The organism is Thermococcus henrietii (genome assembly GCF_900198835.1).
Lineage (GTDB): Archaea > Methanobacteriota_B > Thermococci > Thermococcales > Thermococcaceae > Thermococcus > Thermococcus henrietii.
Genome location: NZ_LT900021.1, coordinates 659,457 through 715,400 on the forward strand (window position 1 = coordinate 659,457; position 55,944 = coordinate 715,400).

61 protein-coding genes, 1 tRNA gene and 1 pseudogene (2 of these 63 running past the window's edge) are annotated in these 55,944 nt (G+C 49.9%); 39 read left to right on the forward strand and 24 right to left on the reverse strand.

Going from position 1 to position 55,944, the window contains the following annotated elements; genetic code table 11:
• Positions 1-64: the start of a TrmB family transcriptional regulator gene (locus CS910_RS03670; RefSeq protein WP_099209788.1), read on the reverse strand. It extends 752 nt beyond the left edge of the window; only the first 64 of its 816 coding nucleotides appear in the window; it begins with the start codon at positions 62-64; the stop codon falls past the left edge of the window.
• An 82-nt stretch (positions 65-146) separates the two neighbouring features.
• On the opposite strand from CS910_RS03670, the gene CS910_RS03675 reads away from it, so the two are divergent.
• The 5 genes from CS910_RS03675 to CS910_RS03695 all read left to right on the forward strand — a co-directional run bounded on the left by CS910_RS03675 (position 147) and on the right by CS910_RS03695 (position 4,502).
• Positions 147-866, forward strand: coding sequence for an ABC transporter ATP-binding protein (locus tag CS910_RS03675; protein WP_099209789.1), 720 nt, complete (start codon positions 147-149; stop codon positions 864-866).
• On the forward strand, positions 863-1,921 hold the full coding sequence (locus CS910_RS03680) for an ABC transporter permease (RefSeq protein WP_099209790.1): 1,059 nt from the start codon (positions 863-865) through the stop codon (positions 1,919-1,921). The genes CS910_RS03675 and CS910_RS03680 overlap by 4 nt, the downstream gene beginning before the upstream one ends.
• Before the next feature lie 49 nt (positions 1,922-1,970).
• Complete coding sequence (locus CS910_RS03685; RefSeq protein WP_099209791.1) at positions 1,971-2,258, forward strand: PadR family transcriptional regulator; 288 nt, start codon at positions 1,971-1,973, stop codon at positions 2,256-2,258.
• 2 nt (positions 2,259-2,260) lie between these two features.
• Positions 2,261-3,427: an MFS transporter gene (locus CS910_RS03690; protein WP_099209792.1), complete on the forward strand. Its 1,167-nt coding sequence runs from the start codon at positions 2,261-2,263 to the stop codon at positions 3,425-3,427.
• A gap of 88 nt (positions 3,428-3,515) precedes the next feature.
• Positions 3,516-4,502 (forward strand): asparaginase, encoded by a 987-nt coding sequence (locus CS910_RS03695; RefSeq protein ID WP_099209793.1) that lies wholly within the window; start codon positions 3,516-3,518, stop codon positions 4,500-4,502.
• Here CS910_RS03695 and CS910_RS03700 read toward each other — a convergent pair.
• Positions 4,486-4,698 (reverse strand): hypothetical protein, encoded by a 213-nt coding sequence (locus CS910_RS03700; protein ID WP_042692738.1) that lies wholly within the window; start codon positions 4,696-4,698, stop codon positions 4,486-4,488. The genes CS910_RS03695 and CS910_RS03700 overlap by 17 nt on opposite strands.
• Positions 4,699-4,738: 40 nt before the next feature.
• Entirely contained in the window at positions 4,739-4,993 is a 255-nt protein-coding gene (locus CS910_RS03705; protein WP_099209794.1) for a hypothetical protein, read from the reverse strand.
• Positions 4,994-5,193: 200 nt separating this feature from the next.
• Between CS910_RS03705 and CS910_RS03710 the strand changes: the two genes are divergently transcribed.
• Positions 5,194-5,925 (forward strand): helix-turn-helix domain-containing protein, encoded by a 732-nt coding sequence (locus tag CS910_RS03710; RefSeq protein WP_099209795.1) that lies wholly within the window; start codon positions 5,194-5,196, stop codon positions 5,923-5,925.
• Here the strand turns inward: CS910_RS03710 and CS910_RS03715 are convergent.
• The gene (locus tag CS910_RS03715) at positions 5,922-6,704 is read right to left on the reverse strand and encodes a 4-phosphopantoate--beta-alanine ligase (protein ID WP_099209796.1); all 783 of its coding nucleotides are present in this window, start codon (positions 6,702-6,704) and stop codon (positions 5,922-5,924) included. The genes CS910_RS03710 and CS910_RS03715 overlap by 4 nt on opposite strands.
• 188 nt (positions 6,705-6,892) lie before the next feature.
• Here CS910_RS03715 and CS910_RS03720 point away from each other — a divergent pair, with 188 nt between their 5' ends.
• Positions 6,893-7,744 carry a sulfide/dihydroorotate dehydrogenase-like FAD/NAD-binding protein gene (locus CS910_RS03720; RefSeq protein ID WP_099209797.1) on the forward strand — a complete coding sequence of 284 codons (852 nt, stop codon included), beginning with the start codon at positions 6,893-6,895 and terminating at the stop codon, positions 7,742-7,744.
• Positions 7,745-9,160: an NADPH-dependent glutamate synthase gene (gene gltA, locus CS910_RS03725; RefSeq protein WP_099209798.1), complete on the forward strand. Its 1,416-nt coding sequence runs from the start codon at positions 7,745-7,747 to the stop codon at positions 9,158-9,160.
• An 8-nt stretch (positions 9,161-9,168) separates the two neighbouring features.
• Here the strand turns inward: gltA and CS910_RS03730 are convergent, their stop codons facing one another.
• From CS910_RS03730 to CS910_RS03755, 6 genes are all read right to left on the reverse strand, one after another.
• Positions 9,169-9,633, reverse strand: a complete 465-nt coding sequence (locus CS910_RS03730; protein WP_099209799.1) for a hypothetical protein — start codon at positions 9,631-9,633, stop codon at positions 9,169-9,171.
• A gap of 292 nt (positions 9,634-9,925) precedes the next feature.
• On the reverse strand, positions 9,926-11,797 hold the full coding sequence (locus tag CS910_RS03735; protein ID WP_145955350.1) for a hypothetical protein: 1,872 nt from the start codon (positions 11,795-11,797) through the stop codon (positions 9,926-9,928).
• 60 nt (positions 11,798-11,857) lie between these two features.
• The gene (locus tag CS910_RS03740) at positions 11,858-13,102 is read right to left on the reverse strand and encodes a hypothetical protein (protein WP_099209801.1); all 1,245 of its coding nucleotides are present in this window, start codon (positions 13,100-13,102) and stop codon (positions 11,858-11,860) included.
• The gene (locus tag CS910_RS03745; protein ID WP_099209802.1) at positions 13,099-15,879 is read right to left on the reverse strand and encodes a phospholipase D-like domain-containing protein; all 2,781 of its coding nucleotides are present in this window, start codon (positions 15,877-15,879) and stop codon (positions 13,099-13,101) included. Before CS910_RS03745 ends, CS910_RS03740 begins: the two co-directional genes overlap by 4 nt.
• Positions 15,876-18,161: a DEAD/DEAH box helicase gene (locus CS910_RS03750; protein WP_158523799.1), complete on the reverse strand. Its 2,286-nt coding sequence runs from the start codon at positions 18,159-18,161 to the stop codon at positions 15,876-15,878. The genes CS910_RS03745 and CS910_RS03750 overlap by 4 nt, the downstream gene beginning before the upstream one ends.
• Positions 18,162-18,386: 225 nt before the next feature.
• Positions 18,387-18,866 carry a hypothetical protein gene (locus CS910_RS03755; RefSeq protein ID WP_099209804.1) on the reverse strand — a complete coding sequence of 160 codons (480 nt, stop codon included), beginning with the start codon at positions 18,864-18,866 and terminating at the stop codon, positions 18,387-18,389.
• Between the two features lie 624 nt (positions 18,867-19,490).
• On the opposite strand from CS910_RS03755, the gene CS910_RS03760 reads away from it, so the two are divergent.
• Together CS910_RS03760 and CS910_RS03765 are read left to right on the forward strand one after the other, a co-directional pair.
• Positions 19,491-19,730: a hypothetical protein gene (locus CS910_RS03760; RefSeq protein WP_099209805.1), complete on the forward strand. Its 240-nt coding sequence runs from the start codon at positions 19,491-19,493 to the stop codon at positions 19,728-19,730.
• Positions 19,731-19,918: 188 nt separating this feature from the next.
• Positions 19,919-20,275: a hypothetical protein gene (locus tag CS910_RS03765; RefSeq protein ID WP_099209806.1), complete on the forward strand. Its 357-nt coding sequence runs from the start codon at positions 19,919-19,921 to the stop codon at positions 20,273-20,275.
• A 26-nt stretch (positions 20,276-20,301) separates the two neighbouring features.
• On the opposite strand, the gene CS910_RS03770 is transcribed toward CS910_RS03765, so the two are convergent.
• Together CS910_RS03770 and CS910_RS12140 are read right to left on the reverse strand one after the other, a co-directional pair.
• The gene (locus CS910_RS03770) at positions 20,302-22,071 is read right to left on the reverse strand and encodes a winged helix-turn-helix domain-containing protein (RefSeq protein ID WP_099209807.1); all 1,770 of its coding nucleotides are present in this window, start codon (positions 22,069-22,071) and stop codon (positions 20,302-20,304) included.
• 86 nt (positions 22,072-22,157) lie between these two features.
• On the reverse strand, positions 22,158-22,283 hold the full coding sequence (locus CS910_RS12140) for a hypothetical protein (protein ID WP_262926565.1): 126 nt from the start codon (positions 22,281-22,283) through the stop codon (positions 22,158-22,160).
• A gap of 316 nt (positions 22,284-22,599) precedes the next feature.
• On the opposite strand from CS910_RS12140, the gene CS910_RS03775 reads away from it, so the two are divergent.
• The 4 genes from CS910_RS03775 (at position 22,600) to CS910_RS03790 (ending at position 26,567) form a co-directional block, all read left to right on the forward strand.
• Entirely contained in the window at positions 22,600-23,514 is a 915-nt protein-coding gene (locus tag CS910_RS03775; RefSeq protein ID WP_099209808.1) for a hypothetical protein, read from the forward strand.
• Positions 23,515-23,560: 46 nt separating this feature from the next.
• Positions 23,561-24,772 carry an MFS transporter gene (locus tag CS910_RS03780; protein WP_099209809.1) on the forward strand — a complete coding sequence of 404 codons (1,212 nt, stop codon included), beginning with the start codon at positions 23,561-23,563 and terminating at the stop codon, positions 24,770-24,772.
• A gap of 188 nt (positions 24,773-24,960) precedes the next feature.
• Positions 24,961-25,731: a type IV toxin-antitoxin system AbiEi family antitoxin domain-containing protein gene (locus CS910_RS03785; RefSeq protein WP_099209810.1), complete on the forward strand. Its 771-nt coding sequence runs from the start codon at positions 24,961-24,963 to the stop codon at positions 25,729-25,731.
• On the forward strand, positions 25,728-26,567 hold the full coding sequence (locus CS910_RS03790) for a nucleotidyl transferase AbiEii/AbiGii toxin family protein (RefSeq protein ID WP_099209811.1): 840 nt from the start codon (positions 25,728-25,730) through the stop codon (positions 26,565-26,567). The genes CS910_RS03785 and CS910_RS03790 overlap by 4 nt, the downstream gene beginning before the upstream one ends.
• 621 nt (positions 26,568-27,188) lie before the next feature.
• Here the strand turns inward: CS910_RS03790 and CS910_RS03795 are convergent.
• From CS910_RS03795 to CS910_RS03805, 3 genes are read right to left on the reverse strand one after another with little or no spacing between them, the layout of a single operon-like run.
• Positions 27,189-27,374, reverse strand: coding sequence for a hypothetical protein (locus tag CS910_RS03795; protein ID WP_145955351.1), 186 nt, complete (start codon positions 27,372-27,374; stop codon positions 27,189-27,191).
• Complete coding sequence (locus tag CS910_RS03800; protein WP_099209813.1) at positions 27,368-27,829, reverse strand: hypothetical protein; 462 nt, start codon at positions 27,827-27,829, stop codon at positions 27,368-27,370. The genes CS910_RS03795 and CS910_RS03800 overlap by 7 nt, the downstream gene beginning before the upstream one ends.
• A 25-nt stretch (positions 27,830-27,854) precedes the next feature.
• Positions 27,855-29,210 (reverse strand): hypothetical protein, encoded by a 1,356-nt coding sequence (locus CS910_RS03805; protein WP_099209814.1) that lies wholly within the window; start codon positions 29,208-29,210, stop codon positions 27,855-27,857.
• Between the two features lie 343 nt (positions 29,211-29,553).
• On the opposite strand from CS910_RS03805, the gene CS910_RS03810 reads away from it, so the two are divergent.
• Together CS910_RS03810 and CS910_RS03815 are read left to right on the forward strand one after the other, a co-directional pair.
• Positions 29,554-30,888, forward strand: a complete 1,335-nt coding sequence (locus tag CS910_RS03810; protein ID WP_145955352.1) for a hypothetical protein — start codon at positions 29,554-29,556, stop codon at positions 30,886-30,888.
• 5 nt (positions 30,889-30,893) lie between these two features.
• A pseudogene (locus CS910_RS03815) lies at positions 30,894-31,791 on the forward strand (MBL fold metallo-hydrolase).
• On the opposite strand, the gene CS910_RS03820 reads toward CS910_RS03815, so the two are convergent.
• Positions 31,788-32,516, reverse strand: coding sequence for a hypothetical protein (locus tag CS910_RS03820; RefSeq protein ID WP_099209817.1), 729 nt, complete (start codon positions 32,514-32,516; stop codon positions 31,788-31,790). The pseudogene CS910_RS03815 and the gene CS910_RS03820 overlap by 4 nt on opposite strands.
• Before the next feature lie 140 nt (positions 32,517-32,656).
• On the opposite strand from CS910_RS03820, the gene CS910_RS03825 reads away from it, so the two are divergent.
• Positions 32,657-33,829: a nicotinate phosphoribosyltransferase gene (locus CS910_RS03825; RefSeq protein ID WP_099209818.1), complete on the forward strand. Its 1,173-nt coding sequence runs from the start codon at positions 32,657-32,659 to the stop codon at positions 33,827-33,829.
• A gap of 62 nt (positions 33,830-33,891) precedes the next feature.
• On the opposite strand, the gene CS910_RS03830 is transcribed toward CS910_RS03825, so the two are convergent.
• From CS910_RS03830 to CS910_RS03845, 4 genes are all read right to left on the reverse strand, one after another.
• Positions 33,892-34,095, reverse strand: coding sequence for a ferredoxin (locus CS910_RS03830; RefSeq protein ID WP_099209819.1), 204 nt, complete (start codon positions 34,093-34,095; stop codon positions 33,892-33,894).
• Positions 34,096-34,226: 131 nt separating this feature from the next.
• A complete protein-coding gene (locus tag CS910_RS03835; protein WP_099209820.1) occupies positions 34,227-34,757 on the reverse strand; it encodes a metal-sulfur cluster assembly factor in 531 nt (176 codons plus the stop codon).
• A gap of 60 nt (positions 34,758-34,817) precedes the next feature.
• Positions 34,818-35,555: an ATPase gene (locus CS910_RS03840; protein ID WP_099209821.1), complete on the reverse strand. Its 738-nt coding sequence runs from the start codon at positions 35,553-35,555 to the stop codon at positions 34,818-34,820.
• The gene (locus tag CS910_RS03845; protein WP_223211922.1) at positions 35,556-36,557 is read right to left on the reverse strand and encodes a PDDEXK family nuclease; all 1,002 of its coding nucleotides are present in this window, start codon (positions 36,555-36,557) and stop codon (positions 35,556-35,558) included.
• A gap of 68 nt (positions 36,558-36,625) precedes the next feature.
• On the opposite strand from CS910_RS03845, the gene bpsA reads away from it, so the two are divergent.
• Positions 36,626-37,681, forward strand: a complete 1,056-nt coding sequence (gene bpsA, locus CS910_RS03850; RefSeq protein WP_099212418.1) for a N(4)-bis(aminopropyl)spermidine synthase — start codon at positions 36,626-36,628, stop codon at positions 37,679-37,681.
• 12 nt (positions 37,682-37,693) lie between these two features.
• On the opposite strand, the gene CS910_RS03855 is transcribed toward bpsA, so the two are convergent.
• The 4 genes from CS910_RS03855 to CS910_RS03870 form a co-directional block, all read right to left on the reverse strand.
• Positions 37,694-39,433, reverse strand: a complete 1,740-nt coding sequence (locus tag CS910_RS03855; protein ID WP_099209822.1) for a prenyltransferase/squalene oxidase repeat-containing protein — start codon at positions 39,431-39,433, stop codon at positions 37,694-37,696.
• A 39-nt stretch (positions 39,434-39,472) separates the two neighbouring features.
• A complete protein-coding gene (locus tag CS910_RS03860) occupies positions 39,473-41,482 on the reverse strand; it encodes a S8 family serine peptidase (RefSeq protein ID WP_099209823.1) in 2,010 nt (669 codons plus the stop codon).
• A 265-nt stretch (positions 41,483-41,747) separates the two neighbouring features.
• A complete protein-coding gene (locus tag CS910_RS03865; RefSeq protein WP_099209824.1) occupies positions 41,748-43,565 on the reverse strand; it encodes an aldehyde ferredoxin oxidoreductase family protein in 1,818 nt (605 codons plus the stop codon).
• A gap of 111 nt (positions 43,566-43,676) precedes the next feature.
• Entirely contained in the window at positions 43,677-44,801 is a 1,125-nt protein-coding gene (locus tag CS910_RS03870) for a tungsten cofactor oxidoreductase radical SAM maturase (protein ID WP_099209825.1), read from the reverse strand.
• Positions 44,802-44,909: 108 nt separating this feature from the next.
• Between CS910_RS03870 and CS910_RS03875 the strand changes: the two genes are divergently transcribed.
• The 21 genes from CS910_RS03875 to CS910_RS03975 form a co-directional block, all read left to right on the forward strand.
• Positions 44,910-44,987, forward strand: a tRNA-Lys gene (locus tag CS910_RS03875).
• Positions 44,988-46,389: 1,402 nt separating this feature from the next.
• Positions 46,390-47,157 carry a putative RNA uridine N3 methyltransferase gene (locus CS910_RS03880; protein ID WP_099209826.1) on the forward strand — a complete coding sequence of 256 codons (768 nt, stop codon included), beginning with the start codon at positions 46,390-46,392 and terminating at the stop codon, positions 47,155-47,157.
• Position 47,158: 1 nt separating this feature from the next.
• Positions 47,159-48,199: a 50S ribosomal protein L3 gene (locus tag CS910_RS03885; RefSeq protein ID WP_099209827.1), complete on the forward strand. Its 1,041-nt coding sequence runs from the start codon at positions 47,159-47,161 to the stop codon at positions 48,197-48,199.
• A 10-nt stretch (positions 48,200-48,209) separates the two neighbouring features.
• Complete coding sequence (gene rpl4p / locus CS910_RS03890; RefSeq protein WP_099209828.1) at positions 48,210-48,977, forward strand: 50S ribosomal protein L4; 768 nt, start codon at positions 48,210-48,212, stop codon at positions 48,975-48,977.
• A gap of 6 nt (positions 48,978-48,983) precedes the next feature.
• Positions 48,984-49,244 (forward strand): 50S ribosomal protein L23, encoded by a 261-nt coding sequence (locus CS910_RS03895; protein ID WP_042692801.1) that lies wholly within the window; start codon positions 48,984-48,986, stop codon positions 49,242-49,244.
• Between the two features lie 11 nt (positions 49,245-49,255).
• Positions 49,256-49,975: a 50S ribosomal protein L2 gene (locus CS910_RS03900; RefSeq protein WP_099209829.1), complete on the forward strand. Its 720-nt coding sequence runs from the start codon at positions 49,256-49,258 to the stop codon at positions 49,973-49,975.
• A gap of 2 nt (positions 49,976-49,977) precedes the next feature.
• Positions 49,978-50,379, forward strand: coding sequence for a 30S ribosomal protein S19 (locus tag CS910_RS03905; protein ID WP_099209830.1), 402 nt, complete (start codon positions 49,978-49,980; stop codon positions 50,377-50,379).
• Positions 50,380-50,389: 10 nt separating this feature from the next.
• Entirely contained in the window at positions 50,390-50,860 is a 471-nt protein-coding gene (gene rplV / locus CS910_RS03910) for a 50S ribosomal protein L22 (RefSeq protein WP_099209831.1), read from the forward strand.
• A gap of 5 nt (positions 50,861-50,865) precedes the next feature.
• Positions 50,866-51,495, forward strand: a complete 630-nt coding sequence (locus tag CS910_RS03915; protein ID WP_099209832.1) for a 30S ribosomal protein S3 — start codon at positions 50,866-50,868, stop codon at positions 51,493-51,495.
• Positions 51,482-51,682 carry a 50S ribosomal protein L29 gene (gene rpmC, locus CS910_RS03920; RefSeq protein WP_068665893.1) on the forward strand — a complete coding sequence of 67 codons (201 nt, stop codon included), beginning with the start codon at positions 51,482-51,484 and terminating at the stop codon, positions 51,680-51,682. Before CS910_RS03915 ends, rpmC begins: the two co-directional genes overlap by 14 nt.
• Before the next feature lie 36 nt (positions 51,683-51,718).
• A complete protein-coding gene (yciH, locus tag CS910_RS03925; protein ID WP_206203870.1) occupies positions 51,719-51,985 on the forward strand; it encodes a stress response translation initiation inhibitor YciH in 267 nt (88 codons plus the stop codon).
• Positions 51,871-52,248, forward strand: a complete 378-nt coding sequence (locus CS910_RS03930; protein WP_099209834.1) for a ribonuclease P protein component 1 — start codon at positions 51,871-51,873, stop codon at positions 52,246-52,248. Before yciH ends, CS910_RS03930 begins: the two co-directional genes overlap by 115 nt.
• Entirely contained in the window at positions 52,245-52,589 is a 345-nt protein-coding gene (locus CS910_RS03935) for a 30S ribosomal protein S17 (RefSeq protein WP_099209835.1), read from the forward strand. Before CS910_RS03930 ends, CS910_RS03935 begins: the two co-directional genes overlap by 4 nt.
• A 4-nt stretch (positions 52,590-52,593) precedes the next feature.
• The gene (locus CS910_RS03940) at positions 52,594-53,019 is read left to right on the forward strand and encodes a 50S ribosomal protein L14 (protein WP_068665902.1); all 426 of its coding nucleotides are present in this window, start codon (positions 52,594-52,596) and stop codon (positions 53,017-53,019) included.
• A 10-nt stretch (positions 53,020-53,029) separates the two neighbouring features.
• A complete protein-coding gene (gene rplX, locus CS910_RS03945) occupies positions 53,030-53,395 on the forward strand; it encodes a 50S ribosomal protein L24 (RefSeq protein WP_099209836.1) in 366 nt (121 codons plus the stop codon).
• A complete protein-coding gene (locus tag CS910_RS03950) occupies positions 53,395-54,126 on the forward strand; it encodes a 30S ribosomal protein S4e (RefSeq protein ID WP_099209837.1) in 732 nt (243 codons plus the stop codon). Before rplX ends, CS910_RS03950 begins: the two co-directional genes overlap by 1 nt.
• Positions 54,127-54,137: 11 nt before the next feature.
• Entirely contained in the window at positions 54,138-54,689 is a 552-nt protein-coding gene (locus tag CS910_RS03955; RefSeq protein ID WP_099209838.1) for a 50S ribosomal protein L5, read from the forward strand.
• Position 54,690: 1 nt separating this feature from the next.
• Positions 54,691-54,861 (forward strand): 30S ribosomal protein S14, encoded by a 171-nt coding sequence (locus CS910_RS03960; protein WP_011250478.1) that lies wholly within the window; start codon positions 54,691-54,693, stop codon positions 54,859-54,861.
• An 11-nt stretch (positions 54,862-54,872) separates the two neighbouring features.
• Positions 54,873-55,265: a 30S ribosomal protein S8 gene (locus CS910_RS03965; protein WP_042692830.1), complete on the forward strand. Its 393-nt coding sequence runs from the start codon at positions 54,873-54,875 to the stop codon at positions 55,263-55,265.
• Positions 55,266-55,275: 10 nt separating this feature from the next.
• Positions 55,276-55,830, forward strand: a complete 555-nt coding sequence (locus CS910_RS03970; RefSeq protein WP_099209839.1) for a 50S ribosomal protein L6 — start codon at positions 55,276-55,278, stop codon at positions 55,828-55,830.
• A gap of 10 nt (positions 55,831-55,840) precedes the next feature.
• Positions 55,841-55,944: the start of a 50S ribosomal protein L32e gene (locus CS910_RS03975; protein ID WP_099209840.1), read on the forward strand. The gene runs 280 nt beyond the window's last position; the window shows 104 of its 384 coding nt (coding positions 1-104); its start codon is at positions 55,841-55,843; its stop codon lies off the right edge, out of view.

Genomic DNA, 55,944 nt, shown 5'->3' on the forward strand with positions numbered 1-55,944 from the left:
CGTAGACCCTCGCCTCGTACTCCTTCAGGCCAAGCCTCATCAGCCTCTCAACGAGCTCCTCCATGGGACCACCCTTTAAAATTTGTAACTCTTTCAGTTACAACATCCTTATATCCCTTTTCCCGGAAGTGAACTCGGTGGTGGCGATGCCCGCCCTCGTTGTTAAGGAGCTCAGAAAGAGCTACGGGGACTTTGAGGCCGTCAGGGGGCTCTCCTTCGAGGTTGAAAGGGGAGAGATATTCGGTCTCATCGGACCGAACGGGGCAGGGAAGACGACAACGATAAAGACAATAGTCGGACTTCTGAAGCCGGATTCCGGCGAAATTGAACTTTTAGGCAGGAAAATGCCGAACAAAGAAGTTTTGGCCAGGGTCGGCTACATGCCGCAGGAGCTGGCCCTCTACCTGAACCTCACCGTCGAGGAGAACCTGTGGTTCTACTCCCGCCTCTACGGTCTCCCCCGAGAGGAGTTCGAGAGAAGGAAGGAGGAGGTGCTGAGGTTCGTGGGGCTTGAGAAGTTCCGGGACAGGCTCGTTGCCGAGCTCAGCGGCGGGATGCAGAGGAGGGCCTCCCTCGCCTGTGCGCTGGTGCACGAACCCGAGTTTCTAATCCTCGATGAACCCACCGTGGGGGTCGACCCGGGGCTGAGGGCAAGCTTCTGGAGGTACTTCCGCGAGCTGACCGATGGCGGCGCTTCAATCCTTATAACGACGCACTACATGGACGAGGCCGTAAACTGCGACCGCGTTGCGATTGTGATTGCCGGAAGGGTCCTCGTCACGGCGACTCCTGAGGAGATTATGGCTGAGACCGGCTCGGCAACGCTCGAAGAGGCCGTTCTAAAGCTCACGGGGGTGAAAGGATGAACTCGGGAAGGGTTTTGGCCGTGGCGAGGAGGAGCCTGCTGGAGCTGAGGCACGATAAGAGGCTCCTGAGCTACGCCCTAATCACGCCGATTGTCCTCATGGTGCTCTTCGGCTTGGCCTTCGGCGGCCACGTCCACGACGTTAAGGTGGTCGTCGTCAACGACGACGGAAGCTTCGGCTCCGAGTTCATTGGGAACCTCAACGCGAGCACGTTCTCTGTTTCGAGGGCGGAAACCTTGGGGGATGCCCTGAAAGAGCTGAGAGAGGGGAAGTGCTGGGCCGTCATCTACTTCCCGGAGAATCCCGGGGAAATCAGGGTCTACCTCGACAGGAGCAACACTTACATAGCCGACGCCGTCGTTTCGGGCATCAACGCTGCGCTCATGAGAACCCTCGAGGAGAACGGCCTCAGACTGCCGGTCAGGGTCAGCTACAATGCCGTGTACGGAAGGAACGCCAAGTTCATGGACACGTTCCTGCCGGGCGTCATGTCGCTCGCGGTGTTCCTAATCTCGACGGTGCTCTCAATCCTGTCCTTCATAGGTGAGAGGAACCTCGGAACGCTCGACAGGGCCCTGGCGAGCCCATTGAGTGAGGGAGAGGTGGTCCTCGGCTACTCGATAGCATCGGGCGTGATAGGGACAATCCAGGCGGCGATAATGCTCGCCATAGCGGTCTTCGGCTTCGGAGTGAACGTTGAGGGGAGCCTCTTCTTGGCCTTCGCCCTCGTGGCGCTCCTGGCAATCGTCGGCGTCAACCTCGGGATACTCCTCTCCAACCTCGCCCGGAACGAGGCGCAGGCGGTCCAGTTCGTCCCGATGATAGTCGTCCCCACGTTTCTGCTGTCGGGCATCTTCTGGCCGGTGGAGGCCATACCAAAGTACCTCCGGCCCTTCTCCTATCTGCTCCCCCCGACGTACGCGGTGGATTCCCTCAGGTCGGTCATGATTCGCGGCTGGGGGCTCGATAGGATATGGGGTGACGTGGCCGTTCTTCTCGGCTTTGGGGTTCTCTTCCTCGGCCTGGCGGTGCTCAACATGAAGCGCCGCCGCTGAGCCAAAATTTTTTATACCCAAATATCGCATCTCGATATCGGTGTTCGATATGAAGTACCGCGACTTCCTAACGCTCCACGTCCTCCACCACGCGAGGGAAGGTGTCACAGGCAGTTTTATGATGGAAGAACTTGGGAGACACGGCTACAAACTCAGTCCGGGCACGATTTATCCCCTCCTCCACGAGCTCGAGCGGAAGGGCCTCCTCACGAGCAGGGAAGAGGTTCGGAACGGGAGGAGAGTTAGGGTCTACACGATAACGGAAAGGGGCCTTAGGGCCCTTGAAGAGGGGAAAGAGAAGCTGAGGGAGCTCTGTGAGGAACTCCTGGGGGAGTGAACATGGAGAAGGAGCGGAAGGTCTTCGGAATCAGCTGGAACGTCTTTCTCCTCGGAATCGTCAGCTTCCTCAACGACATGAGCAGTGAGATGATAGCGCCGATAGTTCCGGCTTACCTGACCGAGGTTCTCAAAGTCGGGAAGCTCGCGGGCGGTTCGATAATGGGCCTCATCGAGAGCGCGAGTTCGCTCTTCAAGGTGGTTTTCGGCTACTTCAGCGACCGTTTTAGGAAGCGCAAGGCCTTCGTGTTCACAGGTTACGCGCTCTCGACGCTCTCCAAGGGTCTTCTCGCCTTCTCCCGCGGCTGGCTCGACTTCCTCACGTTGAGACTTCTAGACAGAACCGGGAAGGGAATACGAACGGCTCCGCGCGACGCGCTCATTGCCGAATCGAGCAACGGAAAAACTGGAAAATCCTTCGGCTTCCACAGGATGATGGACACCCTTGGGGCTGTCGCGGGTCCCCTCGTGGCGGTTCTGCTAATCGGGCTCCTCTCCTACCTGCCGAGGGAAACCCTCTACCGGAGGATTTTCCTCCTCTCCGCCGTCCCGGGCCTTCTCTCGCTCCTCATAATAGCGCTCTTCGTCAAGGACAGGGGCGGGGAAGTTAAGAGGAAGATAGCCGCTATTTCGTCGCTGAGGAGCCGTTCCCTTCAGCTCTTCCTTGCGGTTGTCGCCGTAGGAACCCTCGGCAGGTACAGCTACGCCTTCACCCTCTGGAAGGCCGAGGAGCTTGGCTACACGGTTCTTCAGGGCTCTGCCTTCTACGCGCTCTTCAACCTCATCTACGCCCTCTCAGCTTATCCGATAGGCGTTTACTCGGACAGGGTGAGCAAGAAGGCCCTAATCGGCGTTGGCTTCCTCCTCTCGGCCCTCGCAAGCCTGTGCTTTGCCTTCGCGAGGGACTTGACACTTTTGCTCCTCGCCTTCGTCGTCTACGGCCTCTACATGGCGGTGATTGACACGGTTCCGAGGGCGTACATGGCTGAGCTGGCAGGGGAGGGCGAGAAGGGGACGGTTATAGGTGCCTACCACACTGTGGTTGGAGTGTTCGCCTTCCCGGCCTCGCTGATTGCCGGCTACCTCTGGAGCGCCTATTCATTAACCTACAGCTTCCTCTTCGCTTCCGCTATGGCCTTCCTGGCCTTCGTCCTGCTCCAGTTTGATTGACGTTCTGCCAATTTTTTCTGTTCTTTTTTGTTCATTCCCCGTCAAAAAGACTAAAAACTGTGGGGGTCTACTCGGCACGGTGGTGGGAGTGAGGATTCTAATAATCGGCACCGGCGGGACGATAGCGAGCGCGAAGACCGAGAAGGGTTACAAAGCCACGCTGAGCGTCGGCGAGATACTGGAGATGGCCGGGATAGAGGGCGACGGCGTTGAGATAGAGGCGAAGGACATACTCAACCTCGACAGCACGCTGATTCAGCCCGAGGACTGGATAACGATTGGAAAGGCCGTTTTTGAGACCCTGAACGACTACGATGGAATCGTCATAACCCACGGAACGGATACCCTCGCCTACACTTCTTCGGCCCTGAGCTTCATGCTGAGGAACGTCCCGATTCCGGTAGTCCTGACCGGCTCGATGCTCCCCATAACTGAACCCAACAGCGACGCGCCGAGGAACCTGAAAACGGCCTTAACCTTCGCGATGAAGGGCTTTCCTGGGATATACGTCGCTTTCATGGACAAGATAATGCTCGGCACGCGCGTTTCGAAGGTGCACTCCCTCGGCCTCAACGCCTTCCAGAGCATAAACTATCCAGACATTGCTTACATCAAGGGTGAGGAGGTCGTTGTACGGCACAGACCCGAGCTTTCCGCCGGAGAGCCGTCCTTCGACCCGAGGATAGACCCGAACGTCGTCCACGTACGCTTAACTCCAGGCCTTTCCCCGGAGGTCTTTCTCGCGGTTGCGGAGAGGGTTCACGGCATAGTTCTCGAAGGCTACGGCGCCGGGGGAATCCCCTACCGCGGGCGGAACCTCCTCGAGGCCGTCTCAAGGGTCGCCCGCGAAAAACCCGTGGTCATGACGACACAGGCCCTCTACGGTGGCGTTGACCTGACGCGCTACGAAGTTGGCAGAAGGGCCCTCGAGGCCGGCGTTATTCCCGCCGGAGACATGACGAAAGAAGCAACGCTCGTCAAGCTCATGTACGCCCTCGGCAGGACGGGGGAGGTTGAAGAAGTGAGAAGGATAATGGAGAAAAACCTCGCCGGGGAGCTCAGCTCAGCTTTTTGAGCTCCTCGTCGCCTATTATGAGCGGTCTCTCGGCCTCTATGACGTAGCTCAGCTTCCACTCAACCTCTCCCCTGTTCATGAGCTCGGCGTAGCGCTTTGCCTTCTCCTCAGCCTCTTCAAGTGAAGAAGCCTCGACTATTCTCCTCACGTACCACTTTCTGTCTCCAAATCTGAGCTTGAACTCGGCCATGAACATGGGCATCACCGTAGGGGTTTGGTGAGGCGGTATAAAAAATCTAAGGTTCAGCAGCCAGATACTTCCCGTCCCGTTCAAATGCCTCGAAGACCTTTCCTCCTTCTTTCGTTTTCAGCTCGACTAGGACCTTTTTGGGAACCTGTTCGACATCAACCTCAACCCTCTGATTGCTCAGTACTTGAATGAACGCATCGCCGAGTCTCTCAAATTCGAAAACAAGGTTTCCGTCTTCCCATTTAGTACTGCGGAAGTTCACTCCGCCCATTCTAAAAGTTACCTCAAGAACTACCTTCAAAGCTTTCACCAGGATAAATAGTGGAGGGGGGTTAAAAGGGTTTCCTCAACAATGCGGTACTGGCCGTTACATTTTTCTTTTGAAAGCCTCGCCCTTTAGGGCGGGGAGGAGGTCAGAGGGACCTCGGAGTAAAGCACTAGCCTTAAGATGCTTTCAGCAATTGCCGAAAGGCTTATAACCCATTACGGGTAGTAACGTTCATGCTGGAGAAAGAGAAGGAAGCGCTCGCAAAGCGTATTGCAGGTGAGATAACACTCTCTTCTGACCCCGGAAAGACTATGCGGAAGTGGCGTGAAATCTTTGGAATAAGCCAAACTGAGCTGGCCGAGCATCTAGGGGTTTCCTCCTCGGTTATCAGCGACTATGAAGGAGGGAGAAGGAAGAGCCCCGGTGCCTCTACGATACGGAAGTTCGTTGAGGCCCTCTTGGAGATAGACGAAAAGCGCGGCGGGAACGTCATCAAGGCATTCAGCAAAACGATAGAGGGTGAGCTTCCCACTAGTGCAATCCTCGACATAAGGGAGTTTGCAATTCCAGTAAAGATTTCGGACGTCGTCGAGGCCGTTCGGGGAGAGGTCGTTGCCAATCCACATCTCCTCGACAGACGCATCTACGGCTACACCGTCGTTGACAGCATAAGAGCCATCCTCGAGATGAGCAGTGAGGAGTTCCTCAAGCTCTACGGCTGGACCACGGAGAGGGCCCTCGTTTTCACGAAGGTAACTACCGGGAGAAGCCCTATGATAGCCGTTCGCGTTCAGGGGTTGAAGCCGGCTGTGATAATCCTCCACGGCGTCGAGAGACTTGATGAGCTGGCGGTCAAGCTTGCGGAGCGCGAAGGTGTTCCCCTCGTTGTGTCAAAGGCATCGGGAGAAACCGAACTTATAAACTCCCTCAGAAAACTTGTTGAAAAAACGGAAAAGGAATTTTAAATCTCCTTCTTCCTCCATACTCCCCCTTCCGCGAGCTCGGTTAGCCTGTTCCTTATGTGCACCAGAACGTCGCTCAGCGTTTTCCCGTTGTCGTAGGACTTCACTATTCTTTCAAGCTCTTCCCTCGGAAGGTCCTTCATCTCGTTCGCCAGCTCTATCATCCTCGGGTACGCTCTAACGATGTTGTCGACTATCGTTACGTCCGCCATCCTTGCGCTCCTTGAGAGGGGGTTCAGGTCAACGGTAACAACGAACTTGCCCATCCTCACGAGCGCCTCCGTCCTGTCGCCGTCCTCGAGCGGGACGAGAACCACGTCTGCCCTCCAGATGCCGTTTTCATCGACCTTTCCGCGCTCGTGCTCAAGGCCCGGAATCCTCTTCGTCGGGTTTATCCCGAGTATTTCCATCTCAGGGTCGTACTTCCGGAGCTCTCGCTCTATGGCTCTAACGCGCTCCTCAGTCCGGTAGAAGAGGTTTATCTCGAGCCTCGCGTTGAGGGCCTTCGCCAGCTCAATCGTCTCCTTTGGAACGAGCGCCGCGACGTTGCCGTTCACCGAGATTACGGGCCACTCTGCAAGCAGGAACTTGGCAACCGCCACTCTCATCGCCCTTTCCGCCGGCTCTATCGTCTTCTCCCCGATGAGGTAGTCAAAGGCCTCCCCGCGTCCGTGGGCGATTAGACCTGCTTTGGCAGTCATTCCCTTCTCCATACCCTCGATGATTTTCTCGCGGTAGTACAGGCTCCAGTAGCGTGGGTGACTCTTGGGAATCTTAACCATTCCAACCACCGGAGGCCTTTCTCCCAAGCCCTAATAAACCTGTCCCAACTGGCCCCACAGAAAAAGCCGGCTCGTCCCTCCTTTTGGCCGGAAAAGGGTTCTAAACCTTTGGTTCAAGAAAACCGTATAAACCCTTGGTTCAGAACGTTTGGTGAACAAAAGTGTTCCCGTGAACGGGGGTGTTCATCTTGGGGTACCGGATTACCGCGAAGGAGGACCTGAGTCCGATAGACTATTTCGTCGAAGTGGAGGCCCCGCACGTTGCCAAGGCCTGGAAACCGGGCCAGTTCGTCGTGTTCATCCTCCACGAGAAGGGCGAAAGGGTTCCGATGTCCGTCTACAAGGCGGAGGACGGAAAGGTTGGAATGTTCATAAGGAAGCTCGGAAAGACAAGCTTACAGCTCTACCACGAGTATAAGCCCGGAGACGAGCTCTGGAGCTTTGTCGGGCCCCTTGGAAAGCCGATTAAGGTCAAGAACTACGGCAGGGTGGCCTTTGTTTCAGATGCGGTCTGCGGTCAGGCCGAGAACTACGCGACGCTCAAGGCGATGCGCGAGGCAGGTAACTACACGATTTCCGTCCAGACCTTTGAGGACAGGGAGAACGTTTACCCGATGCGCTTCCTCGCGAGGGAGGTGGCGGACGAGTACTACCTGACGACCCTTGACGGTTCCGTCGGAATAAAGGGCCACTACCTCGACGTCGTGAAGGAGCTCATCGAGAAGGACAAGGTCGACATCATCTTCGCCGGCGGAAAGCTGGGTTCGCTCGCTAAACTTGCAGAGCTCACGAGGCCCTACGGAATCCCCACCTACGCGACGGTGAGGCAGATTATGGTGGACGGAACCGGTATGTGCGGTTCGTGCAGGGTCCTCTACGACGGGGAAGTAAAGTTCGCCTGCAGGGACGGGCCGGTCTTCGACGCCCACAAGATTGACTGGGAGGACGCGATTAGGAGGAACGCGGAGCGCTTTGCAGAGCAGGAGAGGCTCGCCAAGGAGCGCTACCTCGAGTACCTCCGCGCCAAGGGGGTGATTTGAATGCCGAAGCTCATCAAGGAGAGGGTTCCAACCCCTGAGAGGCCCGTTGAGGATAGGGTTAAGGACTTCGGTGAGGTCAACCTCGGTTACACATTCGAGCTTGCCGTTAAGGAAGCTGAGCGCTGTCTTCAGTGTCCCGAGAACTACGCTCCCTGTATAAAGGGCTGTCCGGTTCACATCAACATTCCCGCATTTATCGCCAAGATTAAGGAGGGCGACATTAAGGGCGCCCTGAGGATAATCTGGAACGACAACACGCTCCCTGCCATAACTGGCCGTGTCTGCCCGCAGGAGGACCAGTGTGAGGGCGCATGTGTCGTCGGAAAAGTCGGCCAGGCTGTAAACATCGGAAAGCTTGAGCGCTTCGTTGCCGACTACGCGAGGAAGCACGGCATAGAGGAGGAGCTCCTCTGCGAGTTCGAGGAGAAGTGCACCGGAGAGCTTGGAAAGGTGGCCGTCGTGGGAGCGGGGCCAGCAGGCCTGACCTGCGCCGGTGAGCTCGCGAAGATGGGTTACAAGGTAACCGTCTTCGAGGCCCTCCACAAGCCAGGTGGAGTCCTCATCTACGGAATCCCCGAGTTCAGGCTTCCCAAGGAGATACTCGACCACGAGCTGGCCAAGCTCAAGCGCCTTGGAGTCGAGATAAAGACGGACCACGTCGTTGGAAAGACGGCCACCCTCGAAGAGCTCCTCAAGGAATACGACGCGGTGTTCATCGGAACCGGTGCAGGAACGCCGAAGCTCCTCAACATCCCGGGAATCCTGCTCGACAGGATTTACTCGGCCAACGAGTTCCTCACGAGGATTAACCTGATGAAGGCCTACGAGTTCCCCGAGTACGACACGCCGATAGCCGTTGGAAAGAAGGTAATCGTCATCGGCGCCGGAAACACGGCAATGGACGCGGCGCGCTCCGCGCTGAGGCTTGGTTGCGACGTGACGATAGCATACAGGCGTGGCGAGGAGGACGTGACGGCGAGGATTGAGGAGGTCGAGCACGCAAAGGAGGAGGGCGTGAAGTTCCTCTACTTCGTCCAGCCGGTTGAGTTCATCGGCGACGAGAAGGGCAAGGTCAAGGCGGTGAAGTTCGAAAAGATGGAGCCGTTGGAGGAGAGGGACGCAAGAGGGAAGAGGAAGATAAGGCCGACCGGCGAGTACGTCACCGTCGAGGCCGACACCGTGATAATAGCAATCGGCCTTGAGCCCAACAGGATTATCAGCGAGGAATCCGGGATAAAGACCAACCCCAACGGGACACTGGTCGTCGATGAGAACCTTATGACGAGCGTTCCGGGGGTCTTCGCGGGCGGAGACGCGATAAGGGGAGAGGCCACGGTAATCCTCGCGATGGGCGACGGAAAGAAGGCGGCAAAATCAATAGACGAGTACATCAGGGAAAAGAAAGCCAGCGCGTGACTTCTCCTTCACCATTCCCTTTTTCTTGAGCCGAAGAAGAGGCCCTTTTTGAGGTAGTCCATGAACTCACTGTTTATGAAGATTTTAGCGAACTCTAACGTCTCCTCGGGGGAGAGCCACTCTATGTCCTCGGGGACCCCTTCAACCCAGAGGTACACGAGCTCGTTCTCCTTCCTCGCTATGAGCAGGGTGAAGATTTTAACGCCGAGCTCCTGCGCGAGCTTGACCTCCCTTCCAACGAGGGACGTGAACTTCCCGAGGGGGGCTACCGCTACGAGGTACTCGGCTTCCTTAACCCTGTCGCTCGTGTCCCTCATGCCGTACTTAGAGGGCACGAGGATGTTGTTGGAGTTCAGCTTCTCCTCAATGATTTCGAGGATTGCCTTCTCTGTTTTTGTGTGGTAGAGGAAGGTGGGCTCCGTCAGGTAAACGAAGGGCCCGTAGGTTTTCTTCCTCCTCAAAAAGCCCAGCATTGGACCACCTCGGGTGGGGATAATGTCATCATCTCGACATCAGGAGGGATGACACTCCTCATCGGTTCGCAAGTCAAATCTCCCCTCTCAAGCCTCCTTTCGGCCAAAGGGGCATTTTCCAGGGAGTGGGTATCATCGGTTAAAGTGGGCCTGTCATCCCACCTCCTTCAAAATTGCTCTAGAAGGAGAGGTTAAAAGGTTTTAGATTTCAAGATATAACCGCTGTTGAGTGATAGAATTAGATCATCGGTCAATACAAAGGGGCTTTCCGGTAGGTACCAATGAATAATCTTCAAAGGACTTTCACTTTCAGTGAATACACTATTGCAAGGGCTTTTTTAATACTATTTAGTGCCTTTCTTTCAATTTTCTTATCAAGCCTCATACATTCCTGAACTGCATCCAACGGCTCGTTGAATATAATGTTAATCCTCTTATTGATATCCATAAACATATTGCTGAATATTAGAATGAAGAGTCCCTTAAGATGAGATCTGCCGAGGCCTCCTGGAGGTTCTCCGATTGACCAATATATAGCAGTAGGAGTTAGGCCAGCGTTTTTTGCAGCCTCTAATATTGCTATCCAGTCCTCCACTTCTTTTCGGTTATAAAAGAGAACTACTCTACCCTCTGGGGTTAATGCTGAAGAAATGTTCTTGAAAACATGTTCCATGGATTCTGTATATGCCTCTCTATCTCTGGGAATTTCGGATTTTTCTACTTCAGTTAAGTCATCTAATGTTTCATAATCAAAAGATCCTTGAGAAATTTCGTCAAAGAGTCTGAGAGCTCCATAATGAATTAAAGATAGGGAAGCATAGCTTCTTACTGTGTCCATGTAGGGGGGATCTACTATTGAAATATTAATTTTTACTGGAGGGATGAAATTCTCTGAGTTTCCTTTTGATATTTTTACCTCAGTTTCTGGTTGTATCTTCATGTTCCCAACAGAGATTTTAACTGCTCGCCTAAGGGAAGAGGGTATCCCGTTTCTAGAAAGAGGCCGGAGAGTACCAGGAATCCTTGCAATGGGATTTGTTTCAACAGTGTATTCGGGTACCCAATATGTTTTCATTGCTGCTGCAGGAACAGGCTCACCGATTGGAGAGTGCCATTTAGCAACTAGATTTGAGGTTTTTGCACTTTCACTTAGAGCAATAGAGAATATAACTTTCAGAGAAGAGGGAAGCTCACGAGTTGCCTTTGAATATGCTACAAATGTTGCGAGCTGTCGTGGCGTATACAGACTAGAAAAGGACCCTATACCTTCGCGGATTAACCGTTTGCCTTCAAGGAGCCCCTTAAGATCTATCTTGTCTAAAACTGATCTCGCTTCATTAGCGAATTCTCTTGATTTTTCGTGGCTATCTATGAGCCACTCCTCGATGTTCTCAACTGTTACAAACTTTTTCTTCCACCGATTCCCACGTTTTTCTCTAACTTCTGCTCCCCAAATCTTTAGTTTTTTGTGTTTATCTCCCGAGTTTCTATCTAGATCCAAGTCTAGATATGGCCCTTTCAACTTGAACTCAGGATTATAAGTTACTTTAAATTCTGAGTTACAGTGAGGACAAACAGCTGTTTTTTCATTGACTGAAGACTCAAATATATGCCCACAGATGGGACAACGTAAAATTTTGATCTCTCTGTTGTTCTCTTGATAACGGCTTACCCATGAAGGGATCCTTCCGCGCGTAACAAACACGTATGAGATTATTAGGCCATTATAAGTCCAGCTCCATCCCAATAATTTTTCAGTATCCTCCAAAACAGATAATGCAGTTTTTTCTAGGTCCCGAAAGTTTCTCTGCAAAAGATTAATTGTCGCCTGGGCTATTCTAACCGCTACTGGGTTGATATCTACACCATAAGCATTATACCCCATTATAGCAGCTTCACTAAGGCCTGTACCTCCACCCATAAAAGGCTCATAAAATGTCTTCCCAGAAGCTAATGGCCTTAATGACATTGGGTTTTCAAGAGCTTGATAGATTTGTGTTTCATTCTTTGATATATAAGCAGCCAACATGCCCCTATAAAGGAGTGCAAATCTCCTTGACCACCATCTATGAAGACTATGGTGTGGTAGTCTTCTTGCTTTCTCTATTAATGCCTTTTTTGAGATCTCTGATATTATCTCTGGTTTTAGGTTATCTATTAACATTTATAGTCCCTCATTTTAAGCAAATTAACAAGCCCAATAAAAACATGACGCTGCATTATTTTATACCATTCTCCATACTCCAAAGTCGTTCATAATACTGAGGAGACTTACATTTAGAGTTCTTTCAAGTTCATATCCTGTAGTTATGCTTACTGGTAAAGGCCTTGTACATGTCCAGGGACATTTGGGGTCAGCACCCTCCATTTCAAAAATTAAGACCTGCATTGGGTTTCGTAAGTAGAGCTTATTATTATCAATAACGATAACCTCTAGCTGGTCGAGATATTTTTCTAGTATTTTCGAGTTCAACGAATTTTTAGCATCAAACTTAACCGCTAGTTTTTCAAGTGTCCACCGAAGACTTTGTTGAAATTCTTTAAACCTATTCAGATTATCCTCGATGAATCTCAAACGGACAGAATTAATCCTCCGTACTGTATGGTTCCCAAAATTAGCAAGATAATATATCTCTGGATGAAAAGCTCCATTGACAATAGGCATTATGAATCCATTTCCTTGCTTTAGATTAGTGCTAAGTTCTTTTGAGATGGAAACAACAAAACCGATAAAATAATCAATAGTGGGTTCACTAAGGTTCAATTCAGATATCCCTTCAATTTTAGGCAAAAATGTTTTGAATGGCCCAAAAAACATAGTTTTTCTTCCATCAGTCCCAATTATTGACGATAGAGCCCAGCTACCCTCCAACGGTATGTCTAATATCTTTGTAATGCCCTCTCTATGAGATGGCTTTACTAAAAGAATTCCCGAAAATGGTGTTAAATATACTATATCACCATAATTGTTAATTAAAGAAACTACTGCAAAAGGATTAGGATGAATAGAAGCAGAGATGTACCTCTTGTGCTTTTCCCAGAGTATTAATGGCTTAGCTTTCATTGTAGCATAGTACATTGCAAAAGGCAAATACGAACTTCTCTTGAACTCAGATGCTGCATTCACAAGGTTATATGTCATAAAATTCCCAGGTAACATCTTATGATGTCCTTTCCATATCTGAATTTTCTGAATGTAAGTAGGACCAAATGCTGGTTGAAAATTCTCAACTGAAAATCTGAGACCTCGAGTTATGAATGGGCCAATAATTGAAATAGGAAATACATGATATCTAGAAAAGAGCTCTCTAAACATCCTGGGATTTGGATCTAGGTATTTTAGGGTATGAAATACTTGGAAATCATAAATAAACGGGGTAGATAGGAGATGTACATCTCGATTGAAAGTCTCGTCCAGTTTTTTGTCAGTAGTTTCTATGAGGCTCCAGAGCCTCTGTGTAAAATTCATATAGTTAACCTCCGTAGTGAGAAACTGTTATAACTTTCTGATCGAAGATTAAGATTCGTACTTGTGTTGATCACTAAAGTGTCATCTACAATGTAGGCTTTTCTGTGAACTTTGTTTCGAAGTATTACTTTAATCCCCGTACGTTCAAGATCTTCTAGAAAGTTGCGGTTCTCTTTAGTGTTTAATAGTTCAATTGTTATGTCAACTCCGGCAGATTTTAGATTTTTTAGAAATTTGACTCCTTCCTCATCAATAAATGGAGACAAGGCTACGAGTTTTCTCTTAGTCAGTTGACCTATCAGTGTTTTGAGTACTACATTTCCCGGTCCTTGGAATTCCCTTTTTTTAGCAACTATATCTAAAAACACTTTAACAAGTAATTTTGAGGTTATAAATGGCTGTCCGATTCCATGCTGGCATCCTTTTGTGAGCATGACGCAAGAAGTACATCCATCAATGCAGTAGTTAGGGATGGCTATTGTCAAAAGGTCATCAAAGCTATGCCATAGTAGGTCCCTATTGGGGGATGTCTGGATGAAACTTTCAAATATGCCAGACAACAATAAATGAACACTAAACGTGTGGAGATCCAGGATTAATCCATTATCAACGTATTCCTCATAAAGGTTTTTAAGCTTCTCTATGACTTTTTTCTTCTCGGAATCGTTTATGGGGCCTTTGTTTGATTCAAGATAATCTTTTATGTCTTTCTCATGCTCGGAAAATAGGGAAACAGTATCTTCGAGAAACTTTTCGATGAATTTATCTGGTGTTCCCCAGTTTTCTAATGCTGAAACGATATCAATAGCACCTATTGGGCTATTTTCTGCAACAAGGATTAGGGCTCTCTTTTTATCAACTTTATACATGTAAAGAAGTTCACTTAATTCTACCTGAAGCTCCTTAGAAACATATGCCATAAATAAATGAGCTAATGTGTGAAGTAGTGTCTCCTGGGCCCACTTAATAAATTCAAGGGCTGTATTTGTGGGGCTCTTCCAAGCATGAATTAGGTCCCTTCTAAGATTCTCCCTGAATTCTTGATAATCCTTCAAAAGCTTGTCTTGACTCTGCTCTGCTATGTCATAAAGGTTAAATCCTCTATCACCTTTTGTGTAAAAGTAATACTTTGAAATTAAAACATCAGAAATTCTAGCTTTAGGACCTCCTTTCCATAATTCAAATTCCATGTCCAGCCCTAGTTGGTCCTTGTTTGCGTTCTCATCCATTATAGAAAGTATTATCATATTCAGTAAATCCACCGGAATCTCAAATCCGATAACGTTAGTTTCTGGAAGGATCCTACCCACTGGCTTTTCAAATTCGATATTAACTGGAAAGTGGCTATAAGGCATTGTGAATTGAACTGCTGTATAGAGTTCTTGCACATTCACCCTTCTTTGAACAATGGGAGAGATTAGTCCAACTTTCGTGCTATTAGGAATTCCTATGAATTCACGCTCGATTTTAGGAAATACCTTAGGATGTATTCTTCTGTTCCAGCTCCAGCTTTTGCCATTACAACTTTTTCCAAGAGGACATTCCTTTTTGAAGGGACACTGTATATCCCAGGGATTAGTCGAAAACCCGAATCCTCTAGTACAGTACCAGATATATGAGAGGTTAGTTGGATCATAAGAAGATCTGTTTCTTTTTTGAAGAGTTTGTCGATATTGAGATTTTATCTGCTGAGGAGTTTTTCCATTTTCCAGGGATAGTTTAAGTTTATCTGAGCCGTATCTTAATACGATCTTCCTTTGTCTATTTTTACTTGGTATCTCTAGTACAACTTCTACAAAGCCTTTTTTTGTCCTCAGAGTGTTTATAGGCTCAATATTTTTGATTGATATATATTTCCCACTAGGAGAGACCTCGGAAGTTCCTTTGATTATATAGTTGTCGCCTCTTGGCTTTACCCATTTGATATATCCGTTTTTTGGTTTGATAAACCAGATATAAGAGCCAAATATATCTCTGAACACTTTATCCTGAGTGTCGGGTACTAGTATTGGCCTAAACGGAGGATACCTGAAAAAGAGACTCTGAATATTAGTTTCATGCTCTTCCTCTTTATTTGGTAAGTCAATGTTTATTAGCTCCGAAACTGGTTGAGCAGTGATACTTTCAAGCCCTGAAAAAATGTTAAGTATGTCTGTTACCCATACTCCCCCCGTATCATAAAGGCGATCTGCAATAGTAATAGCTCTATCACTATAGTGCTCTAATTCTTGCGTATCAACGGCTAAAAGAGCCTGATTGTAAATATTGAACAGCCCATCATGCATTTTTAAAAGTTTTTCTCTCTCCTCTCTAACTATTTTTAAATATGGGTTTAGCTCTTTTAGTGTCGCTGTTATCAACTTTGTCTTGTCATGAAATCTAGCATTAAGCTTGTATCTTCTGAGAGTTGCACCTAATGTAGTGATTTTTGTTTGTAAATTGTTTACAAGGGTATTTATACCATCTACAATATTCCCCAGTATTTGCATAATCTGGCTGTCCATGAGATTAAGGATCCCGTCGATATCGTTTACGAATTCAACACTCTCCAATGCATTGGCAAGTTCATCTACACTAGATATCAAACTAGATGGGAGTTCCACATCCCTAGGTTTATTTTCTAAGAGATTCTTTAGCTCGGGAAGTTCACTTTGGAGTTCTTTTATTATCCGATACATCTCATACGGAAGTTCGTTTAGTTTCCTAAGATCTTCAATTTTTTCGCTTTCGATAATTGAGGCAACCTCATCGATAAGATTTACAATTTCCTCTTTCATTCTTCCAACCCCCTAATATAATCTGAAAGATCCCGCAAAAAGCTAACAAGTTCCTCATTTCTTTGAATCGGGGATCCAGAAGAATGAGTGGGCTTATTGTGTAGGGCCATAGCAACAACTCCCCTGGTCATCCAATATCTTTCTTCAACTTGAGGATTATTCTTGGAAACTATTAGTCCCTTCTCTCCAGGCTGCTGTATTGGATTTAGTTTTTCCCAGAGCATAGGATCATGGAGGAAGAAAGATTCGGTGGGTATCTTTTTAGTTAGAATTATGCCAAGGACTGTTCTCATGGATTCTTCAGAACGTCCTCCTCTACCTATCCTCTGCCGTAAGGATATTGGAGAGTCAATGCCCGCGTTGAGTATGAAGGATACACTAGAATAGTCCACTCCAAGCTCTAAGCTAGAAGTTGTAAACGCCACTGCTGGTCTGCTTCCACTTTTGAGACCTTTTATAACCTTCTCTCTGGTTCTAGCATCAAGTTCGCTGTGCATTTCGGATACTCTATCCAGCAAATCCTCTATTGGTTTGTTTTGAAGACGGTTACGTAGTCCTAATAGTAGTCTTGGGTTTTGGACATAGTTGGCGTATGAATATGCTGCATCCTTTGGGATCATAGCCTTATTAGTATCATAGAGTCTATCCTTAGGCTCCCTAAGAGAAATATTCTCTCTAAACCCAGCCATAGCAGATCTTATTTCACTTATGTTCTCAATGAAAATTAAGGATTTTGGATGATATTCTTTCTTTTGTATTTCATAGACATAGTTAATGAATGCCATATAAACTGCCCATAGTTGAGCGTATGTAGACCAAGAATATTTAGGCATTATATCATAGACTCCCATTATAACAAGGCGTCTTCCAGAAAAGAATATACCTTTTTCTTCTAATTTCTTGCGATATTCTGTGAAGTCTATATGCTCTGGACGTCTCTCTGATATCTTCTCACCAAAATCTTTTGGATTCGGAACAGTGGCAGAGGACATTATAACTTCAAAATTATCTTTATTTTCGCTTATTTTCCGCATTGTCCTTAGTAAGATGGAAACTAACGCCCCACTAAGACCAGTATATTCGTGAGTCTCATCTATGATCACTAAACCTGTTTTTGTGAAATATTTAGCATTTATGTCATTCTTATTGTTATCAAGTATTCTTCTTTCCAAGGTCCACATATTGGTTATTAGCAGATCAGGATTTCTATGCCCCATTTCTTCTCTTGTTGGGATTATAAAATCAAAGACTTCATTATTCCCCTCAGTCCCAACCAGAACTCTCCCACCTTTAACTCTATAAACTAATTTCTCTTTATTTCCAAGTTCGATGCCCCTAAAGGGAAATGAAAATTCTTCGGGAGGACGTTCCCCAGTAGCCTTTTGATACAGAGCTCTAAGCCCAGAACGTTTGTCTGTGACGTTTTTAGGAGTCTCCCCGTCTCGTATCCCTATTGTTATCGCCTCAAGTCCATATTCTTTAAGAATCTTGTTAAGAGTATACACCATCGAGATAGCCCGTCCGGCTTGATCAATTGCTAGTGCCTTTCTAGGGTATACTAGTATAGCATTTTCATATTGGCCGGAAGTTTTTGCCTTGAGGATCCTAGCTAAGGCATACAAGAGAAATATTTCAGTTTTTCCTGAACCTGTTGGAGCAGTTATTATGGTGGCCCACTCATAAGAGGGCTTTTTAAGCAAAAGCTCAGTAAGAGCAATAGCCTGAAATGCGTCTAATCCCCCATTAGTGAAGTGTTTCTGCAAAAATTCAAGATAAATATCTGCTCCATTGTTAGTTCCCTCAAAAAAGTGATTTATCGCTTTATGAAGGCCTTTCAATATCTCAATCAGATGTGGAGGGCAATAACAATTAGGCTTTATAATACGATCCTTTGTTGAGGGGATAGGAAACTCGTAAAGGGCTAGTCTTGGACTCACAATATAGGGATGTCCATCTGGACTAGTTCGCAGAAAAGCGCTTCTAACAGCAACATCCATATGAAGTGTTCTATATTCATTTCCCTTAACATGAACTCGGACTAGAAACCCTTTATTTTCCAAATTTTGAATACACCTATTTGCTAAATCCTTAGAGAATCCCTTGTCTATAAGAAGTCTTGTTAATTCTTCTTTGGTACTCCCAATTAACGGAGATTCAGGTTTTAACACACCGGTCGTGTACTCCTGTTTTGGGCCCGGGGAGATGTCAACTAATTTTTTAAAATCATACTTAACGAGAATATGGTAACACTCAACCAGTACATTTTTGTCTGCCAACTTCACTAGACTCACCATATTTATTAGAGGCTAGTTTAGCTATTAAATATTTTCCTCCTATTATTAAGTAATTTGGAGGGCTGGAAGCAGCAATTAATAAACCTTCTAGTATCACTCAGCTTATGCTATAACCCCTAGGGTGATAAACCCCAGCTAGTAGGGTGGTACTGTCAAGGATCTAGAATACATGAACACATTAACCTAGGGGTCTGCATAGAGCGGTATACCCTTCTAAGTTTTCCTGATTTTTGACTGATCTATCTCAGCCATAGCTGCCAAGATCTCAAAGCTCAGCTGATTTCTTTCCTGTTCATCAAACAGATGAGCATTGCTTAACAAAATATCCATAGCTGCACCTGGGAAACCGCTCTTAATAAGATGCTGGATAATTTTAGCAATAGTATCTTTTAAAAGCTTGGACAATATCTTGTCATTAATTTCCCTAGTAGCTTCTTCAAAGATATGTTCTATGCCAATGCTTGATTCCTCGGATTTACTCTTAATCCTCGCCTTTTTGAAGTTTCTAAGGAGATCCAGAACAAGAGCCCTGTGTTTCTCACTCAAAGCATCTAGGAGGACCAATCCAGTGAGTATAACATCAGAGTACGAGTAAGAGATTTTGCTTATATCTGATAGCTTTTTCTTTTCAGCATGAAGAATTTTATAGGCGTCTTTTGTGATCCTAATGGTTTTTGTATTATCGTCCTTCACTTGAACTCCCCCAGAAGCATCCTGAATCAGAGATTATAAAAACATTATCTCTACAGAATAAACCAAGCAACGGTGTCAATCAAAGTTATATCCCCCTGCAACTTTCTTGGTATTACTAATTAACTCACTTAAGGAGCTATATTCGTTTGCTAATTTTCAATTTCTGTAATAACAATCTCGGTATGAATAATTTTATTAAATTCTCACTTAGCTATATCTTCTGACAAAAAGGCAAAGCTACCAGTCCAAAAGCAACAGCAATAATATTATGAATAAATCCACCAACTTTCCCAGCAGTAGCAACCTCAACCCCTCAATACCCGATTAAAGATAGTTGTGTTGTTATTAAAGAACTCTCAGAGCTTTTCTGGAAATTTGGAGCAGTTATACCAGCAATAACTATTAGAATAAATCCCTACAAGATTTAACATCTGAGATTTGAGACAAATTGAGACTTCTTTTCTGTTCATTAATACCCGTTAATGGGTATTTTCGTGACGGATACACCATGCCTCTACACAAGGGTATTCCGTCACTATATTCTTATATTCTCCAAGCCTCTGAGAAAGTTGTGTGGGTTGATGGTCTATATTCATGGCCTCCTAAATAGATGGGTGATGTAACATGAATGACGTTCTTCATAATCTCAATGAGATACTGAGGAAAGTTATCCAGATTGAGAAAGACGTAGAAGAGCTGAAAATCATGGTCCTGAAGATGATTGCTGATAATCTTCCTGAGGAAGAAATTGATGAGGAAACGTTGGGCCGATTGAAGGCTGAGCTGAAAAATTTGAAGCCAGATAATGTCTCTGGCTTGAGCGTTGAGGAATTTATTGAACTGCTCGAAAAAGATAAAGAGTGAAGGCATATTTATTCACATGTTGTCGTGAATATTCTTTTGTTTTTTGGTTTTCCTGCGTATGGGCCAGCCTATTCAGTGCAGAACCACACTTATTCACATTGAAATGTGAATAAGCATGACTTTGCCCTAATCACTTTAGGGGAAATATTTACAAAGTAATGAGTATATTATACTATGAGGTGTGAATAATGCCAAGACGTCCAAAATATCCCTCGGAAGTCAAGGTGGCAATACCCAAAGAAATAACAGTTCTGTATGAAACGCCGATTCTGGAGATCCTATTAACCAAAAACGAAGCTGAGATGGCGGAGAGGATTATTAATCACATAAAGACAAACGGAAGGCTGTGGCCTGATGAGTGGAAAGTCATAATCCCCACTAAATCTTCAAGGGACATCCAGCTCTACTATCGTACATTGAAGAAATTGGTCAGTTTAGGCTTGATCGGCCGAGGTAAGGAGGGTAGCTTCATATTAAGCGGAGAGCTCACCAGAAAGCTAACGGTAATGATTGAAAAGGTGAATGCGTTAACAGGCGGGATGTAAGTCATCAACGTTGGGATTTCTCAGAGTTATACTCCGAATATTTTGTAGTAATCCAAGTCGCTAAAGTAGGATTTCAGAGTCTCATCAAGTAGAAGGTACCTTTTTTCTTTCTTTTTCCCAACTTTGAATTCCTCAACTTTTACTAATCCTATATCTGTTAAAAATTCCAGATATCTTGTTATAGTTTTCTTAGACAGTTTCTTCAGGCCTCTTCTCTTTCCGAGAAACTTTGTGAACTCAAATAGTAGCTCACTTGTGCTCCATCCAATCCCTGTCGCCCAGAGGATTATGCTCATCTTTTCAATGTCTTCCTGACTATAAAATGACTCTGGGGCAATCTGTTTTAATATACTAACCGAGCACTCCAAAAACTTTGGATCCACATATAAAAAATTGTCCTCTTTTTCGGTTGAGGCTACTGAAAGATCTTCATATAGCCTAAGCCAGTAGTAGTTTGGTCTCTTACCTTTTGTGGCAGAGATATATCCAAGCCTTTCCAGCTTTTTTAATCTTCTCCTTATTGTAGATTCGCTTTTAGATAAAATCTTAGCTAATATTGGGACTTTAATGAAAGTACGCTCAGCGGTTATCTTGAGTATCTGGTAATCTAACTTGTCTAATTCTGCTAGGTGTTGTCCATAGGATGCTAAATAGGTTGCAGATTCCGTGCCCCATAGATACCCTAAAAATTCTTTATCCACCAATAGCTTCTGAGTTAGGTACCTGTAGTCTTCAACCGGATCCCACCTAGGGGATATTCTCATAAAGGCCATGATAGCGCCCAGGATTCCAGATGCTATGTTAAGCCTCTCCCGGAGGGCATCTAGCTTTTTCAGAACTAAATTAGGATGTAGTTCGTTTCTTGAAATTTCTACTTTGTCTCTAACTATTACTTCCAGTTTAGGATCTCTGTGGGGATACAATTTTGAGGTGTACAACTTTAATCTGAACTCATGACCTTTCCAAATTATATCAACAACGTTACCATGCTCATCTAGACTGTTAACGTCTCCCTTGCTGATAACATGCTGACATATCCCATTTCTTTCTCTCAATTCATTTAAGAGCCTGTTCATCTTTAAGAGATTGTCTACAGTTCTACCATCTTTATCTATAGTGTATCTGGGAAACCTCACGTAGAGTTCAGGAGTTAATAATTTGATTCTTTTAAGTCTGTAAGTATAATCTATAGGTCTGTTTGGAAGGTCTCTAATAGCGTTAAGGACGTCAAAGGGATAATAAGTATCATAGCGATCAATTCTCATTGTCGATTTTATATATCCCGCTCTCGTATATGTGGTGTTTATTGTGTTCTTGTATATGAGCCCCACGGTTACTGTCCATTGAGGACGTTCCTTCAATGGATCCTGGTCATTTTTGAAACCTTTTATGATGACTGGAAGTATTCCGATCGAGTCTTTCATCCAGTTTGACTTATAGACTGAGGTTGGAGGAGCCTCCAAAACAATCTGGAGCTCTCCCGTCTTTGGTTTCTTTAGGAATAGATAGTACTTTTTCCCGTTTTTTCTTGTCTCACCTATGTATCTCCACTGCTCTATTTCTCTTATCTTATCCCGGCTATTTATCACATTCCGAACTAGAGCCTTGATTAGATGCCGGCTTAGGAATTCCAAGACGTCATATATGTATGTGCTAGAGTATGAGAAATATACTACAAAATGGTGCCTAACGGCGGAATAATGAGACTGTAATCCAAAATGAGAGCTGTTGATTGATGATATTTTGTTGTATTCATTAGCAGGGATAAAATTTATAGTATCCTCTAACCTAGTCATTCTCGGGTATCCCCCTTTTAGTCAGCGGAGCCGGCTATCTAAGAGTTTCAATCTTCTTTTATTTTCACAGCTATATTCTTCTCAATCTACATCCTGAGAGCCTCGGTGACTGCAATCCCTAATGCTCCCTTCTTTGATCCGTATCTCCTTCCAACTGCGAGCCTAAATTCCTCATCCAGCTCGTCTGGGATCAGAACGTGCAGTTGCCTCATTACTATCTCACCTCGTTCAAGTTCTCATGGTAGTGTACACAAGTTTTTATGTAATTATGTAGACTTACAACTTTATAAAGATTTAGGAACGAGAAGGCGTCTTTTATGCTCTTATACTATATAAAGTTTTCAATTCAGATTCTGGCCACTTTAAGATCTTTTTATCTCGTAAACGTTTGTTTGCTCCTTTTTGTATATCTCACGACAAGAAAAGGTGGTGGTTAAAAGTGAGACCCAATAATTATTTAATTAATTAGAGCATAGAAATTATGCAGATCAATTACTCATGGATATAAAACAACTGGGGTGGCAGATAATGAAAAGGGAGGAAATTAAAGAAATTATTGGGGTGCTTTACGGACTCATGGAGCCGGGAGAATTGAAACTGAAATGCATTAAGGTGACTCCTGGAATAAACGCTCTCCTGGATATTTTAGCTTCAGGATGGTACCCTAAGGACCCAGCCCAAGAACAGATAGTTTATACCCTTGAAGATCTGCTGGTCCTAGGGCATATCCTTAATTTAATTGAAACCCCGGAAGAGCTGAAGATTGCACTCGAAGAGATTTTAGAGCATAAAGAAGCAAGAAAGAACTGGATTCACCGGCTGAACAAATACAGGAAAGATAAGAGGCGGGACAAGATTCTCCAAAGATATGAAAATGTGCTTAACACAATCCTATCTAGGTGGAGAATTGACATTAAGGTTCCATGGACTAAAGTGCCTATTCCCGCTGTGGTCTTTGTTGACGCTTTGAGAACACTGAACAAGGATTCCCGGACTGTAAAGAAAAGTCTGCTGGAATTTGAGTCTCTGGGATTAATCAAAATTAAAGCCTGCACATCACTCAACTTGGACTCGTGTACCGATCTATCAACGCTGGCTAGGAAACTTACTGAAACATTTCACAGAACCCGCAATACGAAGAAAGCTGAAGAGGAGATATCTCGCATATTGATAGACACGGGGCTTTCTGAAGTTTCTCCTTCATTATTGGCCAAAACCTTGGACATCCTCAAAGAAAAGGACCGGCCTCTGGAGGAAAAATACCAGCTTCTTCTCGATGAAATGGTAACTGCCATCTCAACGTCGAGGATCTACTCTCCCACTATAATAATAGAGCTCCTCATACTTCCGCTCCAAACTACTGAAAAAGCCTTAGATGAAGCCACGATCAAAGAGATTATTGGGGATATTTACCGCTCTAAGAATGTCCCACCTGAAGAGTGATAACTTTTTATTTTTCCTGCTCCTTAATGGGGGCGGTGGATGTTAAGTGGACTTGGTTAGGAAATACAAGCTCTTTTATGCCCTCATGAACGTTGGATTCGTAGGAAACATTCTCATCATCTATTACCTAACCAAAGGCTTCAACTACGCCCAAATAGGAATCGCAACAGCAGTAATGACCGCCGGATACGTCCTCTTCGAAGTCCCAACCGGAGTAGTAGCCGACAAAATCAGCCGAAAACTAAGCGTCCTCATCGGACTAACCATTCACGCCCTCGGCCTCCTCGTCCTAATCCTCCTAAACAACTTCCCCCTCCTCATATTATACTCAATCCTCACCGTCCTCGGCGGAACATTCGCAAGCGGAAGCCTCCAAGCATGGTTATACGACAACCTCAAACACCTCGGCAGAGAAAAAGAATTCAGGAAACTCATGAAAGAAATCAAAACCATCACAATCCCCCTCTCAGCCACAACCGTCATAATCGGCGGATTCCTCGCCCAATACTACGGCTTCACCCTCCCCTTAGCCCTAACACTCCTCGCTGAGATAATAACCATTGTAGTGGCCTACACGATTCCGGAGTATGAGTTCCAGAAGCCCGAACGCTCCTACCTCAAACACACCTTTGAAGCTTCCAAAAAACTCCTTCGGCCAGAACTCCTCTGGCTCATAATTCTCTCAATCACCGTCTCAATGCAGGTAAACCAGTTCAGAAAGTTCTTCGAACCTTATCTCGGAGACATACTCGCCAGGAGGTTAAATACAACCCTTATTGGAACGCTCGGAATCCTCGGAGTGGTTGAAGCCATCGTCAAAGTCGTTCCGAGGCTTATAGGAATCCGCCTCAGAGACGAATGGAGCGTCAAAGCCTACTCCCTCGCTCCGGTTGTTATCCCGCTCTTAACGGCCCTCTCCGTGATTTACCAGAACCCGCTCTGGATTGTCGCCTTGGGAATCGTGGTTACAATAGTTAATACCGCCTTCGGCTTCAACGTCTCGATTGAACTCCAGCATCGGATACCGAGCGAGGAAAGGGCCACTATAATGTCTCTGGACATGATGGTCTCAGCGTTAGTTATGAGTGCGTTTTACTTCATCTACGGTTTCGTCGTGGACTGGCTGGGACTGGCTGAAGCGAGGTTACTCTTCGCCCTAATCCTCCTCGGTGCGGGAGTCTCATTGAAGGCTGGGGAACTCTTAGGCCCACTCAAGGACGTTCTAAAGCTCAAACACATGGAAGCCATGACCAAATAGACCGTGATTAAGCTTTGTTTTTTGTTTAATATCTTTGATGGACCGTATCTTCGAGCTTGAGTGATATTAGAGAATCTATACTTCCTTTCCAAATCATCTAGCTGGATCATAGAATACTCATCTCCAAAACCTTTATATTCAAAAATTCTCATTTTCATCCAGTTATATTGTGATTATGGTGAGAAAATATGAATACCACAGAGGTCCTAAGAAGGCTCTCTGAACTGGGGGATGTCTTCACCAAGAAGGAGGCCCAAGAGAAGCTTGGCATAACTACAAGACAGCTAAACTACTACCTTAACATTCTCCTCAGAGAGGGATTTCTTCGGAGAATCGCCAAGGGCATCTACACCCTCTCCTTAGAACCTGGAAGGGCCTCTTCGCCTCACGAGTTCCTTTTAGGCCAGTTGTTGGTGCCTAACGGGGCAGTTGCGTACTGGTCCGCCCTCAACTACTACGGGTTAACAGAGCAGATTCCAAGAACGGTTTTCATCCAAACTCCAGTAAAGAGGGGTTACAAGGAGCTCTTGATACTTGATGGCAAGAGGTTCAGGGTAGTTGTAGTCCGACCTGAGAAGTTTTTTGGAATTAGAACCATACGCCTTGGACGCAGGGAGGTTCGGATAACAGATCCAGAAAAGACGATAGTGGACTGTCTAGACAAGCCTAAGTACTGCGGGGGAGTAATCGAGGTCGTTAAGGCCCTCAAGAACGCGAGGCTGGATTATGAAAAGTTGCTGGAATATGCTGAACGGATGAAGAGCAAGGCCATTCTGAAGCGTTTGGGATTTTTAAGTGAGAAGCTGGGGCTCGGGATTGAGAATGGAATCCAGCTTTCTGAAAATGACAAGAAGAGCTTCGCACTCCTCGACCCCTCAATGCCCTCTGGAGGCCGCTTCAGCTATCGGTGGGGCCTGAGGATTAATGTTCCGGAGGATTATTGGGAGGAGGTAGAATGATTGAGGAGGAGATAAAGGCCCTGAGTTCTGAGCTTGGGGTTCCGGTTTCTACTGTTGAGAAGGACTATGCTATAAGCTGGATGCTCTATGGGCTCTGGAAGTCAAAGTTTTGGAGAGTACTGGCATTCAAAGGAGGTACCTGCCTGAAAAAGGCATACTTTGCAGACTACAGATTTTCTGAGGACCTTGACTACACCCTGCTTTTAGAGGAGCCGGATATAGGGGATGTCCAAGCTAAAATAGCTGAAGCCGTTGAAGCGGCCAATGAGGGGCCCGTTCAGTTCCTTGATTTTGAACTGAGGCCAAGATATGGAGTGAAGCTTTTTCCGGGAGAGCTTCTTGGGTTTGAAGTTCGGATTCCGTTTAGACTGCTCAGCAGAACCGGAAATCCTCCGAAGATTAAGATGGACATAACCCTCGAAAAGTACGAGAAGATATTGCTACCCCTCCAAGAAAGGCCGATTCTGCATGGGTATTCAGACAGCCCAAGGTTTTCTGTGGTAAGCGTTAGGACCTATAGCTTGGAGGAAATACTGGCTGAGAAAATCAGGTCTCTGTTCCAGAGGACGAGGCCGAGGGATTTGTATGATATATGGTTTCTAAAAAGCATTGCTGACCTGAGAAGTGTGACACAGATACTCCGTCCCAAGTTTGAGGCTAAGGGGGTTGAACCTGATATAAATGCCCTTCAAGGTAGAAAGCCCTACTATGAAAGGGCCTGGGAGAGCAGTCTGGGTCATCAGTTGAGGGAACTTCCAGAATTTAGTACCGTATGGAACGATGTTCTAGAATTAGTAAAGGAGGTTCTAAGTAATCTGGGCAGTTTCGAGGAGTAAAATTCCTCCATACCTAACCTCTAAAAGTTTGGACCGAATTGAACTCTCTTTTTAATGGACCCATGCCTAGCTAATCTTTTAATTGCAACTGCAGTGGAACTTCTAATTGTTGTTGAGACTGAAACAAAAACTGTAGAAAATGGAAGTGGGTTCAAAGTTTAGGCTAAGAGCTCTGAATTAATGTGAAACTCTAACAAAAGTTGCCAAGCTATAGAAGGCTATGCTAGTTATGAGCTAATAGATAAGTGCATGCCCTGACAGCGATAGGCTGAATTATTAAAATTATCATAAAGAATGCTCATAACAGAGCATTGAAGGGTTCGAGAAAGGGAGAGTTAGGGATATAGATATGGAAAGCCCTTTTCTGTGTTCTCATGAGTTCTATAGCGTTTTATCAAATTCTATCCTGTTCTACCCAGTTTCATCCTGTTTCGAATCAGCTCCTCAGAATTCCGACAGATAACAGTTGGGCATTCCAAGTTCTCAGAAGACCTTCTAGAACATGCATTTTCATACCTAAACTCACAATCTCCAAATCAAACACACGGTGAGTTACCCAGACTTGCTAAATTAATTTAGATTATTGGCTTTATTCAGAGTGAAAATCCAGCTAACGTACTATCATTGAAGATTCTGTTTGTATCTTTTTCCTTCTACAGTATCCCACCACTCATCTTCTGGTCTGTTCCAGTCTTCGGCTAAAATCGGCTCAATGTTCCTCAGCATTCCTAAAATAAACTCTTCATCTTCATCCTTTGGGTCATGGCAAATTTTCTTTCTCTTCTTATCATAAATCAATGTCACCAAACCTCCCCCTCCTCCCGGATCAGCTCTGAATAAGATTCATAAAAGAATACCATCTGATTTTTCATCTTTTCTGCCTTCACTCTGTATTTATAGGCGAGTGTCTCAACGATGGTGACTTTTCGCTCAAGGAATCCCTTCTTGTATAGGCGGTACAAAAACATCCTGATAAAAGCTTCCCATTTTCCGTCGCCTAATGCCTCTGGAGAGAGAATTGAGGCTTTTAGGAGCTCATCTATGAGTTCTCTAACTGTAAACCACACCCAGTCATTCTGGGCCAGGTGGCTTAGGACGAATATTTTTACCCTTATTCTTAGATAGTCTTCTGTGTTTTCTTTTAGCTTATCTTGAAGTTTGAGTAGATCTATATAGACATCATCGAGAGTCAGCTTTGAAATTTCAACTCTAGCATTTTTACTTTTCATCTTCCCGTGCTTTCTGACAGCATATCTTCCCATTTTAATAAACACCCCCCAAGACAGTTCACGTTATCTCCCCTATTCCTATGGAGGTTGCTCTGGATTCAGAATACGGATACTTGGAGAAGAACTTCTGGGAGGTTTCCTCGCTTAGAACTAGAAGAAGTTCTGGCATGGCTTCGTCTATTATTGAGTCAACGAACAGTCTTGTAAGTCTTTTATACCTTCTGCGGAATCTTTTATCCTCTGTAAGCGAGATGTAGTGCATGAAGTCAACGCCTTCTGCTCTCCCTAAAAGATAGTTCTTGTACCTCCTTAGCTCATCAACGAGCCGAATTCCGCTTAGAAAATTCATGAAATCGACTCTGCCATCGTCTACTAGGCTGTATATCATGTTCTGAAGATGGCTGTCAAAGAACTTTCTGAATAGTTTAATTGTGATTATCGGCTTATCCGGACTGCAGTGCTTAAGCCAAGGATACTTGTGGTAGATTTCTTCCAGCTTTTTACGGCTTCTAAACGTCTCTTTAGGGGTGTAGTAGTGTGTAAATATTTTGTCTATTGAATAGAAACCGAAAATTGGCTGTGTGGGGTCTAGAACATATTTCTTTTTAAAAACCTTGAGTTCGTTCACCAATATAGGATGTATGAATATTGGAGTAACTCCTCCCCCATCTCGCCGTAGCTTTGCTCTCCTAAAGTATATTACCCCTTCAGTGAGGTCTATTTGCTTGATTCTTCTACCTGTATCGTCAGAAGTAATGAATTGGAGGTCGTTGATTTCTGAGCCCCTAGCCCCTGTCATAAGGGCTATTAGAGTAGCAAGCCGAACCTTTTCTACTGTGATTGTGGGGCGTTCTGAGATGAGAACCGAAAGCCATTTCAGTGCAAGCTTTATTTGATCCGGAGAAACAACCTTTTCCTTCTCCCTTTTTCTATGGGTCTGTAGTTGTATTGCCTTTGATCTCATAGCTATTACTGATACCAATCTCAAGTAGAGGTTTGGATTAAAGACTTCGTCTCCTAAGGCTCGGGTTAAACTGATTCCGTATTTCTCCCAGAGGATGTGCTTCAACGCTTCTTCAGTGTACTTAACCACAACCCTAAATGTGTGGGTAGATTTGCTCCTTCGAGGGTCTTTGAGGTATTCTGAAAACACCTGATACACATCCATTGCGGTCAGTTTTATTATGGGGTTATCATCAGCTATGGGCCCTTTTATTCTCAGCAGGTACTCAATGAACGTGTTTATTGCAAACGATTTATTCTGAAAGGTGCCTGGACTCAGCTGTTTTAAGTTTCTCAAGCTTATGAGTTCTTCTTTATATTCATCTATGTCTCTAAGGTCGAGGAGTATGTAATCATCGGAGGAGTAACGGACGGGCAGTTTTTGAGGGCCTCCAAATCGTTTCCTCCTCATAGTTCATGCCGCCCTTGATAATGTTCTAAATTGTTCTATGAATATTCAAAGTTTATAAACATTGCTGAATTGCATACATTAACCTATGACATTGATTATATCGGAATATTTATATATTATAAGAGCATAATTAGCGCATACTTTAAGGCTATATAAGAACGTTAGAGCATACGATTGGTTTTGTGCTTATGTACAAAACGCATACAAAAGAGGATTTAGGATGACACTCCTCATCGGTTCGCAACCCAAATGGGTCCTTTGAACGGTAACGTTGGCGATGCTTATCTCTAGGAAACATTATGGGGTAAGGTTATAAGTTTTCCGAGCCTAATGAGAGAAGCACGTGCATCCACAAACTACAACCCCGGGTGATACGACGGAGGCACTGCTTATGGGGCTCCTGAAACCGGCAATCCGCATGACCGCGGTGTTTGCTGTGTTTTTGCTCTTGTTCAGCAACGCCATCGTATGGCATTTCGAGGGGTTCGGGGCAAACGGAGGGGTGAAGGGTTTCCTGACCGCACCAGTTAAAGTAATCGAGTACCGCCTCCATCATAGTGGGCCACCAAGAATAGAAAACCATGTGGGCAAAGAGGTGCCCCCTTGGAGACCTTTTTCCCCTGGGAAACTCCTCAGGGACATCAACAGCCCTCCCGTTAGGGAGTACATTGACAAACTAATAAATGAGAGCATTCTGAGGATTAGGGCCTCAGGGTATCCCATAGACCCCTCTCTCGTTCGGGGGACAGCGTACTCACTCCTCTTAGAGCGTGTTGTATACACCTACCATCCCGGATGGAACCTTCCGTCCGAGACCATATCCAACGGAGGAGTCTGTAGGGACTGGGCGCTTGTTGATTACGCCCTCATAAGGGCTGTGAACATGAGGTTTAACATCTCAGCGGATTACTACCTCGTCATAGCATATCCTAGGGTGGGAGAAGGCCACGCATTTCTCGCGGTTTATTATCCGAAAACAAAAACGTGGGAGCTCTACGATTGGTTTGCGACCCCTTACCTAGAATCTCCCTATGAGAATTCAAAGTTCAAGGTCGTGAAGCTTGGTAAAAATACGTATCTGGCTGGATGGTTCCCGGCAGGAGTGGCGCGAACTAACTCGTTCTCCTCGATTGAAGAGGCTCTGAGCGTCTACTCTCTGGCAGGAGGCTTCATACAGAGCGGTTACAATGTTACGCTCTACAGGCTTCCAGGGTTTGAGGAGGAGTTTAGCTTTCCAAGTTTCAGTGTGCTGAAATCGGCAGAGAAGAAGCTCTCAGAGATAAAGATAAGGTTTGGAAACTACGGAAAAACTTACACAATAAGGATAACCCCAATAGGGAACCTGAGCGTGAGGCTGAGCAACGTAACCTTGTACGGAAACTTCCTTCGCCTAAACTTAAGCTTTGCAAAGCTCAACCCCCCGGTTGAGCTTGTGGCATCACTCGGAGGGGAGATTATATTCCCCCGAGCGGACCTCAAGATTATAAAGTGGAGGGGATTATCCTACGTTGAAGGATACCCCGCGTACAAGTACCTGCTACTCAGAAACAGTCTAAAAAGCGTTACACTGCTCGTCGAGCGAAACCGGGAGTATCTACCCTTAATCTCGGCGTTCGAGGTCACGGTCCAGGAGTATCTCGGGGGACGGGGCTTTATGATAGAAATCTCAAGCTGGTGAGCCAAATGAGGGTCGTCCCGCTCGCCTCTGAAAGCCTCGGCGTTAGGAGCCTGGCGACGTTCGTGGAAGCTGGGGGAATAAAAATCCTAATCGACCCCGGCGTCGCCCTCGGACCCAAGCGTTACGGCCTTCCGCCGGCGAGAATCGAGCTTGAGACCCTCCAGAAGATGAGGAGGAAGATACAGGGCTACGCGAGGAAGGCAGAGGTCGTGACGATTTCCCACTACCACTACGACCACCACACCCCTTTCTTTGAGGGTCTCTATGAGAGCTCGGGCGAGGAGTATGCCCGCGAGGTCTACTCCGGGAAGCGGCTCTTCATAAAGCACCCGCGGGAGAACATAAACTTCAGCCAGAGGAAGCGTGCCTGGGCGTTTCTCAAGAAGGCGGAGCCAATAGCTAAGAGGGTGGAGTTCTCGGACGGGAGGAGCTTCGACCTCGGCGGCGTTACGCTGGAGTTCTCGCCCGCTGTGCCGCACGGTAGCGAGGGCTCAAGGCTCGGCTTCGTGGTTATGGTCCTCATCGACGACGGAACCCGGCTAATCCACGCCAGCGACATACAGCTCCTCAACAGGAAGGCCGTTGAGTGGATAATCGAAAAGAACCCCGACATCCTCATAACCGGCGGGCCGCCGACCTACCTCGGGAAGCGCGCAGAGGGGAGCTGGGAAACGGGAATTAAAAACCTCAATGAGATACTTCGTGAGACGAACGCTGAAATAATCCTCGACCACCACATCGTCAGGGACAGGAACTACCCGCGCTTCTTCGACGAGCTCGAGAAGAGGCCGAAGACCTTCGCTGGATTTCTGAAGGTCGAGGACAGACCGCTGGAGGCCTACAGGCGGGAACTCCACAGAATAGAGGGGGGGCGAAAGGGCGGAGGTGCCGTTCCACATTTAGGTTTCCCTGAACAATAGAAGATACACCGTGACGTCCTCGCCACCGCTGTAGAACCTGAAAGATACCTCGCCGAAATTGTCACATCCGCCCCCTCCGTACTGCAGCCAGCCGCCGGAGGCGATTAGGGTGGAGTCTCCTACGGTGGCGTAGGGTGCGCTGAGGGTTGTGGGGTCGGAGAAATAAACTTTGCAGAGTTCATTGTTCGGTGTCCTGACTCTCACGGCGTAGGTTGTGTATGGAATTCCCGTGTAAGTTCTGGTCCCATTAGTGAAGTTGGGTGGAAGACGTTGGATGTGCAATCCGCTGACGTTGATGGACTCCGGTCTAAAATTTATCCCGCAGCGTTCCTCGTGGAGAAAAAGGAGAACGTATCCATAGGTTTCGTTTCCCACCTGCATCGCGGTTTCGTTTATCACCCTTGAATCCGAAAGAAAGAGCCTTGTGAAGTTCGAGAATCTCTCCAGTTCTGAACCTTTTTTCTCTTCAATCGTCCGGTAGATTTCTTTTGCCCTCCCCAGCTCTTTCTTCATGAGCTCAACGGCGACTTTGTAAGTTGAACTGTTCGCGGTGATGCTGTCGGCGCCGTTCAGGACCGTAACGTTTCCCCGGTTTGGGCAGGCTATCTGAGTCATCGAGAACGTCGATGCCTTCTCATGCCCGGAGATACAGCCGGATGTGAAAACAAGTGCGATAATAAGGAGCGGCATCACAATATTAACGTTCATTTTGGACACCTATCACACATAGTATGTGCGATGTGGTATAATTACTTTTCGGTCACCTCGAGCCGTGAGACACATCTGTGCATGGACTCCTTCGGAAACCCTTAAATCCGACCGCGGGAAGTTTGTTTCAGGTGAGACCTATGAGGAACTTCTACATCGCCCACGAGGAGGATATAAAGGCTGGAAAGACGACGGACGTCTACTTCATTCGAACGAAGAAGATACTGACCGAGAAGGGGATTCACAGGAAGGTTTTCGCCGACGTCACCACGACTTCCCTTCCAAAGGATTGGAAGTGGGGTGTTCTTGCAGGAATCGAGGAGGTCGCGAAGCTCCTCGAGGGCCTGCCCGTTAACGTCTACGCGATGAGAGAAGGAACGATATTCCACCCCTACGAGCCTGTTCTCCAGATTGAAGGCTACTACGAGGAGTTCGGAGTCTATGAAACGGCCCTACTCGGAATGCTCAGCCAGGCGAGCGGAATTGCAACTGCCGCCTTGAGGGTCAAGATTGCCGCAAACTTTAAGCCGGTCTACTCCTTCGGAATAAGGCACATGCACCCGGCCATAGCGCCGATGATTGACAGGGCGGCCTTCATAGGCGGCTGCGACGGCGTTAGCGGCGTCCTAGGAGCGGAGATGATAGGGGAGAAACCCGTTGGAACCATGCCCCACGCGTTAATCCTTACAGTCGGCGACCAGGTGAAGGCCTGGAAGTACTTCGACGAGGTCGTCGAGCCCGAAGTACCGAGGACAGCCCTCGTTGATACGCTCTGCGACGAGAAGTTCGAGGCGCTGATGGCGGCCGAGGCTTTAGGCGAGAGATTAACTGCGGTTAGGCTTGACACACCTGGCTCGAGGAGGGGCAACTTCAGGAGGATAATCGAGGAGGTCCGCTGGGAGCTCAACTTAAGGGGCTACGACTGGGTGAAGATTTTCGTGAGCGGTGGGCTGAACGAGGAGAGCATAAGGGAAATCGTTGACGTGGCAGACGCCTTCGGCGTCGGTTCTGCCATAGCGAGCGCAAAGCCGGTAGACTTTTCCCTTGACATCGTTGAGGTTGAGGGGAAGCCGATAACGAAGCGCGGGAAGCTGAGCGGGAGGAAACAGGTCTACCGCTGTGAGAACGGACACTACCACCGCGTTCCGGCAGAGAAAAAGCTCGAACGCTGTCCCGTCTGTGGGGCGAAGGTCGAACCGCTCCTCCAGCCGCTCATCGAGAACGGTGAGATAGTGGCCGAGCTCCCGAAGGCAAGGGAGATAAGGGAGTACGTCCTCGAGCAGGCCGAGAAGTTCAAGCTGAGCCTCGAATGAGCTCTTCTTAATTTTTTAATTGTCTTCAGAAAAGCCCGACAAGGAATAGGAAAGAGAGGCCTTCAGGCCTCCTCAATGCTGATAGCGCTAACAGGGCAGGCCTCCATGGCCTCCTGAGCGCAGTTGTAGAGGTTCTCGTCCTCAATAACCTCGACGACCGGCTGAGCCTTGCCCTCGTCGTTCATCTCGAAAACGTCCGGGCAGAGGCTAGCACAGATGGCGTCACCAATGCAGGTGTCCTGGTCGACGGTAACCTTCCACGCCATGGCACATCACCGGGCTTAGGTGGGGTTTGACGAATATAAACTTTTCGTTCCTAAAACCGAGGGTTTGAAACGATAATCTGTGGAAAGGGAAGCGGAAGAAAGCTAAGATGAACAGAAAAAGACAAGATGGGTCAGTAAAGGCCCAGCTTCTTCTTGTACTCCGGGCTGATTCTGTCCGGCGTCCATGGTGGGTCGAAGGTAAGCTCAATTTCCGCATCTTTAACGCCGGGAATCTCGAGGATTTTGTCCTCAACGGCCCTGAGAATCCACATTGTCAGCGGACAGCCGGGGGTTGTCATCGTCATCTTGACGTAAACAGTGTTGTCGGGATTGACCTTCAGGTCGTAGATGAGGCCTAGGTTGACTACGTCAATGCCAATCTCGGGGTCTATGACCTCCTTGAGCTTCTCAAGAACCATCTCCTCGGTTATCTTGACGTCTCCAGCTTCCTTCACTTCCCTCTCGCGGTTGATGGTTATCAAGCCGACCCCCTCGAGCTTTCCGAGCTCGGAGTGGAGCTTTATGAGAACGTTGTCTATATCGGGTGTGTCCTTTGCAAGGGTAACCGTGACGTTGCCCTTCTCGTCAACCTCGATTGAGCGGATGAACTTCCCGTCAACGACGGATTTCACGACATTCTCAACCTCTTCCTTCGTGACCATGCTCACCACCGCTCCAACTTAAGAACTACACATTTAAACCTTTTGGGTCAAAGTTGGGAACTAACGGAGGAGGACGTCCCTCATCAGCTCGACGGCCATTTCGGGGCTCAAAGCCCTCGCCCGCGTCTCCCTAAGAATCCTCTGGAGGGCTAAACGCTTCGTCGACGGGGCCCGCTTAAAGAGCTCCCACAGGAGGGGACAGCCGAAGCTTAACTTGTATTCTCCACCGATTATCTCGATAATCTCGCCCTTGTCAAGGGCAAGAAACGCCGGAAAGTTAAGGATAACGATGTCGTTCTTCTCGTAAATCGAAATCAGGCCTGAGCTGAGCATGTCGCCCGTCGCAAGGATTCCCACTCCAAGCTCCTTCGCCTTCCTCTCAACGGCTTCCATAACCATTGAGTGACAGCGGCCGCAGATTGGTGCCCCTTTCTCAATCAGCTCCCACATCGCCTTCTCATAACCCGGCACCTCGACGAGTACTGCGTTCTCGGAGCGAACCTTTGGGAGGGTTTTTTCGCCCATCTGGGGCAGTTTCGCGGTTATTGGGAGGACGTCAAAGCCCGCCCAGCGCAGGATTTTCAGCGTTGCAGTGCTGTCGGAGCCGGCGGAGAAGGCCACAGCGACCTTGGAATCAGTGGGAGTCCTCTCGAAGTCTCTTCCTTCAAGGCGGAAGAGGATTAGCTCCCTCAGCCTGGAATATGTGCTCTCACCTATCGCTTCTCTCACACGTTCCAGTGCATCGAGGTTGTAGCGGAGGCGATAGCGCTTGACCGGGTCTTGGGTGAGGAGGGGCATTTAAACCTCCTCCAGCCGTATTTTCCCGAGCAGTTCTTCGTAGGTGTAAGTTGCTTCTCTCGTGATATTCCCAAACCCATAACTCCAGAATTTGATATTGGGCTCTTCCCCGATGTCCTTCTTGAAGGATTTGGCAATCAGCACTCCCCCCACAGTCTCGGGACCGCTTTCCTTTATGTACGCCTTCAGCTGTTTCAAGTCTTCTTTTCCGGCGCTTCCGAGCTTTACTTCCACAAGAATCCTCGGAGCCCTGCCGAGGGGGTGTTTGGGCTTTATCAGGAGGTCCACATGTCCGGAGGGGAGGACCTTTTCGCCGAGAACCTCAAAATCCTCCGGGTTCCCGTCTATTTTAAACGTCTCCAAAAGCCCACCCAGAGAATTCCTCTCAATGGCCTTTCGAAGGAGGGACTGGAGGAGAACTTCCCTCATCGGGAAAACCCTCGGTGGGTCTATGCGCTCCCGTGAAAAGGTGATTTTTGGCATGAACGCCTTCCATTTTGAGGTTTCATGTTGAAATTCTTCGCTTACTGAGATTCCCATTCCCGAAACGTTGTAAAGTGTTACCTCATCGGTCTGGAAATGAGTCTTTCTATACCCCCCTCTCAACAGAAGGTTTTCAGCTACGTAAGAAAACTCCGATCTTATCATTGACTCGGAAAGCTCACGGAGAGGTGTCAGCAGGAGCCTGAAGGGGAAAGAATACACCCTCCCAGAGGGCAGTTTTATCGGCTCCCAGGGGCCGACTTCGTCGGGATTCTCAATTGCGACTTTCTTTTTCACGCGATAGAGGTTGTAAACCTTCGCTCCGTGCAGGAACGAGACGTAGTCTCCGACATCAATATCAACAAATGCCCAGTACCCGTTTACGCTGCTTGTGAACCCTGCAACGTTCATCTGAGTGCATTTTTCAAGGTTCTCCATCGTCGCGACCGAGATGAGGAAGTATGACATCTTCTCACCAAACATGAAGGCGAGGGTATTGGTTAAAACTTTCACGTTCACGGGAAAACCTTAAAAGAGGCCTTACCAACCCCGTTCACGAACCAAAAATGCTTCTGGAGGGATTCATGATGAGGGAGGTAATCGAGAGGGTTAAGGCCAGGACGAGCATTCCCGTTTACGAGAGGACGATAGAGAACGTTCTTTCGGCGATTCAGGCCAGCAGTGACGTGTGGCGCATCGTTGACCTCAGCGAGGAGCCTCTTCCTCTTGTCGTTGCCGTCATGGAGGCGCTACACGAGCTCGGTCACATCGCCTTTGAGGGCCCGAACGTCATCCTCACCGAGAGCGGCAAACGGCTCGTCGAGAAGTACGGAATCGGGCCGAGGAGGGACTACACCTGCTCCCACTGCCAGGGCAGGACCGTTGAGCTTTCGGCCTTCAGCGACCTGCTCGAGCAGTTCAAGGAGATAGTCAAGGACAGGCCCCAGCCGAAGCACGACTTCGACCAGGCCTACGTCACCCCGGAGACGACCGTCGCGAGAGTCGCTCTCATGCACAGCCGGGGAGATCTTGAGAACAAAGAAGTTTTCGTCCTCGGCGACGACGACCTAACCAGCATCGCCCTGATGCTCAGCGGTCTTCCGAAGAGGATAGCGGTTCTCGACATCGACGAGAGGCTCATGAAGTTCATCGAGAAGACCGCCGACGAGCTCGGCTACTCCGACATCGAGATATTCACCTTCGACCTCCGCGAGCCCCTTCCGGACTACGCTCTCCACAAGTTCGACACCTTCATCACCGACCCGCCCGAGACCGTTCCGGCAATAAGGGCCTTCGTCGGCAGGGGAATCGCAACGCTGAAGGGCCCCGGTTGCGCCGGCTACTTCGGCATAACGAGGCGCGAGAGCTCCCTCGACAAGTGGCGCGAAATCCAGAGGCTCCTCCTCAACGAGTTCGGCGTCGTCATAACCGACATCATCAGGAACTTCAACGAGTACGTCAACTGGGGCTATGAGGAGGAAACGCGCGCCTGGAAGCTCCTGCCGGTCAAGGTCAAGCCGTCCTACAACTGGTACAAGAGCTACATGTTCAGGATTCAGACGCTTGAGGGCTCAAGGGGATTTGAAGAAAAAATAGAAGTCGGAGATGAGCTCTACAACGATGAGGAAGCCTCCACGACCTGACCTGAATCGTGCTCAGCGACTTCGTTTTCCTTTTCTCTTCATCAGTGCAGCGTATCCAAACGCTCCCGCGAAAAGGACAACGGCCACGCAGTACACGATATAGAGTCTGTTGTCCTCTTTTTGGTGCCACATCTCGGTCAGCGGCTTTTTCCAGGGGTTTTCTGCTCTGAAGCCCGTCACCGGAACCGCGCTCACGGTTAGGGGATGGGTCGAGGGGTACACGACAACGTAGCCCTCGAGACCATTGACGCACATTCTCTCGGTGGTGTTCCCGTAGAAAATCCCGTTCTTTATCAGGAGGAACGTTGCGTTCTTTAGCTCAACGACGCTTCCCGTGCTGGTCGGTTGGGGAATATCCGCGTACAGTGACCGCCTGATGAACTCGTACCCTTTTCTGTACGTTTCTGTATTTGAGAGACCTGTCTCTAAAAGAGCCCTGAGGACTTCAGCCGTCGTTTTAATGTTGTCCGGTGATTCTGCGTTGTAGCCCCACCCACCGCTTGGATGTTGATGACGTTTGAGTATCGTGAGGGTCCTGTTTAGGGCCTTTTTCATCCCGAATCTGTCGAAGTCCACCAGGGCATAAGCGTAGTAGTAGTTTGGGTAGTCGTCCCTAACGTTTGAGGCGAGCCAGTTGAGAACGGGGGTGTAGTTCATCGTGATGTTAAGCGCTGAGAGAACCCAGACTATGTAGGCTGTGTCGTAGAAGTTGCCCCAGTGATTGCCCTCTTCGCTGTCCAGGAGGTAGCTAATCTCCCTCTCGTATGGCTTTCCGAGGTCGTGGTTAAGCCTCGCAATCTCTGCAACCATCCAGGGTTTCAGCTTCTGGAGATGGATTTCGGACAGGTCGATGCTGTGGTTGCACTCAACGTAGTATCTGGCGAGCACAACTTTCTCCCACTCGAACCTTGGCTGAACCTTGAGCATGTACGGGCATGCAATCGGCTTGAGGTCGTAGAACCCTGGAAGCGTTGCGGCCTCGAGAAGGTCAGGAGGTTGGTATTTAAGAACACCCCAGAAGCCGAAGTGGAGGGAGTTCAACAGCTCCTTCGCGTATCGCTTCTCCCCCGTTGCATACAGCAGGAGCGCGAGGGATGCAGGGTCCCGGAGAGGGGAGCTTATTTGAACGTTCTCACCGGTGAGGTACGCTATTGCAAACGCTTTGTATAGTGCGTTCACACCACTCGCCTCAACTTTGCGCAGGTCCTTCACGTCCCCGAGGGCCATGTAGCCGAATATCTGCCCCATCGTTGTTCCCGGCGTGTGGGTCTGGAGGTAGTAGATGCCGTTCGTTATGGCCTTTTTGACAGGGAGCCAAGAGTAAGCGAAGTCCTCATACTCACGGAGGGCAACCACCGCCAGGGCCGTGTCGGTGTAGTCCCCAAAGGAGCCGTCCTTCCTCTGCTTGTACAGGAGCCAGTAAACACCCGCGTGAATGGTCTTATTGAAAAGTCCCCGGGCTATTGACTCCCCCCGCATGAGGGCCATCAGGGCGAGCGCCGTATACTTGGCCTGGGGTGCCATACCGTACTGGTACGCCCATGCGCCCTGGGGGGTCCTCAGCTTCATCAGCCAGACGTCGGCCTCCAGAACGTACTGGTATTCATGGGCTTTGTAGAGGGCAACGGCGGCCAAGGCAGTGGTAGGAATCGTTGGGTCGTAGACGTAGGGCACTTCCCTGGCCGCAACTTCCGGGGGAGTCAGAGCGAGCAGAATGAGGAAAATCATCAAAACCACTGTCATTTTTCTCATGCCGACACCTCCAAAAAGAAGAGGGAGGATAAAAAAACTTCAGCCGTAATAGATTTTCACCGTCAACCTGTAGTTGGCGGTCCAGTAGTACGTGTCGTACGCGTACACCAGGAAGTACCAAGTTCCTGACTGGGGGTTGCTGTAGCTTACGTGCTCATCTGAACCGGGATTGGTAGAGCTTGTTACGAGGTTCTGGTTCGGGTCGTAGAGGTAAAGGTCGAGGTCGTCGTAGCTGCTTCCATGGAGGAACCCCTCAATCTTTGTGGCGCCGCTACGAACGGTGACTGTGTCGACAACGTAGCTTCCGTACTCAACGGTTCCGGTGAAGTTCTTGACGACGACGTTAGGGGAGGGACTTGGGGACGGGTTTGGACTCGGATTGGGGTTCGGGCTAGGTGATGTTCCCTTCTTCACGGTTCCACCTTCGTCGAGAACCTCGAGGTGATAGTTGCCGCTTCCCTTGTAACTGTTGATTACGAAGTACCAAGTCCCCGGGGTCGGGTTCCGGTAGGCGACCTTTTCGAAGCCGTAGTAGCCTGTGGTGGAGGAGTCCACGAGCTTGCCGTTCGGGTCGTACATGTAAAGGTCAAAGTCCGCGTTCTTGTTATCCCATGTAAGGAGTGCCGCAAGCCTCTTGGTTCCCTGGCTGACAACAACGCTCAGCGTGACGTTCTTCTTGTTTTCCAGGTATCCCGTGAAATCAACCTTTGAATCCTGGTCGTACTTGAGGGCTTCGTAGACGTTTATTCTGCCGGCACCGTAGGCGACACCGGCAATCTGGCTTGGAGCCACGACATCGGCCGTTATCTCAAGGACGTACTTTATCTTGTCTGGGCTCCAGTCGGGATGAGCCTGCCTGAGGAGGGCAACGGCACCGCTGACGTGCGGAGTGGCCATGCTGGTTCCGGAGGCGGCGACGTAGTACTGACCGACGAGCTCATTGGTGAGCTGAGTGCCGGCAGCTCTGTCGGAGATAATCCAGTTGCCCGGAGCAACGACCTCGGGCTTGAGCCTGCCGTCCGCGGTCGGCCCCCTGCTTGAGAAGCTGGTGATGACGTCGTTCTTGTCAACGGCACCGACGGTGATGACGTCCGGGGCGGCGGCGGGTGAGCCTATGGTGTAAGTGTCGGGTCCGCTGTTCCCAGCGGCGACACAGACGACTATTCCGTCCTCCCAAGCCTTGTCGACCTCCTGGCTGAGGGCATCGGTTCCATCCGAGCTCTCGCTTGAGCCAAGTGAGAGGTTTATTACCTTTATGTGGTATTTGTCCTTGTTCTTTATAACCCAATCAACTCCCGCTATGATGGTTGAGACTGAACCGCTACCCTCGGCGTTAAGGACCTTAACACCGACGAGCTTGGCCCCGGGTGCAACACCCCTGTACTTACCGTTGCTCGCGGCACCGGTGCTGGCGATTATTCCAGAAACATGGGTTCCGTGACCGTTGTCATCGTAGGGATAATCCTTACCGTTTACAAGGTCCTTCCATCCCACAACTTTACCCTTCAAATCGGGATGAGAGGCATCGATACCAGTGTCAATGACCGCTACAACGATGCCGTTTCCGTTGTATCCGACGTTCCATACCTCGGGTGCCGATATCTGAGCCGTGGACTCGTCGAGACCCTCGAGGTCAGCATCAACCTTCACTTTGTAGTCATCCTGAATGAACTGGATGCCCTGGATATCGAGTCCCTGAATGGCCCCCACATCTGCCAAACCTGCTAGTGCAAGGAGGTATTCGACTTTTATCTTGACCGCTAGCGCGGGTATTGCGTAGTAGTCGTACTTTATTTTTGCTCCGAGGAACTTAAGGAGAGGTATGGCTGCCCTCTTGTCCCTTTGGTTGTCGAACATTATGATTGTTGAGATTTCCTTGCTTGGGTCCATGCCTTGAACTTTCTCAAAGAGCGTCGGCGTTAGGAGACCGTAGTCTTTGGTGGTTTTATGAGCCATCGGCTGGCCGGTTGATGGCGAAATGGCCGCTGCAAATCCAAACGTCATGCCCACTAAGAGTACGGCAAGTACAAATGCCTTGAGCTCTTTCATTGGGTACACCCCTTGAAAGGTTTTAGTCATCGGGTATAGTAACCCTCATCGAGGAACATCTCTGAACAGTAGGGATATATAAACATTTCGATTTTCTTCCAAGGTATTGGATAATTTCCCATAATAAATGGATTTCTGCAATTATTTGCATGGGCTATTCCATAAAGCCTAAAATTCACCAACACATTGAAACACAGGTTGGATGATGTCACATAAAACAAGAATTGCTTTGAACGGATACATATAATTATAAAAAAGAAAACCTTCAAAGCTCCTCCAGGCCGAGCTCCTTGAGTTTCTCCTCTGGTATCTTGCCGTCCTCGGTCCAGCCACGGAACTTGTAGTACCTCGGAAGCATGAGGTGGAGCCTGACGACGTGGCCCTTGTTCGGTCCGTTCCTGACCGGCTCCTCAAGGAGCCTCTTCGGCAGGGTGTCCTCCTTGAGCGGGTCGAGGCCGGCGCGGAGGTTGAAGAGCCTCTCGGCGTTCCAGATGCGCTCGCCTATCTTCATGTACTCCTCGGTCGAGAGGTCCCAGCCGAGGGCCGCGTTCAGCATGTCGCGGTAGTCGTCGGCACCGAGACCGAAGGTCGTGAAGACACACAGTCCAGCGGCGTCGATGAGCGCGGTAAGGTCCTGGAACGTGATGACCATCTTGACCTTCTCGTCGCTTATGTCGTGCGGGTCCATCTTGTACGGGTATCCAAGAATCTCGGGACTAATCATGTACTGCTTGATGTGACAGCCACCGCGGTTGTTGGTGGCGTAACCGAGACCGTGGCCCTCGGCTCCACGCGGGTCGTAAGCCGGAAGCTCCTGCTTCTTGACACCCATGAAGTACTCGACGCCGTTGTACATCTCGGCCAGGCGGTAGCCACCCTCAGCAAGCTTGTCACCGAAGCCCTCGCGCTTGGCAATCTTCTCGATGTAGTAGTGGAGCACTTCGGTGTTGCCCCACCTGAAGGGCGGAGCGTCCTCGCCGAGGTCCTCCTGCTTGAGCAGGCCCTTCTCGTAGAGCTCCATCGCGGTCGCGAGGGTTCCACCGAGGCTTATGGTGTCCATACCGTACTCATCGGCAAGGTGGTTGGCCTCGATGATGCTCGCAAGGTCGTTTATGCCGTTGTGCGCTCCCAAAGCCCAGATGCTCTCGTACTCCGGTCCCTCTGTGATGCCGAGCGTTGGAAGCCGGTTAACCCTTCCACAGCCGATTGGACAGGCGTAACATGGCTTGTTCCTTACGAGGTACTTGGCGGCCATGGCCTCACCGCTCTGCTCCTCCGCGTACTCGAACTGGCTGTACTGGAAGTTCCTCGTCGGATAAAGGCCGTTCTGGTTGATTATGTTGACGAGAACTGCCGTTCCGTACTTGGGCAGTCCACCACCGGCAGTCGGGTCGTTCCTGAGCTTGTCGGTCTTCTCCTTGACGACGCTCGTGAACTTCGCCCTGTCGGCAACTTCAACGCGCTTGTGACCGCGGACGACTATCGCCTTAAGCTTCTTGCTTCCCATGACCGCTCCAACACCGCCCCTACCCGCGGCACGGTGCTCGTCGTTCATAATGGCCGCGAAGCGGACGAGGTTCTCTCCGGCGGGTCCGATGAGTGCAACCCTTATGCGCTTGTCCCCTATCTCCTCCTTGAGGGCCTCCTCGGTCTCGGTTGAGGTCTTGCCCCAGAGGTGGCTCGCGTCCCTAAGCTCAACGCTCTCGTCGTTTATGTACAGGTAAACCGGGTGGTCGGAAGCACCCTCGACTATTATCGCGTCCCAGCCCGCGAACTTGAGCTCCGCTCCGAAGAAGCCACCGGAGTTGGCCATTGCAATGTATCCCGTCAGCGGGCTCTTGGTTATCACCATGTACCTTCCGCCCGTTGGGGCGGTGGTTCCGGTCAGCGGACCGGTGGCAAAAATCATCTTGTTCTCCGGACTCAGCGGGTCAACGGTCGGGTCCATCTCCTTGAGGAGGTAGTATATGCCGAATCCCCTCGTGCCGAGCCACTTCTTGGCGAACTTCTCATCGAAGTGCTCTTCCTTTATTGAACCGTCTGTAAGGTTCACTCTCAGAATCTTACCCCAGTAGGCGTACATACTTCAATGCCTCCAAACGCTTTGTGAATCATTTTTGTACATTGATGCTAATAAACTTGACGAAAGCAAAAAAAGGGAACAAGGATGGACATCGAAAGCACATCTGTTTAACTACCAGAAGCCCTTCATACCCTTCTCCGGAATCGGGCAGAGCACTATGCGCCTCGACCACAGGCAGTCGGCACAGCTTGGCGTGTTGCCCCAGCAGTCGTAGTTCGTATCCTGCACAAAGGAGCAGGACTCGTTCAGCGGGCAGTCGGTACAGCTCGGGTAGAGGGCGTTTTTGACAACGTAGCGGAACCAGCTGTATTCCCTGTTTGTCCATATCTCCGCCAGGCTCTTCTCGCGGACGTTGCCGAAGGAGTGCGCGTAGACCTTCTTCTCCCTGCCGAGGATTATCTCGGGATAGGTGTGCAGGAAGCGATAGCAGGGAGCAACTTCGCCGTCCCACCTAACGACCGCCACCTTCTTGTCAACGAACTCGCACTTGCGCTCGGTCCTCAGGGAGAACTCCGCTATCTTGTGAAGGTAGCCGTGGTATATCGCCTCAAGCTTGTCAACGATTGGCTTCATGTCAACGGAACCGTCGTAGACTATCAGCTCCGCGTGCTCCTTGGTGATTGGAATCAGGTTTGAGATAAGCAAAGTGTCAACGCCGAGGGAACCGACGTAGTGAGCTATCTCCGGCAGTTCCCTGTAGTTCTCCTTGGTTGCAACCACCTCGACGCCGATGTGGGGAACGTCGCTTCCGAGCTCTCGCTTAACTTCCTGAATCTTCCTTATGCGCGAGCTGGTGTAGTCGGGCTTTATGTGGCCGATGTCAACGGGCTGAGTCGGCACGGAGTCAATGGAAAAGTATATGAGGTCGAGGCCGAGCTTTACGAGCTCTTCGATACGCTTGTCGGTGAGCAGAAAGCCGTTGGTGCTTATTCCAAGGGCAAAACCGCGCTTTTTAACCTCCTTCGCCATGTCCATGAAGCGCGGGTGAACCGTCGGCTCGCCGATTCCGCCGAAGTAAATCATCTCCAGCTCGGGGAGCTCTTCGGCGTCGTCGAGAATCTTGAGGAACAGCTCCCAGTCCATGTCGCCCTCTGGGTCGTCCCAGTACTGCTTGAAGCACATCTCGCAACGCAGGTTACAGCGGTTGGTTATCTCTATGTAGAGGTAGTGGATGTCCGGCTTCTTTGGGATTAGAACCTTGTAGTCTGACAAATCGAAAAGGTGGTGGTCCTCCATATTCGACACCTAAGGGAGGGGTTAAATGGAACCGCTTATAACAGTTGGTGGGCAGAAGTGGGTAAGGAGCAAAGCTTATAAGGGCTCCCCCAGTTATCCCGTCGGGATGGGCCGGTAGCTCAGCCTGGTTAGAGCGCGGGGCTTTTAACCCCGTGGCCGCGGGTTCGAATCCCGCCCGGCCCGCCATAGAAACTTTTGCCGAGCAAAAGTTTCATCAAAGTTCGTGATTCCCTTTTGAAAAAAGCTTATTCTTTGAGTGGATTTCTTTTTGAGTTTGCTTCTTTGGAGAGTGAATTCCTTTAAAAGCGTCTTTTAAAGGGGTTCAAGCCTTTTTTGCGCTCCTTCGGAGCGCGGTTTAAGTAGAACCCGTGTGAGGGAGTCCTTAGAGTGTGAATTCAAACTCTCAACGGCTGACTTGATTTTGAAATCCTTTGAAGAGGAGCCCTAAAGAGGAATCACAAGCTTTTTGGTGAAGCTTTCTCAAAGCTTGCTGGCGAAAAGTTTGACCAAAAGTGTTTGACTATTCAAAAAGTAGAGTTTATAGTTCGTGCACGTCAAGGGGTGTCTCTTGTTGGGAGTTTCTTTTGGACTTGCTCTTTCGAGAGTGTTTCACTCCCCAAACGGTGTCCAAAAGACGCCAAAAATGAGTTGAAATTGTTTCACTGGGCCCCTTTAATGTTAAACTTACGTTGGACTCTTTAATTAGAGAGTGCACGATTGGCTTCTTGCTCTTTGGTGAGAAAGGGCGCTTTTTTCGCCAGCCTTTTCCAAAGGCTGTTGTAAAGCTTGTTCGCCTGTGCGACGTCGAGCTCTGCTCGACGCGAGGGATGAAAGTCCCGCAGAGTTTGACCAAGGTCGGTGATTCTCTTCTAAGAATGCAATTCTAAGAAGTTTGCACTCTCAAATGATAGTGCTCTCAAAGAATTCTCTTCGAGGAACCCTCTGGGAGGGTTCTCTAAGAAGCGCTCCTTCAGAGCGCGAGAAAAAGTAAACCCAAGCGAGAAAGCTTCTAAAATTTAGGAATTCGCATTCCAAAAAGCCGTTAAAAGCGCAAACACTCCAAAAGGAACCCCTACAAAAAGAATCACAAACTTTGATGAAGCTTTGTGAAGGCAAAGTTTCCCAACGTGGGGCGAAGCCCCACTCCGGGGGTTTGAGAGTACAGAGCAAGCCTTAGAAAAGCTTGACCAAAAGTTAGTAGCTCTTCACCTCTAGGCTCGAATAGAAGAATTTTTGCCTGCAAAACTGCACACTCCCAAAGGAGAATACACTCAAACAGCCCTCTCAAAAGGGGTTTGCTCTCTTCTTGACGCCCTTCGGGCGTCGATTCTAACAACAAACCCGTACTCAATGGGTAATTTGATAAGTTCTCAAGTGGAACACGGTCAATCAAAGAGAAAATCTCTCAAAACGTAACTTTCAGAAGGGGCTACCAACTTTGATGAAACTTTGCCCAGCAAAGTTTCCTTGCAAAAAAATTACACACATCCAACCACGAAAAAGGGTTGCAGGGTTCGAAAGTCTTTTAAATAGTCTCCATAAGCTCCCTTCAGCGCGTTGGGGTTAGGGAGGACAGTGGGGGCGAAATATGGCCTGGCACGTCTTCATTCCCGATTCCCTCCTTGAGGAAACCGACAACCCAAAAATCCGGACGTACAAGGTTGGGCAGGTTGCGAGGGCCTGCGCAATCTTCGGCGTCGAGCACATCTGGATTTACAGGGCAGGCGGAAGGGACGGGAAGTTCATAAAAACGGTCCTTGAGTACATGGAAACACCGCAGTACCTCAGAAAGAGGCTGTTTCCCCTGATGCCCGAGCTCAAGTACGTGGGCGTCGTCCCCCCGCTCAGGACGCCACATCACAAGCTCAAGGGAAAACCAAAGGTCGGGGAAATCCGCGAGGGCTACGCCTTCCGGAAGGGAAGGAGAATCTACGCGGACATCGGGCTCGACGAGCTGGCGCTCGTTGGGGGGAACGTCGAAGGCAGGGCAACGTTCAGAATCGTGTCAACGAGGCCCCTCAAGGTCGTCCCGGCGAAGCCGGTTGAATACTGGGGATACAAAGTTCACCTGAGCGGGAAGCCCCTGGCGAAAACACTTAAAAAGGCTCACCTGGATTTGGCAATCGCGACCTCGAGGAAGGGTCGCGACGTGAGAAAGGTCAACCTTCCCCCGCTCGAAGGGGAGGTTGGTATTGTCTTTGGCTCGCCGAGGAAAGGCGTCATGGAGCTCCTCGGCGGAGAGTACGAGTTCGACTTCGTGCTCAACACGATTCCGAATCAGAAGACTAAAACCGTCCGCACCGAGGAGGCGCTCCTCGCCACGCTGGCGATATTCAATCTCATGAGGAGGGATTGAGATGGGAAAGGTTCACAGACCAAGGAGAGGTTCACTCGCCTTCAGCCCAAGGAAAAGGGCTAGGAGTGTAGTCCCGAGAATCAAGAAGTGGCCAAAGGACAGTGAGGTCAGGATGCTGGGCTTTGCTGGCTACAAGGCCGGAATGACCCACATCCTCATGATAGACGACAGCCCCGGGCTCACCAAGGGCAAGGAGATATTCGTGCCCGTGACCATAGTTGAGGTTCCGCCTCTCTTCGTCTACGGAATCAGGGCCTACAAGCAGGGCTACCTTGGCCTTGAGACCGCTACGGAGGTCTGGTTCCACGAGCTCAACGACAACGTCAAGAGGCGCATAAAGACCCTGCCGAAGAACTACGACGAGGAGGCCTTCAAGGCCAAGCTCGGTCAGCTTGAGGACCTCGTCAACGACGGTGAGATTGTCGACGTCAGGCTTCTCGTCCACACCCAGCCCTGGCTCATCAAGCTCAAGAAGAAGCCGGAGGTTATGGAGTACGCCATCGGTGGCGACGACGTCAAGGCCAAGTTCGACTACGCCAAGGAGAAGATAGGCAAGGAGCTCCGCGCGAGCGAGGTTCTTCACGAGGGAGAGCTCCTCGACGTCATAGCGGTCACCAAGGGTAAGGGCACCCAGGGCCCGGTCAAGCGCTGGGGAGTCAAGGTCCAGTTCCACAAGGCCCAGAGGGCTGGAAAGGGCAGGCACATCGGTAACCTCGGTCCATGGCACCCGGCGAGGGTCATGTGGACCGTTCCACAGGCCGGTCAGATGGGCTTCCACCACAGGACCGAATTCAACAAGAGGCTCATCGCCATAGGCGAGAACGGAAAGCTTGTGCTCAACGGCAACGAGATTGAGATAACCCCGAAGGGTGGCTTCCCGCACTACGGAATCGTCAGGAGCGACTTCCTCATGATTGAGGGTAGCGTTCCGGGTTCGTTCAAGAGGATAATCCGTGTTAGGCCCGCTATAAGGCCACCCAAGAAGAAGCCACCCGTTGAGAGGCCCCAGATAACCTACGTCAGTAGGGAGTCCAAGCAGTGAGGTGAGATAAATGAAGGTTAAGGTCTTCAACCTCGAAGGCGAGCCCGTTGAGGAGATAGAGCTCCCCAAGGTGTTCAGCACTCCCTTCAGGCCCGACCTCATCAGGAGAGCTGTCATCGCTTCCTGGACCCACAGGATACAGCCCCAGGGAAGGGACCCGCAGGCGGGTAAGAGAAGGGTCACCGAGAACATCGGTAAGGGCCACGGAATGGCGAGGGTTGAGAGGATAAAGACCCCGCCGAGGTTCGCAGCGTTTGTTCCCTTCGCTCGCGGTGGAAGGAGAACCCACCCGCCGAAGGTCGAGAAGATAATCTGGGAGGACATCAACAAGAAGGAGCGCAGGTTGGCAATAATGAGCGCCATAGCGGCAACCGCCAACCCTGACCTCGTGAAGGCGAGGGGACACGTCACCGACAACGTTCCGGCCTTCCCGCTGGTCGTCGTTGACGACCTTGAGAAGGTCTTCAAGACCGCCCAGACCAGGGAGATATTCAAGAAGCTCGGCGTCTGGGACGACATCGAGAGGGCCAAGAGGAACACCAAGATAAGGGCCGGAAAGGGCAAGATGCGCGGAAGGCGCTACAAGAAGGCCAAGGGCCCGCTCATCGTCGTTGCCAAGAACGAGGGAATCGTCCAGGGAGCGAGGAACCACCCGGGCGTTGACGTCGTTACCGTTGACAGCCTCGGCGTTGAGCTTCTCGCGCCCGGAACTCACCCCGGAAGGCTTACGGTCTGGACTAAGGGCGCTATAGAGAGGCTTAGGGAAATCTACGGGTGATGAGAGATGGACCCCTATAAGGTTATCATAAGGCCGCTCGTTACCGAAAAGGCCGTTTCGCTCATAGAGAGGGAGAACAAGCTCACCTTCATAGTGGACAGGAGAGCCACGAAGGCCGACATCAAGAGGGCCGTGGAAGAGATGTTCAACGTCAAGGTCGAGAAGGTCAACACCCTCATTACCATGAGGGGCGAGAAGAAGGCCTACGTCAAGCTCAAGCCCGAATACGACGCGAGTGAGATTGCCGCAAGGTTGGGATTGTTCTGAGGTGATGTGAGATGGGAAAGAGTCTCATACAGCAGAGGAGGGGTAAGGGAACCACAACCTTCCGCGCTCCTTCCCACAGGTACAGGGGCGCCGTTAAGTACGTTCCTCTCAACGTCGTGAAGGAGAAGACCCTCAGGGGAATCGTTGAGGAAATCCTCCACGACCCCGGAAGGACTGCTCCCGTCGCTCGCGTTAAGTTCGAGGACGGAACCAAGAAGCTCATCCTCGCTCCGGAAGGAGTTCTCGTCGGCCAGGAGGTCTACATTGGCCCAGAGGCTCCGATAGCGATAGGCAACACCCTCCCGCTCGCCAAGATACCGGAGGGAACCTACGTCTACAACATCGAGGGCGTTCCGGGCGACGGCGGAAAGTACGTCAGGGCTGGAGGAACCTACGCCCTCGTTGTCAGCAGGGAGAAGGACAAGGTCATCGTCCAGCTTCCGAGCGGTGAGCTCAAGCAGTTCAAGCCCGAGTGCAGAGCTACTATCGGTGTCGTTGCAGGCGGTGGAAGGCTCGAGAAGCCAATAGTCAAGGCTGGTAAGGCCTACTACATCGCCAAGGCCAGGAACAGGTTCTGGCCCAAGCCGAGGGGTGTCAAGATGAACGCCGTCAACCACCCGCACGGTGGTAAGGAGCACCACATCGGTAGGCCCTCGACCGTTTCGAGGCGCGCTCCGCCCGGAAGGAAGGTCGGTCACATAGCCGCGAGAAGAACTGGTAGGAGGAAGTGAAGATGGCGAGAAAGAAGGAGTTTAAGTATAGGGGTTACACGCTCGATGAACTGCTCAACATGTCCCTTGAGGAGTTCGCCAAGCTCCTCCCGGCCAGGCAGAGGAGGAGCCTCAAGAGGGGCCTCTCCCCGGAGCAGAAGAAGCTCCTCAGGAAGATTAGGCTTGCCAAGAAGGGCAAGTACAACAAGCCCATAAGGACCCACAGCAGGGACATGATAGTCCTCCCCGAGATGGTCGGCATTACGATTCACGTCTACAACGGCAAGGAGTTTGTCCCGATTGAGATAAAGGAGGAGATGATAGGCCACTACCTCGGTGAGTTCGCCCTCACGAGGAAGATAGTCCAGCACGGCTCACCGGGTGTCGGAGCCACCAGGTCCTCGATGTTCGTGGCAATCAAGTGAGGTGGTTTAGATGAGCAGGGGCAGGTTTTCCTACTCATTCCAAAATTTTGACCCTGAAAGAATGGCTCGCGCGAGCGGAAGGGACCTCAGGATTTCACCCAAGCACAGCGTCGAGCTCCTCAGGGAGATAAGGGGCATGATGCTCAACGACGCCCTCAAATACCTAGACGACGTCATAAACCTCAGAAGGCCCGTTCCTATGAAGCGCTTCAACGACAGCCAGGGCCACAAGCCGGGCAAAGGCTTCGGTCCCGGTCGCTACCCGGTCAAGGTCGCCAAGGCCGTCAAAAAGATACTCCTCAACGCCAAGAACAACGCCGAGCAGAAGGGCCTCGACGTCGACAGGCTCAAGATAATCCACGCCGCCGCCCACAGGGGTCCGGTCCTCAGGGGTTACATCCCAAGGGCATTCGGAAGGGCCACCCCGTTCAACGAGGAGACGACCCACATAGAGATAGTCGTCGAGGAAATTAGGAGGTGAGACCTTTGGCTATCGAGAGGTACTTCATCAAGGAAGGCGTTAAGGAGATGCTCATCGACGAGTACCTTGAGAAGGAGCTCAGGAGGGGCGGTTACGGAGGCCTCGACATCAAGAAGACGCCCCTTGGAACCAAGGTCATAATCTTTGCCGCGAGCCCCGGTTACGTTATCGGCAGGGGTGGAAGGAGGATAAGGCAGCTCACGAGAATCCTCGAGACCCAGTTCGGCCTTGAGAACCCGCAGATTGAGGTCGAGGAAATCAAGAACCCCTACCTCAACGCCAAGGTTCAGGCCGTTCGTCTGGCTCAGGCCCTTGAGAGGGGAATCCACTTCAGGAGGGCCGCTTACTCAGCAATCAGGGCTATCATGAGGAACGGTGCTCGCGGTGTTGAGATTAGGCTCAGCGGAAAGCTCACCGGCGAGAGAGCCAAGAGCGTCAGGTTCTACCAGGGCTACCTCGCCAAGGTCGGCAACCCGGCCGAGACCCTCGTCAGCAAGGGCTACGCCCAGGCACTGCTCAAGCTCGGTGTCATCGGCGTTAAGGTTGCAATCATGCCGCCCGACGCGAGGCTTCCGGATGAGATTGAGGTCAAGGACATAGTCGAGGAAGAGGTGAGCGCCGATGAAGCCCAGTGAGATTAGGGAGATGAGCATCGAGGAGATAGACAAGAAGATAAGGGAACTCCGCCTCGAGCTTGCCAAGGAGAGGGGCGTGCTCACCATGGGGGCGTCCATGGAGAACCCCATGGTCATTCGCAATCTCAGGCGCGACATCGCGCGCCTGCTTACCATAAAAAAGGAGAAGCTTAGGGAGAAAAGGTGAGGTTAGGTGCCGAGGATTGTGAACCCTCTGGATGAGATGCTCTTTAAGGAGGTCCTAAAGGAACAGCAGAGGATCAGGGTCTACATCGAGAGGGCCCGCTACGGAAAGCTTAAGACCATAATCGAGGGCATAGACGAGAAGGAGTTCGACCTCGAAGACATAGCAAAGAAGCTGAAGGCGAAGCTGGCATGTGGCGGAACCGTGAAGAAGGGAAGGATAGAGCTCCAGGGCGACCACAGGGACCGTATCAAGAAGTTGCTAGGAGACCTTGGATTTTCCGAGGAGCTCATAGAGGTCGAGTGACGCGGAAAAACATAGTCTGGCACGAGCTCATAGGCCTCAAAGCAAAGATTATAAGGGCATCTCATCCAGAGCTGGTCGGCATCGAGGGCTACGTCCTTGACGAGACGAGGAACACCCTCACCATAGGTGGGGAGAGGGTTTGGGTCGTTCCAAAGGACGTGGTCGAGATTGAGTTCGACCTCGGCGATGAGAAAATCCGAATCAACGGTCGTGATTTGATTGGAAGGCCCGAGATGAGACTCAAGAAGAGGTGGCGGAAATGAGAGAGATTGGATTGAGGGTTCAGCCTCCCGCTGAGGTGTGTAACGACCCCAAGTGCCCTTGGCACGGGAACCTCAAGATACACGGGAGATACGTTGAGGGTATAGTCGTCAGCGACAAGGGTAAGAAGACCGTCGTCGTCGAGAGGCAGTACTACCACTACCTCAAGAAATACGAGCGTTACGAGCTCAGGAGGAGCAAGGTTCACGCCCACAACCCGGAGTGCATTAACGCCAAGACCGGCGACAAGGTCCTCATAGCCGAAACCAGGCCGATAAGCAAGACCAAGAGCTGGGTCGTCGTGGCCGTCCTTGAGAGGGCCGAGAGGAAGGAGGGGGTGTGAGGCAATGGCCAAGAAGGGTGCCGGTGCGACGAGGGGAATCAGCCCCGTCAGGCCGACCCGCGCGCTCCCGATTGGGGCCTACCTCAAGGTCGCCGACAACAGCGGTGCCAAGGTCATTCAGATAATAGGCGTCGTCGGCTACAAGGGAACCAGGAGGAGGCTCGCCTCTGCCGGAGTTGGCGACATGGTCGTTGCGACCGTCAAGAAGGGAAGGCCCGACATAAGGCACCAGGTCGTCAGGGCTGTCGTCGTCAGGCAGAGGAAGGAGTACAGAAGGCTCGACGGCATGCGCGTCAAGTTCGAGGACAACGCGGCCGCGATAGTTACCCCCGAGGGCGTCCCGAGGGGAACCGAAATCAGGGGTGCCATCGCCAGGGAGGCCGCCGAGAGGTGGGTCAGGCTCGGTAGCATAGCGAGCATAGTGCTGTGAGGTGAGAGTTATGAAGCTTGATATGAAGCAGCCGAGAAAGCAGAGGAAGTTCCTCTACAACGCTCCCCTTCACCTTAGGAACAAGATAATGAGCGCGACCCTCAGCGAGGACCTCCGGGAGAAGTACGGCGTCAGGAACCTCCCGATTAGGGTCGGCGACAAGGTCAGGGTCATGCGCGGGGACTTCAAGGGTAAGGAGGGAAAGGTCGTCGAGGTCGACCTCAAGAGGTACAGGATTCACGTTGAGGGAGTTACCCAGAAGAAGACCGACGGAACCGAGGTTTACTACCCGCTCCACCCCTCGAACGTGATGATTGTTGACCTCAACCTCGACGATGAGAGGAGAGAGAAGATAATTAAGAGGAGGGCTGAGTGATGGCGAGAAAGGGTCCGAAGAGGCACCTTAAGAGGCTTGCCGCTCCAACCGCGTGGTACATACACAGGAAGGCCTACAAGTGGGCCGTTCGCCCGAGCCCGGGTCCGCACAGCATGAAGACTTCCATACCGCTCCTTTACATAGTCAGGGACTACCTCGGCTACGCCAAGACCGCTCGTGAGGCTAGGAAGATACTCAACGAGGGCAAGATACTCGTTGACGGTCGCGTTAGGAAGGACTACAAGTTCCCGGTTGGAATCATGGACGTCGTCTCGATTCCGGAAACCGGAGAGCACTACAGGGTTCTGCCCAACAGGATTGGCAAGCTCATCCTCCACCCGATAAGCGAGGAGGAGGCCAAGCTCAAGCCTTTCAGGATTGACAACAAGAGGATGGTCAAGGGCGCGAAGGTTCAGCTCAACCTCCACGACGGAACCAACCACCTCGTTAGCCTTGCCGAGAAGGACGCCTACAAGACCTCTTACACCGTCATCATGAAGGTCCCTGAGAGGCAGATAGTCAAGATACTGCCCTTCGAGGTCGGTGCCTACGTCTTCGTTACCCAGGGTAAGAACGTCGCGAGGAAGGGTAAGATAGTCGAGGTCAGGCACTTCCCGATGGGCTGGCCCGACGTCGTCACCATCGAGGACGAGAACGGCGAGCTCTTCGACACCCTGAAGGAGTACGCCTTCGTCGTTGGTAAGGAGGAGCCGGAGATTTCCCTTCCGTGAGGTGAGAGACGATGCAGATTAACAGGGAGGCTATCCTTGCAGACTGGGAAGCTCACCCGATGAGGAAGCCGAGGATTGCGAAGCTCACCATAAACATCGGTGTTGGCGAGAGCGGTGAGAGGCTTACCAAGGCCGAGAAGATGCTCCAGGACCTCGTCGGCCAGAAGCCGATAAGGAGGCGCGCGAAGCAGACCAACAAGGACTTCGGAATAAGGCGCGGTGAGCCGATAGCGGTTAAGGTCACTCTCCGTGGAAAGAAGGCCTACGAGATGCTTGACAGGCTCCTTGAGGCCGTTGACAGGAAGCTTAGCGTCGGCAACTTCGACGAGCACGGGAACTTCTGCTTTGGAATCCAGGAGCACATCAACATACCGGGCGTCGAGTACGACCCCGAGATAGGTATCTTCGGTATGGACGTCTGCGTCACCCTTGAGAGGCCCGGCTTTAGGGTCGCCAAGAGGAAGAGGCAGAGGAGGAAGATACCGACCAGGCACAAGCTGACGAAGGAAGAGGGTATAGTCTTCGCTATTGAGGAGTTCAAGGTCAACGTGGAGGGATTGTGAGATGGCGAAGGCTGATTACAACAAGAGGAAGCCGAGGAAGTTTGGTAAGGGAGCGAGAAGGTGCATGCGCTGCGGCCAGTACGGCCCGATAATCAGGATACACGGCCTTATGCTCTGCAGGCACTGCTTCCGCGAGGTCGCTCCAAAACTCGGCTTCAAGAAGTATGAGTGAGGTGAGAAGCGATGACTCTGCTTGACCCGCTTGCGAACGCTCTCTCCCACATGACCAACAGCGAGAGGGTTGGAAAGAAGGAGGTCTACATAAAGCCCGCCTCGAAGCTCATCGGTGAGGTTCTCAGGGTTATGCAGGAGAACGGCTACATCGGCGAGTTCGAGTTCATAGACGATGGAAGGGCAGGCATCTACCGCGTTCAGCTCATCGGCAAGATAAACAAGGCAGGAGCGATTAAGCCGAGGTTCCCGGTCAAGGCCAGGGACTACGAGTACTGGGAGAAGAGGTTCCTTCCGGCCTTCGAGTTCGGAATCCTCATAGTGTCCACCTCCCAGGGCGTTATGACCCACAAGGAGGCCCGTGAGAAGGGCATCGGCGGAAGGCTGATAGCCTACGTCTACTGAGGTGAGAGCGATGCCGATAGACGCGTGGGTAAGGGAAGAGGTTGAGATCCCAGAGGGAGTCGAGGTCACCGTCGAGGGAAACACCGTCAAGGTCAAGGGTCCCAAGGGTGAGCTCCAGAGGGAGCTCAAGTACCCGGGCGTTAAGATATTCACCGAGGACGGCAAGGTCGTTGTTTACAAGGAGTTCCCGAGGAAGAAGGACATCGCCATCGCCAGAACCTTCAAGGCCCACATAGCCAACATGATTAAGGGCGTCACCGAGGGCTTCACCTACAAGCTCAAAGTGGTCTACAGCCACTTCCCGGTCACCGTCAAGGTCCAGGGCGACGAGGTCGTCATCGAGAACTTCCTCGGTGAGAAGAACCCGAGGAGGGCCAAAATCCTCCCGGGCGTTACCGTCAAGGTTCGCGGTCAGGAGATACTCGTCGAGGGCATAGACAAGGAAGCCGTCGGCCAGACCGCGGCCAACATCGAGCAGGCCACGAGGATAACGAAGTGGGACAGGCGTGTCTTCCAGGATGGTATTTACATAGTTGATAAGGCTGGCAAGCCGATAAAGTTCTGAGGTGTGAGAAATGGACGAGAAGGCGAGACTCCTTAGGGTGAGGGCCAGGCTCAAGAGGAAGAAGCCCAAGTTCCTCCGTCAGGAGTGGTGGAGGTACCCGAAGTTCAAGAACGA

Coding starts and splice junctions, on each gene's coding strand:
- CS910_RS03675 (WP_099209789.1), top strand. CDS start 147: ATGCCCGCCCTCGTTGTTAAGGAGCTCAGAAAGAGCTACGGGGACTTT.
- CS910_RS03680 (WP_099209790.1), top strand. CDS start 863: ATGAACTCGGGAAGGGTTTTGGCCGTGGCGAGGAGGAGCCTGCTGGAG.
- CS910_RS03685 (WP_099209791.1), top strand. CDS start 1,971: ATGAAGTACCGCGACTTCCTAACGCTCCACGTCCTCCACCACGCGAGG.
- CS910_RS03690 (WP_099209792.1), top strand. CDS start 2,261: ATGGAGAAGGAGCGGAAGGTCTTCGGAATCAGCTGGAACGTCTTTCTC.
- CS910_RS03700 (WP_042692738.1), bottom strand. CDS start 4,698: ATGTTCATGGCCGAGTTCAAGCTCAGATTTGGAGACAGAAAGTGGTAC.
- CS910_RS03710 (WP_099209795.1), top strand. CDS start 5,194: ATGCTGGAGAAAGAGAAGGAAGCGCTCGCAAAGCGTATTGCAGGTGAG.
- CS910_RS03715 (WP_099209796.1), bottom strand. CDS start 6,704: ATGGTTAAGATTCCCAAGAGTCACCCACGCTACTGGAGCCTGTACTAC.
- gltA (WP_099209798.1), top strand. CDS start 7,745: ATGCCGAAGCTCATCAAGGAGAGGGTTCCAACCCCTGAGAGGCCCGTT.
- CS910_RS03730 (WP_099209799.1), bottom strand. CDS start 9,633: ATGCTGGGCTTTTTGAGGAGGAAGAAAACCTACGGGCCCTTCGTTTAC.
- CS910_RS03735 (WP_145955350.1), bottom strand. CDS start 11,797: ATGTTAATAGATAACCTAAAACCAGAGATAATATCAGAGATCTCAAAA.
- CS910_RS03740 (WP_099209801.1), bottom strand. CDS start 13,102: ATGAATTTTACACAGAGGCTCTGGAGCCTCATAGAAACTACTGACAAA.
- CS910_RS03745 (WP_099209802.1), bottom strand. CDS start 15,879: ATGAAAGAGGAAATTGTAAATCTTATCGATGAGGTTGCCTCAATTATC.
- CS910_RS03760 (WP_099209805.1), top strand. CDS start 19,491: ATGAATGACGTTCTTCATAATCTCAATGAGATACTGAGGAAAGTTATC.
- CS910_RS03765 (WP_099209806.1), top strand. CDS start 19,919: ATGCCAAGACGTCCAAAATATCCCTCGGAAGTCAAGGTGGCAATACCC.
- CS910_RS03770 (WP_099209807.1), bottom strand. CDS start 22,071: ATGACTAGGTTAGAGGATACTATAAATTTTATCCCTGCTAATGAATAC.
- CS910_RS12140 (WP_262926565.1), bottom strand. CDS start 22,283: ATGAGGCAACTGCACGTTCTGATCCCAGACGAGCTGGATGAGGAATTT.
- CS910_RS03775 (WP_099209808.1), top strand. CDS start 22,600: ATGAAAAGGGAGGAAATTAAAGAAATTATTGGGGTGCTTTACGGACTC.
- CS910_RS03785 (WP_099209810.1), top strand. CDS start 24,961: ATGAATACCACAGAGGTCCTAAGAAGGCTCTCTGAACTGGGGGATGTC.
- CS910_RS03790 (WP_099209811.1), top strand. CDS start 25,728: ATGATTGAGGAGGAGATAAAGGCCCTGAGTTCTGAGCTTGGGGTTCCG.
- CS910_RS03800 (WP_099209813.1), bottom strand. CDS start 27,829: ATGGGAAGATATGCTGTCAGAAAGCACGGGAAGATGAAAAGTAAAAAT.
- CS910_RS03805 (WP_099209814.1), bottom strand. CDS start 29,210: ATGAGGAGGAAACGATTTGGAGGCCCTCAAAAACTGCCCGTCCGTTAC.
- CS910_RS03820 (WP_099209817.1), bottom strand. CDS start 32,516: ATGAACGTTAATATTGTGATGCCGCTCCTTATTATCGCACTTGTTTTC.
- CS910_RS03825 (WP_099209818.1), top strand. CDS start 32,657: ATGAGGAACTTCTACATCGCCCACGAGGAGGATATAAAGGCTGGAAAG.
- CS910_RS03830 (WP_099209819.1), bottom strand. CDS start 34,095: ATGGCGTGGAAGGTTACCGTCGACCAGGACACCTGCATTGGTGACGCC.
- CS910_RS03835 (WP_099209820.1), bottom strand. CDS start 34,757: ATGGTCACGAAGGAAGAGGTTGAGAATGTCGTGAAATCCGTCGTTGAC.
- CS910_RS03840 (WP_099209821.1), bottom strand. CDS start 35,555: ATGCCCCTCCTCACCCAAGACCCGGTCAAGCGCTATCGCCTCCGCTAC.
- bpsA (WP_099212418.1), top strand. CDS start 36,626: ATGAGGGAGGTAATCGAGAGGGTTAAGGCCAGGACGAGCATTCCCGTT.
- CS910_RS03855 (WP_099209822.1), bottom strand. CDS start 39,433: ATGAGAAAAATGACAGTGGTTTTGATGATTTTCCTCATTCTGCTCGCT.
- CS910_RS03860 (WP_099209823.1), bottom strand. CDS start 41,482: ATGAAAGAGCTCAAGGCATTTGTACTTGCCGTACTCTTAGTGGGCATG.
- CS910_RS03865 (WP_099209824.1), bottom strand. CDS start 43,565: ATGTACGCCTACTGGGGTAAGATTCTGAGAGTGAACCTTACAGACGGT.
- CS910_RS03870 (WP_099209825.1), bottom strand. CDS start 44,801: ATGGAGGACCACCACCTTTTCGATTTGTCAGACTACAAGGTTCTAATC.
- CS910_RS03880 (WP_099209826.1), top strand. CDS start 46,390: ATGGCCTGGCACGTCTTCATTCCCGATTCCCTCCTTGAGGAAACCGAC.
- CS910_RS03885 (WP_099209827.1), top strand. CDS start 47,159: ATGGGAAAGGTTCACAGACCAAGGAGAGGTTCACTCGCCTTCAGCCCA.
- rpl4p (WP_099209828.1), top strand. CDS start 48,210: ATGAAGGTTAAGGTCTTCAACCTCGAAGGCGAGCCCGTTGAGGAGATA.
- CS910_RS03895 (WP_042692801.1), top strand. CDS start 48,984: ATGGACCCCTATAAGGTTATCATAAGGCCGCTCGTTACCGAAAAGGCC.
- CS910_RS03900 (WP_099209829.1), top strand. CDS start 49,256: ATGGGAAAGAGTCTCATACAGCAGAGGAGGGGTAAGGGAACCACAACC.
- CS910_RS03905 (WP_099209830.1), top strand. CDS start 49,978: ATGGCGAGAAAGAAGGAGTTTAAGTATAGGGGTTACACGCTCGATGAA.
- rplV (WP_099209831.1), top strand. CDS start 50,390: ATGAGCAGGGGCAGGTTTTCCTACTCATTCCAAAATTTTGACCCTGAA.
- rpmC (WP_068665893.1), top strand. CDS start 51,482: ATGAAGCCCAGTGAGATTAGGGAGATGAGCATCGAGGAGATAGACAAG.
- yciH (WP_206203870.1), top strand. CDS start 51,719: ATGCTCTTTAAGGAGGTCCTAAAGGAACAGCAGAGGATCAGGGTCTAC.
- CS910_RS03930 (WP_099209834.1), top strand. CDS start 51,871: ATGTGGCGGAACCGTGAAGAAGGGAAGGATAGAGCTCCAGGGCGACCA.
- CS910_RS03935 (WP_099209835.1), top strand. CDS start 52,245: ATGAGAGAGATTGGATTGAGGGTTCAGCCTCCCGCTGAGGTGTGTAAC.
- CS910_RS03940 (WP_068665902.1), top strand. CDS start 52,594: ATGGCCAAGAAGGGTGCCGGTGCGACGAGGGGAATCAGCCCCGTCAGG.
- rplX (WP_099209836.1), top strand. CDS start 53,030: ATGAAGCTTGATATGAAGCAGCCGAGAAAGCAGAGGAAGTTCCTCTAC.
- CS910_RS03950 (WP_099209837.1), top strand. CDS start 53,395: ATGGCGAGAAAGGGTCCGAAGAGGCACCTTAAGAGGCTTGCCGCTCCA.
- CS910_RS03955 (WP_099209838.1), top strand. CDS start 54,138: ATGCAGATTAACAGGGAGGCTATCCTTGCAGACTGGGAAGCTCACCCG.
- CS910_RS03960 (WP_011250478.1), top strand. CDS start 54,691: ATGGCGAAGGCTGATTACAACAAGAGGAAGCCGAGGAAGTTTGGTAAG.
- CS910_RS03965 (WP_042692830.1), top strand. CDS start 54,873: ATGACTCTGCTTGACCCGCTTGCGAACGCTCTCTCCCACATGACCAAC.
- CS910_RS03970 (WP_099209839.1), top strand. CDS start 55,276: ATGCCGATAGACGCGTGGGTAAGGGAAGAGGTTGAGATCCCAGAGGGA.